Origin of the sequence: Flavobacterium sp. 316 (assembly GCF_000967805.1) — a bacterium.
GTDB lineage: Bacteria > Bacteroidota > Bacteroidia > Flavobacteriales > Flavobacteriaceae > Flavobacterium > Flavobacterium sediminilitoris.
In genome coordinates this window covers 462,473-520,143 of the sequence record NZ_JYGZ01000005.1, presented here as the reverse complement: position 1 = coordinate 520,143, position 57,671 = coordinate 462,473, and the positions used below count along the sequence as shown (strand labels likewise).

Annotated in this window: 46 protein-coding genes, 2 tRNA genes, 2 rRNA genes and 1 riboswitch (2 of these 51 running past the window's edge); of the genes, 13 read left to right on the top strand and 37 right to left on the bottom strand. The window is 29.8% G+C overall.

Going from position 1 to position 57,671, the window contains the following annotated elements:
• The 5 genes from SY27_RS13400 to SY27_RS13380 form a co-directional block, all read right to left on the bottom strand.
• Positions 1-308: ribosomal RNA gene (locus SY27_RS13400) — 23S ribosomal RNA — on the bottom strand; its annotated part reaches 2,217 nt to the left of the window's first position; the annotation flags it as partial.
• A gap of 119 nt (positions 309-427) precedes the next feature.
• A tRNA-Ala gene (locus tag SY27_RS13395) sits at positions 428-501 on the bottom strand.
• Positions 502-591: 90 nt separating this feature from the next.
• A tRNA-Ile gene (locus SY27_RS13390) sits at positions 592-665 on the bottom strand.
• A gap of 86 nt (positions 666-751) precedes the next feature.
• A 16S ribosomal RNA gene (locus SY27_RS13385) occupies positions 752-2,269 on the bottom strand.
• 827 nt (positions 2,270-3,096) lie between these two features.
• Complete coding sequence (locus SY27_RS13380) at positions 3,097-4,329, bottom strand: ABC transporter permease (RefSeq protein ID WP_045971092.1); 1,233 nt, start codon at positions 4,327-4,329, stop codon at positions 3,097-3,099.
• 7 nt (positions 4,330-4,336) lie between these two features.
• On the opposite strand from SY27_RS13380, the gene SY27_RS13375 reads away from it, so the two are divergent.
• From SY27_RS13375 to SY27_RS13350, 6 genes are all read left to right on the top strand, one after another.
• Complete coding sequence (locus tag SY27_RS13375) at positions 4,337-5,599, top strand: exo-beta-N-acetylmuramidase NamZ domain-containing protein (protein ID WP_045971183.1); 1,263 nt, start codon at positions 4,337-4,339, stop codon at positions 5,597-5,599.
• 89 nt (positions 5,600-5,688) lie between these two features.
• Positions 5,689-7,176 (top strand): sensor histidine kinase, encoded by a 1,488-nt coding sequence (locus SY27_RS13370; protein WP_045971090.1) that lies wholly within the window; start codon positions 5,689-5,691, stop codon positions 7,174-7,176.
• Positions 7,177-7,282: 106 nt separating this feature from the next.
• A complete protein-coding gene (locus SY27_RS13365) occupies positions 7,283-9,883 on the top strand; it encodes a zinc-dependent metalloprotease (RefSeq protein ID WP_045971088.1) in 2,601 nt (866 codons plus the stop codon).
• 6 nt (positions 9,884-9,889) lie between these two features.
• The gene (locus SY27_RS13360) at positions 9,890-13,237 is read left to right on the top strand and encodes a SusC/RagA family TonB-linked outer membrane protein (RefSeq protein WP_045971086.1); all 3,348 of its coding nucleotides are present in this window, start codon (positions 9,890-9,892) and stop codon (positions 13,235-13,237) included.
• A 12-nt stretch (positions 13,238-13,249) separates the two neighbouring features.
• Positions 13,250-14,569: a RagB/SusD family nutrient uptake outer membrane protein gene (locus SY27_RS13355; RefSeq protein ID WP_045971084.1), complete on the top strand. Its 1,320-nt coding sequence runs from the start codon at positions 13,250-13,252 to the stop codon at positions 14,567-14,569.
• A gap of 57 nt (positions 14,570-14,626) precedes the next feature.
• Complete coding sequence (locus SY27_RS13350) at positions 14,627-15,391, top strand: LytTR family DNA-binding domain-containing protein (protein WP_045971082.1); 765 nt, start codon at positions 14,627-14,629, stop codon at positions 15,389-15,391.
• An 18-nt stretch (positions 15,392-15,409) separates the two neighbouring features.
• Here SY27_RS13350 and SY27_RS13345 read toward each other — a convergent pair whose 3' ends face one another.
• Positions 15,410-15,907 (bottom strand): YkgJ family cysteine cluster protein, encoded by a 498-nt coding sequence (locus SY27_RS13345; protein WP_045971080.1) that lies wholly within the window; start codon positions 15,905-15,907, stop codon positions 15,410-15,412.
• 91 nt (positions 15,908-15,998) lie between these two features.
• Between SY27_RS13345 and SY27_RS13340 the strand changes: the two genes are divergently transcribed.
• Positions 15,999-16,709, top strand: coding sequence for a bifunctional 2-polyprenyl-6-hydroxyphenol methylase/3-demethylubiquinol 3-O-methyltransferase UbiG (locus tag SY27_RS13340; protein WP_045971078.1), 711 nt, complete (start codon positions 15,999-16,001; stop codon positions 16,707-16,709).
• Positions 16,710-16,766: 57 nt separating this feature from the next.
• Here SY27_RS13340 and SY27_RS13335 read toward each other — a convergent pair whose 3' ends face one another.
• From SY27_RS13335 to SY27_RS13325, 3 genes are all read right to left on the bottom strand, one after another.
• Positions 16,767-17,924 (bottom strand): aminotransferase class V-fold PLP-dependent enzyme, encoded by a 1,158-nt coding sequence (locus SY27_RS13335; protein WP_045971076.1) that lies wholly within the window; start codon positions 17,922-17,924, stop codon positions 16,767-16,769.
• Positions 17,925-18,007: 83 nt separating this feature from the next.
• Positions 18,008-18,409 carry a DUF2059 domain-containing protein gene (locus tag SY27_RS13330; protein WP_045971073.1) on the bottom strand — a complete coding sequence of 134 codons (402 nt, stop codon included), beginning with the start codon at positions 18,407-18,409 and terminating at the stop codon, positions 18,008-18,010.
• Positions 18,410-18,422: 13 nt separating this feature from the next.
• Positions 18,423-19,055, bottom strand: a complete 633-nt coding sequence (locus SY27_RS13325; RefSeq protein ID WP_045971071.1) for a 7-carboxy-7-deazaguanine synthase QueE — start codon at positions 19,053-19,055, stop codon at positions 18,423-18,425.
• Between the two features lie 152 nt (positions 19,056-19,207).
• Between SY27_RS13325 and SY27_RS13320 the strand changes: the two genes are divergently transcribed.
• From SY27_RS13320 to SY27_RS13300, 5 genes are all read left to right on the top strand, one after another.
• A complete protein-coding gene (locus tag SY27_RS13320; protein WP_045971069.1) occupies positions 19,208-19,885 on the top strand; it encodes a hypothetical protein in 678 nt (225 codons plus the stop codon).
• A 19-nt stretch (positions 19,886-19,904) separates the two neighbouring features.
• Entirely contained in the window at positions 19,905-20,606 is a 702-nt protein-coding gene (locus tag SY27_RS13315) for a hypothetical protein (RefSeq protein ID WP_045971067.1), read from the top strand.
• A 61-nt stretch (positions 20,607-20,667) separates the two neighbouring features.
• On the top strand, positions 20,668-22,209 hold the full coding sequence (locus SY27_RS13310; RefSeq protein WP_045971065.1) for a helicase HerA-like domain-containing protein: 1,542 nt from the start codon (positions 20,668-20,670) through the stop codon (positions 22,207-22,209).
• 29 nt (positions 22,210-22,238) lie between these two features.
• Positions 22,239-22,646, top strand: coding sequence for a hypothetical protein (locus tag SY27_RS13305; RefSeq protein WP_045971063.1), 408 nt, complete (start codon positions 22,239-22,241; stop codon positions 22,644-22,646).
• A 32-nt stretch (positions 22,647-22,678) separates the two neighbouring features.
• A complete protein-coding gene (locus SY27_RS13300) occupies positions 22,679-23,041 on the top strand; it encodes a cupin domain-containing protein (RefSeq protein WP_045971061.1) in 363 nt (120 codons plus the stop codon).
• Positions 23,042-23,051: 10 nt separating this feature from the next.
• Here SY27_RS13300 and SY27_RS13295 read toward each other — a convergent pair whose 3' ends face one another.
• From SY27_RS13295 to SY27_RS13190, 22 genes are all read right to left on the bottom strand, one after another.
• Positions 23,052-24,263 (bottom strand): DUF3999 family protein, encoded by a 1,212-nt coding sequence (locus SY27_RS13295; RefSeq protein ID WP_161794158.1) that lies wholly within the window; start codon positions 24,261-24,263, stop codon positions 23,052-23,054.
• On the bottom strand, positions 24,250-26,763 hold the full coding sequence (locus SY27_RS13290; protein WP_045971057.1) for a DUF2339 domain-containing protein: 2,514 nt from the start codon (positions 26,761-26,763) through the stop codon (positions 24,250-24,252). The genes SY27_RS13295 and SY27_RS13290 overlap by 14 nt, the downstream gene beginning before the upstream one ends.
• Positions 26,764-26,833: 70 nt before the next feature.
• Positions 26,834-27,511 (bottom strand): T9SS type B sorting domain-containing protein, encoded by a 678-nt coding sequence (locus tag SY27_RS13285; RefSeq protein ID WP_235270979.1) that lies wholly within the window; start codon positions 27,509-27,511, stop codon positions 26,834-26,836.
• Positions 27,512-27,551: 40 nt separating this feature from the next.
• Positions 27,552-27,815 carry a hypothetical protein gene (locus SY27_RS13280; protein ID WP_045971053.1) on the bottom strand — a complete coding sequence of 88 codons (264 nt, stop codon included), beginning with the start codon at positions 27,813-27,815 and terminating at the stop codon, positions 27,552-27,554.
• A gap of 10 nt (positions 27,816-27,825) precedes the next feature.
• A complete protein-coding gene (locus SY27_RS13275; RefSeq protein WP_045971051.1) occupies positions 27,826-28,281 on the bottom strand; it encodes a hypothetical protein in 456 nt (151 codons plus the stop codon).
• 183 nt (positions 28,282-28,464) lie between these two features.
• Positions 28,465-29,817 carry an NAD(P)/FAD-dependent oxidoreductase gene (locus tag SY27_RS13270; RefSeq protein WP_045971049.1) on the bottom strand — a complete coding sequence of 451 codons (1,353 nt, stop codon included), beginning with the start codon at positions 29,815-29,817 and terminating at the stop codon, positions 28,465-28,467.
• Between the two features lie 141 nt (positions 29,818-29,958).
• Complete coding sequence (locus SY27_RS13265; protein WP_045971048.1) at positions 29,959-31,041, bottom strand: agmatinase family protein; 1,083 nt, start codon at positions 31,039-31,041, stop codon at positions 29,959-29,961.
• Between the two features lie 105 nt (positions 31,042-31,146).
• Complete coding sequence (locus SY27_RS18280) at positions 31,147-33,258, bottom strand: T9SS type A sorting domain-containing protein (RefSeq protein WP_052705331.1); 2,112 nt, start codon at positions 33,256-33,258, stop codon at positions 31,147-31,149.
• Between the two features lie 64 nt (positions 33,259-33,322).
• On the bottom strand, positions 33,323-34,612 hold the full coding sequence (kynU, locus tag SY27_RS13255) for a kynureninase (RefSeq protein WP_045971046.1): 1,290 nt from the start codon (positions 34,610-34,612) through the stop codon (positions 33,323-33,325).
• A gap of 153 nt (positions 34,613-34,765) precedes the next feature.
• Positions 34,766-35,815, bottom strand: coding sequence for a tRNA preQ1(34) S-adenosylmethionine ribosyltransferase-isomerase QueA (gene queA, locus SY27_RS13250; RefSeq protein WP_045971044.1), 1,050 nt, complete (start codon positions 35,813-35,815; stop codon positions 34,766-34,768).
• Positions 35,816-35,957: 142 nt separating this feature from the next.
• A complete protein-coding gene (gene aroA / locus SY27_RS13245) occupies positions 35,958-37,184 on the bottom strand; it encodes a 3-phosphoshikimate 1-carboxyvinyltransferase (RefSeq protein ID WP_045971042.1) in 1,227 nt (408 codons plus the stop codon).
• On the bottom strand, positions 37,184-37,510 hold the full coding sequence (locus tag SY27_RS13240) for a multidrug efflux SMR transporter (RefSeq protein ID WP_045971040.1): 327 nt from the start codon (positions 37,508-37,510) through the stop codon (positions 37,184-37,186). The genes aroA and SY27_RS13240 overlap by 1 nt, the downstream gene beginning before the upstream one ends.
• Before the next feature lies 1 nt (position 37,511).
• Positions 37,512-37,838: a nucleotide pyrophosphohydrolase gene (locus SY27_RS13235; RefSeq protein WP_045971038.1), complete on the bottom strand. Its 327-nt coding sequence runs from the start codon at positions 37,836-37,838 to the stop codon at positions 37,512-37,514.
• A 4-nt stretch (positions 37,839-37,842) separates the two neighbouring features.
• On the bottom strand, positions 37,843-39,786 hold the full coding sequence (locus SY27_RS13230) for a DUF3857 domain-containing protein (RefSeq protein ID WP_045971036.1): 1,944 nt from the start codon (positions 39,784-39,786) through the stop codon (positions 37,843-37,845).
• Positions 39,786-41,690: a DUF3857 domain-containing protein gene (locus tag SY27_RS13225; protein WP_045971034.1), complete on the bottom strand. Its 1,905-nt coding sequence runs from the start codon at positions 41,688-41,690 to the stop codon at positions 39,786-39,788. The genes SY27_RS13230 and SY27_RS13225 overlap by 1 nt, the downstream gene beginning before the upstream one ends.
• Before the next feature lie 21 nt (positions 41,691-41,711).
• Positions 41,712-42,164, bottom strand: a complete 453-nt coding sequence (gene dtd, locus SY27_RS13220) for a D-aminoacyl-tRNA deacylase (protein WP_045971032.1) — start codon at positions 42,162-42,164, stop codon at positions 41,712-41,714.
• A gap of 3 nt (positions 42,165-42,167) precedes the next feature.
• Positions 42,168-43,151 carry a ribosome small subunit-dependent GTPase A gene (rsgA, locus tag SY27_RS13215; RefSeq protein ID WP_045971029.1) on the bottom strand — a complete coding sequence of 328 codons (984 nt, stop codon included), beginning with the start codon at positions 43,149-43,151 and terminating at the stop codon, positions 42,168-42,170.
• An 87-nt stretch (positions 43,152-43,238) separates the two neighbouring features.
• Complete coding sequence (locus tag SY27_RS13210; RefSeq protein WP_045971027.1) at positions 43,239-43,760, bottom strand: hypothetical protein; 522 nt, start codon at positions 43,758-43,760, stop codon at positions 43,239-43,241.
• An 86-nt stretch (positions 43,761-43,846) separates the two neighbouring features.
• On the bottom strand, positions 43,847-44,929 hold the full coding sequence (locus tag SY27_RS13205; RefSeq protein ID WP_045971179.1) for a bifunctional 3-deoxy-7-phosphoheptulonate synthase/chorismate mutase type II: 1,083 nt from the start codon (positions 44,927-44,929) through the stop codon (positions 43,847-43,849).
• Between the two features lie 71 nt (positions 44,930-45,000).
• A complete protein-coding gene (locus SY27_RS13200) occupies positions 45,001-45,840 on the bottom strand; it encodes a prephenate dehydrogenase (protein WP_045971024.1) in 840 nt (279 codons plus the stop codon).
• A gap of 35 nt (positions 45,841-45,875) precedes the next feature.
• Entirely contained in the window at positions 45,876-47,021 is a 1,146-nt protein-coding gene (locus SY27_RS13195; protein ID WP_045971022.1) for a pyridoxal phosphate-dependent aminotransferase, read from the bottom strand.
• A complete protein-coding gene (locus SY27_RS13190) occupies positions 47,018-47,845 on the bottom strand; it encodes a prephenate dehydratase (RefSeq protein WP_045971020.1) in 828 nt (275 codons plus the stop codon). The genes SY27_RS13195 and SY27_RS13190 overlap by 4 nt, the downstream gene beginning before the upstream one ends.
• A 268-nt stretch (positions 47,846-48,113) precedes the next feature.
• Between SY27_RS13190 and gldA the strand changes: the two genes are divergently transcribed.
• Positions 48,114-49,016, top strand: coding sequence for a gliding motility-associated ABC transporter ATP-binding subunit GldA (gene gldA / locus SY27_RS13185; protein ID WP_045971018.1), 903 nt, complete (start codon positions 48,114-48,116; stop codon positions 49,014-49,016).
• A 74-nt stretch (positions 49,017-49,090) separates the two neighbouring features.
• Here gldA and SY27_RS13180 read toward each other — a convergent pair whose 3' ends face one another.
• From SY27_RS13180 to thrA, 6 genes are all read right to left on the bottom strand, one after another.
• Positions 49,091-49,480: a M48 family metallopeptidase gene (locus tag SY27_RS13180; protein WP_045971016.1), complete on the bottom strand. Its 390-nt coding sequence runs from the start codon at positions 49,478-49,480 to the stop codon at positions 49,091-49,093.
• A gap of 253 nt (positions 49,481-49,733) precedes the next feature.
• Positions 49,734-50,690, bottom strand: a complete 957-nt coding sequence (metF, locus tag SY27_RS13175) for a methylenetetrahydrofolate reductase [NAD(P)H] (RefSeq protein WP_045971014.1) — start codon at positions 50,688-50,690, stop codon at positions 49,734-49,736.
• A gap of 70 nt (positions 50,691-50,760) precedes the next feature.
• On the bottom strand, positions 50,761-53,442 hold the full coding sequence (metH, locus tag SY27_RS13170) for a methionine synthase (protein WP_045971012.1): 2,682 nt from the start codon (positions 53,440-53,442) through the stop codon (positions 50,761-50,763).
• Positions 53,442-54,431 carry a homocysteine S-methyltransferase family protein gene (locus tag SY27_RS13165; protein ID WP_045971010.1) on the bottom strand — a complete coding sequence of 330 codons (990 nt, stop codon included), beginning with the start codon at positions 54,429-54,431 and terminating at the stop codon, positions 53,442-53,444. Before SY27_RS13165 ends, metH begins: the two co-directional genes overlap by 1 nt.
• A gap of 221 nt (positions 54,432-54,652) precedes the next feature.
• Positions 54,653-54,782, bottom strand: a riboswitch (SAM riboswitch).
• Between the two features lie 140 nt (positions 54,783-54,922).
• On the bottom strand, positions 54,923-56,095 hold the full coding sequence (locus tag SY27_RS13160; protein ID WP_045971008.1) for a PLP-dependent aspartate aminotransferase family protein: 1,173 nt from the start codon (positions 56,093-56,095) through the stop codon (positions 54,923-54,925).
• Positions 56,096-56,097: 2 nt separating this feature from the next.
• Positions 56,098-57,671, bottom strand: partial view of a bifunctional aspartate kinase/homoserine dehydrogenase I gene (thrA, locus tag SY27_RS13155; RefSeq protein ID WP_045971006.1) — the 3' portion only. 838 nt of this gene lie beyond the right edge of the window; only the last 1,574 of its 2,412 coding nucleotides appear in the window; its start codon lies beyond the right edge, outside the window; its stop codon occupies positions 56,098-56,100.

Sequence of the window (57,671 nt, the reverse complement as noted above, 5' to 3'; positions counted from 1 at the left end):
GCATAGAATGTCGCAGTCCTACAACCCCAAAATTGCCGTAACAACTTTGGTTTGGGCTAATCCGCGTTCGCTCGCCACTACTTACGGAATCACTTTTGTTTTCTTCTCCTCCGCCTACTTAGATGTTTCAGTTCAGCGGGTTTACTCTCCTATCGGAGTACTATGTCTTCAACATAGTGGGTTGCCCCATTCGGATATCTACGGATCAATTCGTGTGTGCCAATCCCCGTAGCTTTTCGCAGCTTATCACGTCCTTCATCGCCTCTGAGAGCCTAGGCATTCCCCATACGCCCTTATTTTGCTTATTGTACTTGTTTTTCAAATGTTATACGAATATAACACCCGAAATTTGTGCTTTCTATTATATTTTTATATTTTCTTTTCTCAATATGTCAATGAACTTTTATACTTTCTTACAAAGTATTCGTGGAGAATATCGGAGTCGAACCGATGACCTCCTGCGTGCAAGGCAGGCGCTCTAGCCAGCTGAGCTAATCCCCCATTTAGTAGTCAATAGTTAACAGTTTGCAGTTAACAGACTTCAAACGGCTTACTCAACCTCTAAAATTTCCTATAAAAACTCGAAAATTGTAGTCCCGGGCAGACTCGAACTGCCGACCCCTACATTATCAGTGTAGTACTCTAACCAGCTGAGCTACGAGACTCTGTTTTCTTTAGTTTTTATTGTTTTTTGAACTAACAGCGAGAGTAAAATCAATCTCTTATACATACAACTTTATCTTTTCTCTAGAAAGGAGGTGTTCCAGCCGCACCTTCCGGTACGGCTACCTTGTTACGACTTAGCCCCAGTTACCAGTTTTACCCTAGGCAGCTCCTTACGGTCACCGACTTCAGGTACCCCCAGCTTCCATGGCTTGACGGGCGGTGTGTACAAGGCCCGGGAACGTATTCACCGGATCATGGCTGATATCCGATTACTAGCGATTCCAGCTTCACGGAGTCGAGTTGCAGACTCCGATCCGAACTGAGACCGGTTTTGAAGATTCGCATCATGTCACCATGTAGCTGCTCTCTGTACCGGCCATTGTAGCACGTGTGTGGCCCAGGACGTAAGGGCCGTGATGATTTGACGTCATCCCCACCTTCCTCGCGGTTTGCACCGGCAGTCTCGTTAGAGTTCCCGACATTACTCGCTGGCAACTAACGACAGGGGTTGCGCTCGTTATAGGACTTAACCTGACACCTCACGGCACGAGCTGACGACAACCATGCAGCACCTTGAAAGACGTCCGAAGAAAAATCTGTTTCCAAATCTGTCGTCTCCCATTTAAGCCCTGGTAAGGTTCCTCGCGTATCATCGAATTAAACCACATGCTCCACCGCTTGTGCGGGCCCCCGTCAATTCCTTTGAGTTTCACACTTGCGTGCGTACTCCCCAGGTGGGATACTTATCACTTTCGCTTAGCCACTCAAACCGAAGTCCGAACAGCTAGTATCCATCGTTTACGGCGTGGACTACCAGGGTATCTAATCCTGTTCGCTACCCACGCTTTCGTCCATCAGCGTCAATCATTTAGTAGTAACCTGCCTTCGCAATTGGTATTCCATGTAATATCTAAGCATTTCACCGCTACACTACATATTCTAGTTACTTCCTAAACATTCAAGCCCTACAGTATCAATGGCAGTTTCCTAGTTGAGCTAGGAGATTTCACCACTGACTTATAAGGCCGCCTACGGACCCTTTAAACCCAATGATTCCGGATAACGCTTGGATCCTCCGTATTACCGCGGCTGCTGGCACGGAGTTAGCCGATCCTTATTCCTACAGTACCGTCAAGCTGCTACACGTAGCAGTGTTTCTTCCTGTATAAAAGCAGTTTACAACCCATAGGGCCGTCTTCCTGCACGCGGCATGGCTGGATCAGGCTTGCGCCCATTGTCCAATATTCCTCACTGCTGCCTCCCGTAGGAGTCTGGTCCGTGTCTCAGTACCAGTGTGGGGGATCTCCCTCTCAGGACCCCTACCCATCATTGCCTTGGTATGCCGTTACCATACCAACTAGCTAATGGGACGCATGCTCATCTTGTACCGTTGGAACTTTAATAATCAGAAGATGCCTCCCGATAATACTATGAGGTATTAATCCAAATTTCTCTGGGCTATCCCTCTGTACAAGGTAGATTGCATACGCGTTACGCACCCGTGCGCCGGTCTCAAGTTAGCAAGCTAACTCTACCCCTCGACTTGCATGTGTTAGGCCTGCCGCTAGCGTTCATCCTGAGCCAGGATCAAACTCTTCATCGTATATTTTAATTTTGTACGATAATCGCTGACGTATAGTCTAATTCAATTTACTCTCTTTTACTTTATAACTTAAATCACTTTAAGTTATGCTGTCAATCCAATATGTCTATGAACGTGTCATTCTTTTTTATTCCGCTATTCTCTCGTTTAGCGGCTGCAAAACTACAACCTTCTTTTTAATCTCGCAAGCTTTTTTTGAAATATTTTTTAAAAGTTTTTCTTAAAATTAATCCCCAAAAAATCTTACTCAACATATATCAGAACTTCGCTTGTTTAGCGGGCTGCAAAGGTAATTCTTTATTTTGAAACTGACAAACTTTTTTTGAAAAAAATTTTCTTTTTTTTGTCAACTTACAACCTTCATTATCTTTCAAAAAAATCACTCATGAACTTCGCTTAAACTTTATCACCTCATCCCTTATCTCTAAAGCATTTCAGTGAAATTGTTTGCGGGTGCAAAAGTAACTCTTTTTTTTGAAACTGACAAACTTTTTTTGAAAAAAATTTTTCTTTTTTTATCAGCTAAATAACTACCGTTATATTCTCAAAATCTTTATATGAACTTGCCTTGATTGCGGGTGCAAAAGTAGACACTTTTTTCATTCCCACAAGACTTTTTTAAACTATTTTTAAATCTTTTTTAATCATCCCTAAAAATCAATTACTTACAAATAATCTTTTTTTAACCTTTACATAACTTTATAAAATAATCAACCCTAAACACAAAAACCAAACCTCTAAAAATATACTAACACACACAAATACCATACACACACAAACAAATTATTCTCAAACTTAATCTCCTATATATATAAAGAAAATAAAAGCTATTCAAATCTAATAGCTCTAACTGGAGAAATCTTTGTTATTATAAAAGATGGGATTAACAATACTATCAAACATACTAATATAGTTCCTAGGTTTAAAAATAAAATATAACCAACATTAATATCAACTGGAGCTTGACTAACATAATAATTTTCTGGATCTAATTTTACAATTCCAAAATATTTTTGCAATAACAAAAAACTAATAGCAATTCCATTACCCCACAATAAACCTCTAACTATTATATGGGCGGCATTATAAAGAAATATTTTTCTAATATTCCAATTATTAGCTCCTATAGCTTTCAAAATACCAATCATCTGGGTTCGTTCTAAAATTAAAACCAACAATGCCACTATCATATTAATAGTAGATACTATTATCATTACAATTAAAATCACTATAATATTAAAATCAAATAATTTTAACCATTCAAAAATACTATAGTACTTATCTATTATTGTTACACTATTATATATAGGAGGTGTTGCTTTGTAAATTTCTTTTCCCTTTTCCTCTATTTTAGTAAAGTCATCAAGAAAAACTTCAAAAGAACCTACTTCAGTCTCTTTCCACTTATTAATATGCTGTATATGTCTTAAATCTCCAATAACAAAATTAGAGTCAAACTCTTCAAATCCAGAATTAAATATTCCTATCACTTTAAAGCTTCTAAGATTATATCCTTTATTTCCTTCCTTAATGAAATAGGACCTACAAATATCATTAAGTTTAAGATTTAATCTGTTAGCTAAATATTGAGACATTACAACTTCATCTGTCCTTTCATCTTTTAAGTTTGGTATTTTGCCTTCAACTAAGTACTCCTTTATATTATTCCAATTATAATCTTTACCAACTCCTTTAAAAATAATCCCTTCTACCGTTTCCTCTGTTCGAATCATAGCCGCCTTTGTTGCGACAGCTTGAATATGTCTTACACCCGAAACTGTTTTAAAGTCTGGATAAAAATCTTGAATTGTTGAGATAGGAACAGTGCTTCCTTGTGATTGATTATCATCATAAGTAGAAATAATAATATGACCGTTAAAAGCTGAAATCTTATCTCTTATTTTATTTTGGAGTCCAATTCCTGTCGCAATTGACATAATCATCATGATAACACCTATTGCAATAGCAATAATTGCAATTTTTATAATTGGCGAAGAAACACTACTTTTATGACTTTTAGTTCTAACAAGTCTTTTGGCTATAAAATATTCTAAATTCAAATCGTTTATGCTTAGTAAATTGGTCCTCAAAAATACGTTTTTATTTCTTGTATTACTTATTTTTTCTTGTGGAAATTCTATAAAGAAAGAAGAGGAAAAAGATTCTATGTCTATAAAAAAAGAAACTATTTTAAATGAAATTAAGACTGGAGCTGATAACTGGAAAGTATATCTTCCTATATTAAAAACATATAAAAACATAGGAGTTGTTGCAAATCAATCTAGTTTAGTTGATTTAAATTTAGAAAAAGAACAAAAACATTATCCCTCTTCTAGTAAAACAATACATTTGGTAGATTGGTTAATTGAGAATAAAATCAACGTTTCTTCAATATTTGCTCCTGAACATGGTTTTAGAGGAACAGCAGACGCGGGAGAATTAATTAAAAATGGAAAAGACACGAAAACAAATTTACCTATAATCTCATTATATGGTAATAATAAAAAACCAAAACCTGAACAACTAAAAAATATAGATATCATTATTTTTGACTTACAAGATGTTGGTGCTCGATTTTATACTTATATCTCTTCCTTACACTATGTGATGGAAGCTTGTGCTGAAAACAACATTCCATTAATTGTTTTAGACAGACCAAATCCAAATGGAGGAATAATTGATGGTCCTATTTTAGAACCTGAATTCAAAAGTTTTGTTGGAATGCATGAAATTCCTGTTTTACATGGTATGACGATAGGTGAATATGCTAAAATGATAAATGGTGAAAAATGGTTAAAAAATAACATACAATGTGATTTAAGAGTTATTCCATGTCTACATTATAATAAAAACATACCTTATAGTTTACCTGTAAAGCCTTCTCCTAACCTACCTAATACACAAGCCATCAACTTATATGCTAGTTTATGTTTTTTTGAAGGAACAAATGTAAGTGTTGGACGAGGCACTGATAAACAATTTCAGATATACGGTTCTCCATATTTACCTAAAAGTTCTTTTAATTTTACTCCTAAACCAAATGAAGGCGCAAAAGATCCTTTATATAATGGAAAAACATGTTATGGAGAAGATCTGACTAAAATTGAAAAAATTAATCAATTAGAATTAAAATGGCTAATAAAAGCATACAATCAAACATCTGATAAATCGAAGTTTTTTAATTCATTTTTTACGAAACTTGCTGGAACTAAAAAATTACAACAGCAAATTGAATCTGGTCAATCTGAAGCAGAAATAAAAAAAACATGGGAAAAAGATATTAATTCCTTTAAGAAAATGAGGGCTTCATATCTTATATATGAAAATTAAAAACTAAACCATTCTTGAAATTTCCTATAAAAAACACAATTTCCAGACGAACTTTTATAATTACAAGTCTCGGTGTCATTCTATTGACTATGATTGCTATCTATTCTTTAAGTAATTTAATCACAAAAATCACAGAAAAATCAAATCATGAAATAGCACAACGAAGTTTTTTAAAAAAATATGATGTTTTTCAACAAGAATTTTCGCGCTTATTAGAACAAAAGAAAAACGTTAATCAAATACTGAAGATAAGTGATGACAAAGACTTAATTAATAATCTTTCTGTTTTAAACACTGTCCAGCTTAGTAATCCTGTTGTTATTCGAAATTGGTTTCAAATAAATGATGGACCAATACGTGTAAATAATTCATCTGAAAAAGGATACATTAATAAGAATGTTAACCTATCTGTTGAATCAATTCATAAAAAAGAAAACACAAGCGTCATTTTCCAACAAGATAACATATTGATTTGGCGTAATTATTTTAAAATTCATAAAAACGACTCAATAATTATCCGTTATGGCTATGATGTAGATTTAAAAAAACTCCATAGCTATTTTTCTACAATTGATGAAAATTCACCTAACTATGCCTTTGTTTTTGACAAAAACGGAACAACTATTTTTCATCCTGATTCTGATAAAAACGGAAAAAATATTTTTAGCTTTTCAAACATTAAGCCGTCAGATACTATTTTTCAAAATGGAATAACTTATAATGAAGAAATTGCAATATCTGAGTATTTGCAGTTAGATGTTATTAGATTCATAAAACCTTTACACTTTGAAGGCATTGATTGGTATATTTGTATAAACTTCCCAAAATTAATTGCAGATGAAAATGTAAATAATGTAAAAAAATATGCTTCCGCTATTTACCTAACGACAACTTTTATTCTAGTCTTTATATTTTATTTATTTAATCGTGCAAACCGAAAAGAGTATCTTGAAAAAGAATCATTAATAAGAGATAAAAATAAATTGTTACTAGAAAATGAGAAAGTAACAAAGGAAAAAGCATTAATTCAATTACAACAATTGAAAGAGCAAATCAATCCACATTTTTTATTCAATACTTTGAATTCTCTTTATATGTTGATTGATGTAAATAATCAAACAGCAAAGAAATTCACTTTAAATTTATCTAAAATTTATCGATATCTTATTGAACCGCCACAAGAAAATATAGTTCCATTAAATGAAGAACTATCCTTTATAGAAAAATACATTTTTTTGCAAATGACTCGATTTAATGAAGAACTACAATTCTCAATTGAAATAGAAGAAGATTCTGGATTAATAAAAAACATTCCATATTTAGCTCTTCAAATTTGTATTGAAAATATTATAAAACATAATTCTGCCACAATTGAATCACCTTTAAGAACTCGAATTATTATTAAAAAAGACACTGTAATTATTAGCAATAATTTACAAAAAAAGACAAATCCTGAAAAAAGTAATAATTTTGGACTAAAATATTTACAAAGTATCTATAATTATTATTCTAAAGAAGACTTTAAAACATTTGAAAAAGATGGAAATTTCACCTGTATACTTCCATTAATTGATTAAAAAAATCACTCACTCTCAAAAAATAGCCACTCACTCCCTTTTGTTTTTATATTATCGTCAAACCCCATAAATTTCACGATAATTATTTAACCTAAACTTAACATAAATGAGACAAAAGGCATTCATATCAAACACAAAATATGTATTGATATTATTGTTTTTATTAAGTAATATTTCCGCTTTTTCGCAAAAAAGAAAGCAAAAAAATACAAAATCAGAAACGACAAAAGATACTACAGTTACAAAAACGAAAGGTTATGCTGAACTAATTAAAAAAGGAACTTTCAAAAAAGGTTTATTTAACACCATTCAGGTTAAAACCGATATCTATTTTGAAATTCCTGATAGTTTAATGGGCAGAGAATTCCTTGTAGTGAATAAATTATCACAAGTTCCTATGCAAGTTAATGAAGCAGGCTTAAACAAAGGAATGAATTATGAAAATAAAGTAATTACTTTTTACAAAGATACTATTGCAAAAAAAGTTTGGGTTAAATCATATCTACCAAAAGTTTCGTCTCCTGAAAATGATGCCATTACGGAATCTGTAAAGAATAATTTTTCAGAATCAATAATAGAGTTTTTTGACATTGAAACCAAAAATAATGATTCAACTTCTGTAGTAATAAAAGTCAATAAAATATTTGATGGAAAGCAAAAAAGTTTCAATGATATATTAAGCAATATTGGCTTTGGCGGATCTGTTAAATCAGACTTATCATATATTGAAAATGTGAAAACATTTCCAAACAATATAATTGTGAAATCACAATTAACTACTCTTATAAGTGAAGGAGGTCCTGCTTTATTCGTAACTTTAGGGGTAACTAGCAATATTGTTTTATTAGACAAAGTTCCTATGAAGCCTCGATTTTCAGACAAACGTATTGGCTATTTCACAGAAAAGCACTGGTATTTTAATGATAATCAACATGCAATGGTTGAAAAAGAACTAATTACTAGATGGAGGCTGGAACCAAAAAAAGAGGATGAAGACAAATATTTAAAAGGAGAATTAGTAGAGCCTAAAAAACCAATTGTCTATTATATTGATCCTTCTACACCTAAACAATGGAGACAATATATTATTGATGGTGTACACGATTGGCAAGCCGCTTTTGAAAAAGCTGGATTTAAAAATGCAATAATAGCAAAAGAACCAACTGAAGCAGACACAGATTTTGATGTTGATGATGTTCGTTATTCTGTTATTACTTATGCTGCTTCTCCAAAAGCAAATGCGATGGGTCCTTCTGTAGTTGATCCAAGAAGTGGAGAAATACTTGAAGCTGATATTATATGGTGGCACAATGTAATGACTTCTTTACATAGTTGGATGCGTATTCAAACTGGACCAATTGATCCAAAAGCAAGAGGTAATAAATTTAGTGATGAACATATGGGTGAAGCTATTCGATTTGTTTCATCACATGAAGTTGGACACACTTTTGGATTAAAACACAATATGGGTTCTTCATTTGCGTTTGAAGTAGACTCTTTACGCTCTAAAGATTTTACAGAAAAAATGGGTGGAACAGCTCCTTCGATCATGGATTATGCACGTTATAACTATGTTGCACAACCTGAAGACAGCATAACAGCAATCACTCCTAAAATTGGAGAATATGATAAATATGCTATTGATTGGGGATATAGATGGTATCCAAGTGAAACAGAAGAGAAAGAAAAATTAAATATGTTAATTGCTAAACATCAAAATGATCCTATTTATTTTTATGGAGAACAACAAGATGGTGGTGCTATAATTGATCCTCGTTCTCAATCTGAAGATTTAGGAAACGATGCAGTTAAAGCAAGTGAATATGGATTAAAAAACTTAAAAAGGGTTGTTGAAAACATCTTAACTTGGACGTATGACAAAGATAAGTCATATTATCAAACTGGCAAACTATATATCGGAACTATTGGTCAATGGCAATTATATAACCGTCATGTTCTAAATAATATTGGCGGAGTATATTTAAATACAACAGTACATGGTGATGACAAAGCAAGTTATATTCCGGTTCCAGCCGCAATGCAAAGAAAAGCAACAGACTACTTATTAAAAAATGTAATTACAATTCCAGAGTGGTTATTCTTTAACTCTATTCTTGACAAAACAAATCCATTAAAAGACTCTCCTATTGGTCCATATGAATATACACCTTATACTTTATCTAGAGAATTACAATATGGTATTTTATATGATTTATTCAGAGATGAACGTTTATTAAGAATGATTGAAAATGAATTATATCAACGAAATAACAGTAAAGAAAAACTATTTACTGTAGGCAATCTTTTTGGAAAGGTTCATCAACATGTTTTTAATGGAACTATTCAAAATAAATCGTTGTCAATTTTGGAACGTATGACACAAAAAAATTATGTAGATGTATTAATTGTTTCGACAAATAAACTATTTGAAAAAACAGACTCTAAAAAATCAATTCAATTTACAAAAACATTAAATATGCCATCATTATGTAATCATATTCATGAATACAAAATGATTAGAAATATAAATCAATCTTCTTTAAAAAGAGTTACTGAAGTAACATCTGAGAAGAAAGGAGAATTAAATAAAATTTTACGATTATTACAATTAAAGAAGAATACAGGAAATCAAGAAACTAGAAATCATTATGCAGATCTAATTAATCGTATTAACAAAGCACTTAACAACTCGCTATTAACTAACTAATAAAAAATGAAAAAACTATTTTTTTTAATGACTATCATACTTTCTTATGCTAGTCATGCTCAAGAAACTAGAACAATTACTGGACAAGTAATTGATGCCGAAGATAGATTACCCATTCCAGGTGTTTCAGTTTATGTAGAAAAACAGTCTATCTCTAATGAAACTGGACAAAGTGGTATTATTCAAAGTACTAGTGTAGGAACAATTACTGACATGGATGGATACTTCAAATTAGAAATAAATAAGGAAGTAAAAAATTTACGTGTTAGCTTCATGGGATACCAATCCTATTTAATTGATTTATCTTCTCAAAATAATTATAATATTGCTTTAAAAGTAGATTTAAATGAATTACAAGAAATTGTAGTAACAGGTTATCAAAAAATAGAAAAGCGAAAACTAACATCTGCTTTAACTAAAGTAGATATGGAGGATATTCAACAAGCTGGTGTTGCAAGTGTAGATCAATTGTTAGCTGGTCAAGTGGCTGGTGTTGCCATCACTCCAGGAAATGGAGCTCCAGGTGGTGCAGCAAAAATCAGAATTAGAGGAACAGCTTCTCTATCTGGTCCGCAAGATCCACTTTGGGTATTAGATGGTCTTCCATTAGAAGGAAATGATGTTCCAAACTTTAATGATAAAGATAATATTGATCAATTAAACAATTTCTCTATTGCAGGATTAAACCCTGATGACATAAAAGATATTACAATTTTAAAAGATGCTGCTGCAACAGCCATTTATGGTGCAAGAGCAGCAAATGGTGTAATTGTAATTACAACTAAAAAAGGAAGAAAAGGAAAAATGTCCGTAAATTTTACTGCAAATACATTTGTAACTCAAAAACCAGATTTTTCAAAGTTAAATTTAATGAATGCTAATCAAAAAGTTGATTTCGAATTAGCGTTAGCTGGACGTTCTGATTTAACATTCAGAGATGAAAAAGGTGAAATTTCTCGCATTTTAAATGGTTCAGGAGAATTAGATGCATATAGAACAGGTGGTTTTTCTGCTTTAACTCCTGGAACACAACAAGCTATTAATACCCTACGCAATAATCAAACAGATTGGGGTAATTTATTATATAGAACTGCCGTTAATAAACAATATGGTCTAAGCTTATCAGGTGGTGGTGAAAAATCAGACTATTACTTTTCTTTAGGATATTATGATGAAAAAGGAACAACTATAGGTACTGGTTTTGAAAGATATAATATTACTTTAAAAAACAATTACGAATTATCTGATAGATTCAAAGTAGGCATTGGTATATTTGGAAATCAAAGTAAAAACTCTTCTTATATTTCAGATAGTGATGCTTTTACCAATCCTGCGAACTATTCTAGAAATGCGAATCCATACCTTTCTCCAAAAGACGAAAATGGGAACTATATATATGATCAAGATATTCAAGGATATTCAGATCGTTATGTTCCTTTTAACTTTTTAGAAGAAAGAGAAAACACTTCTTACGAATTAAAAACAAGAGCTATAAAGGCAATTTTTGACTTAGAGTACAAAGTTACTAACGACTTAAAACTAACATCTCAAATTGGTTTACAAATGGATAACTCTGGAACAGAAAAATATGCTGGAAAAGAAACTTATTTTTCACGTAAAGAAAGAGAAAAAACAAGACGATACAGTAATGGAAGCTACTATTACTTTATGCCAGAAGGTGGTATTATCCAAAACTGGAATACTGATTTTTTCCAATACAACATAAAAACACAGTTGATGTATAATAAAATCATTAATGAAAAACACGAATTGGATTTCCTTGTTGGTAATGAGCTAAGAAGAACTTACAACACTAACATTTACTCAAGAGGTTTTGGTTATGATCGTCAAACAGGCACTACTAGTCAAATTGTTTTTCCTAATCAAGAAGTAGCTAATAGTAATGAATATAGAACTTACAATAGGACTAAAAATGAAAATGCATTTGCTTCTATGTATGCAACAGCATCTTACACTTACAATAGAAAATATACTGTATTTGGAAGTGTTAGATATGATGGCTCTGATTTATTTGGAGTAGATCCTAAATATAAGTATTTACCATTATGGTCTATTTCAGGATCATGGTTAGCTTCAGAAGAAGATTTTATAAAAAACAACATATCAGCCATTAGTAATTTAAGATTTCGTGCTTCTTATGGTTTACAAGGGAACATTGACAAAGGAACATCTCCTTTTGTAGTCGGAAATTATGGAAATGCTAATATATTACCTGGACAATCTGAAACAACAATTGTAGTAACAAGTCCTCCAAACAGCAAATTACGTTGGGAAAAAACAGAAAATGTAAACTTTGGTTTAGACTTAGGTGTTTTAAAAAACCGTATCAATGTAGCAGCAGATTTATATGGAAGAAGAAGTACTGATTTATTAGGTATTCGTGCTTTACCTCTTGAAAACGGATTTGAATATACAAATATGAACTGGGCTCAAGTAACTAATAAAGGATACGAAATTTCAGTATCAACTAAAAACATTGATAATCCAAACTTTAAATGGTCGACTAACTTTAATTTTGCTCATAACAAAAGTAATATTGATCGTATAGAAGTAAGAGCAAACAGTTATCTTCCTTCAGGAGAAGGCTACCCTGTTAATGCTGTTTTTGCATTAAAAACTGCTGGAATTGATGAAAATGGATATCCTCAATTTTTGAACAATAATGGAGAAGTTGTAAATGCTGTAGACTTCTTCCAATTATATGATCCTTATGCTGTAATTTTCCCTGGTGAAATTTCTCAATCAAGACTAACTGAAAATGCTGAAAATTTCAGAAGTTTGTTTACTTATGTTGGAGATAGAGATCCTAAATTTACAGGAGGTTTTATTAATACTTTTAAAATTAAAAACTTTGACTTAACTGTTTCAACCACTTTTAATTTAAAACAAACAGTTGTTAGAACACCTCCATATAATGGAACACAAGTAGATAGAGGTCAAAACTTTACTACTGATATTTTAAACGCATGGTCTCCATCTAATCCTAATTCTAATTTACCTGGAATTGTTGGAGCAAATTCAGGAACAGGTGATTCATGGATGGCTTATCAATGGTTTGCAAACGGCTCTCCTGTTAACACTTATGCTCTTTTAGACACTTGGGTTAATGAAATGAGTTATATGAGACTTAGCAGTATTCGTTTAGGGTATACATTACCAAAATCTGTAACGGATAAAATGAAAATTCAAAATGTAAGATTCAGTGTGGAAGGAAGAAATCTTTTTGTTGTTAGCTCTGATTATAAAGGATACTTTGATCCAGAAACATTTGGTAATATTTATGCACAACCAATTCCTAGATCTATAACATTAGGCTTAAACTTAACTTTTTAAAAATTGAGAATTATGAAAAACATATCAAAATATATAATTCTATTTACAATTGCAATTGGAATGAATAGTTGCGATGACTACCTAGATATTAAACCAGAAGGAAAAGTAATACCTGAAACATTAGAAGATTTTCGTGCTGTATTAACTACTGGATATAGTGCTTTCCCTAGACATAAATCATTAACTACTTTAAGAGCAGATGAACTTGTTCTAAATGAGTTTGACGATCAATTATTATATAGTAAAGATATTTACATTTGGAAAGATGCAAATCCTGATCCAGCAACAACGAGTTTTCAATGGGCACAATTATATAACACTATTTTTTATACTAATGTAGTAATTAATGATGGTAACGCAAAAGTTCCTTCTTCTCCTGAGAAAGATCAATTAATTGGTGAAGCATATGCTTTAAGAGCACTTACTTATTTTGATTTAATCAATTTATTTGGAAAACCATATAATACTACTACTTCTTCTTCAGACAGAGGAGTTCCATTAGCTTTAGAAATAGATTTAGAACAAGAATTTATCCCAGAGAGTGTTGCTAATGTTTACACCCAAATACTTTCTGATATTGATGACGCTAAAAATTTATTAAATCAAGATACGCAAGTAACAGGATTAAACTATCGTTTTTCAAAAGCAGCTATCTATGCATTAGAAGCAAGAGTTCGTTTATATAGAAATGAATGGCAAAAAGCTTTAGATGCAGTCAATATTGCTTTATCATATAGAAATGAATTAATAGATCTTAATACTGATTCAACTTTACCAAATAAATATGATACTGTTGAATCTGTAATGGCATTAGAAGATGTTTTTACAAATTCTCTAAAAGTTTCTACTTATGTTTCTCCTGAATTAATTGCGGCTTTCGATCAAACAAATGATTTACGTTTTCCTTTATATTTTGAAGCTTCAGGAAGTAGATTCCAATTTGAAAAAGGAGGTGAGCAAGAACAAAAATGTACTTTTAGAACTTCTGAATTATATTTAATTAAAGCTGAAGCTGAATTAAGGTTAAACAATTTTAGTGATTCAAAAACGACATTGCTTCCATTGTTGCAAAAAAGATATACTCCAACAGCTTATACTCAGTTAAGTACTGACATTAATACAATGTCCGATCAAGATTTCACAATCTTCCTTTTTGAAGAAAGAAAACGTGAATTAGCAGTAGAAGGTCATCGTTGGTTTGATCTAAGAAGAATGAATCAAAAACAAATCATTCATCAAGTAGAAGGTCAAGATTATACACTCATAGAAAACGATCCGAGATACACATTACCATATCCACGAAATGCACAGTTAAATAACCCAAACTTATAATTAAAAAATCCCGAATTTGAAATTCGGGATTTTTTTTTACTTTTACATAAAAAGAAAATGAAAATAGCTATTGTAGAAGACGAACATTTAGCTTCCAGTTACCTAAAATCAATTTTAGAAAAACAAGAAGTTATTTCAGTATCTAAAATAACTATTTTAAAATCTGTAAAAGAAGCTGTTGCTTTTTTCAAAGAGCATACAATAGATTTAGTTTTTATGGATATTCATTTAGGAGATGGAAAAAGCTTAGATATTTTTGAAGAGATTTCTATTCCAAGTCCTATCATATTTGTAACTGCTTATGACACTTATGCTATAAAAGTGTTCAAACATTTCACTATTGATTACTTATTAAAACCTTTTGAAGAAGAAGAACTTATTTCTGCTTTATCAAAATATAAAAAAATAAAAGGTTCTTTTAACTTAAATCAAACCGTACAATCACTTGATTTAATAGAAAACAAAAACATCGATTCATACCAAAAACGTTTTTTAGTCAATCATGGTTATAAATTTATCTCTATTAATGATTCTGATATTAGTTGTTTTATGGGTTCAGGTAAACATCTCTTCATCTATACTTCCAACGGAAATAGTTACCTATACAATGATACTATTAAGGATATAATCAATAAACTAAATCCAGAATTCTTTTTTAAAGTAAACAGAAAGTACATATTACATATATCTGCAATAAAAGAAGTAATTCGTCATACTAGTCAAAAAGTAGAGATAAAAGTAATTGATACTATAAATGAAGATAATCCTATACTAGTAAGCAAAAATGAAATTACTAACTTTAAAAAATGGCTTGATCGATAATTTTAAAAAAAATCTTTTTTACAATGGTAATTTCTCTTTCATTTTCTCCACAATATTAAAAGCCGCTGGACAAATAGCAACATTTTTTAGTGTAAGATTTGAGATTTGCTGAAACTTTTTTCTATCAGTATGAGGAAATTCTCTACATGCTTTTGGTCTTACATCATATATAAAACACTTGTTATCGTTATCTAAAAATGTACAAGGAACACTTTGAAGTACATAATCATTATCCTCATCTACACGAAGATATTGATTAATAAACTGTTGTGGTTTCTGTCTAAAGTGTTTTGAAATACGCTCTATATCAGCAGAAGTAAACAATGGACCTGTTGTTTTACAACAATTAGCACATTCCAAACAATCCGTTTTTTTAAATTCAGCATCATGTAAATCTTGCATTACATAATCTAAATTCTTAGGTGTTCTTTTTTTTAACTTATCAAAATACTTTTTGTTTTCGTTATGCTTATCTTTGGCTAACTTTTCAAGTTCGTTTAATGATGGTTTTAGCATTTGGTATTAATTTCTAAAAGCAAAGTTACACAACTTATATTTTAATAACCTAAAAACAAAGGAAGATTACCTTGTTCATCAAAATAATATCATGAAAGACCTTTTTGGAAAAGCTATTTTAGATTATCAAACTAATAATAATCCTGAGGATTTAATTACCGAAACTTCTATTAGTGAAGCTGATGAAATGAGTGTTGCCTATTTATTTCGTGATTTTTCAGAAATGCCAAAGATAGAACAAAAAGCATTACAACTTTCCAAAGGTAAAATCCTTGATGTAGGTTGTGGAGCAGGAAGTCATTCTTTATATCTTCAAAATAAAAAGAACTTTGATGTTACATCTATAGATATTTCTTCTAATGCTATAAAAGCTTGTGAATTAAGAGGACTTAAAAAAGCTAAAGTACAAGATATAATGACTTTAGAAAATGAGAAGTTTGACACCATTTTATTATTAATGAATGGAGCAGGAATGTGTGGAAAATTAAAAAATGTTTCTGATTTTCTTCTAAAACTAAAATCATTATTAACAGAAAGCGGACAAGTACTGGTAGATAGTTCTGATATTATTTACATGTTTGATGAAGATGAAGATGGTGGAAAATGGATCCCATCTGATGTTGAATATTATGGTGAAGTTATCTTTGATATTCAGTATAAAAACGAAAAAGAAGATTCTTTTAATTGGATGTATATTGATTATAATACACTTCAAAATGCAGCAATTGCAAATGGTTTACAATGTGAATTAATCTTAGAAGGTGAACATTATGATTATTTGGCTCGAATAACTCATTTATAATTTGGAACTATCTATTATAATAACCCCAAATTATAAACATATTACTTAATTTTAAAACTACAATTCAATCAAATTTGTTGTTTCAATAATATCTTGAATAGCTTTATATAAAATATCTAAATCTTCTTGTGAATTATAAGCATTTATGGAATATCTTATATAAATTTCATCATTTAATGGCATCACAGGTATTTGAATTTGATATTTATTATATAATAAATTCTTTAATTCTAAAGGTTGTTTTGTTTTAACCAAAACACTTGCCATTTGACCTAAAAACTCAGCATCAATAGGACAGATCGGTTTTGTCTTTAACAAATTGCAAAAGCGTTGATAATTATCAATTACTATTTGTTTACATTCTTTCGATTTTTGTTTCCAATTATTTACTTCTAAAAATTCAATTACTTTAGGAGTACACAAATAAGCAGAAAAATCATTTGTTCCTTGTAATTCATGATAATCTAAAAATTGTGTTTCTCCTGCAACAACAGGTTCATAACCCCAACTTACAACCAAAGGATCTAAATCATTTTGAAGTTTTTCTTTTACATATAAAAATGAACTTCCCTTTGGTGCTAACATCCATTTATGTAAAGTTCCTGTATAATAATCTGGATTTAACTCTTGAATATCTAAATCAATATGTCCTGGAACATGAGCACCATCAACAATTGTTATTAATCCTAATTCCTTTGCTTTATCGCAAATTTCCTTTACTGGGAAAATCAAAGCTGTAGCACTCGATATCTGATTTAAAAAAATCACTTTCGTTTTACTAGTATATCCTTTCCAAAACTCTTCAAGGATTTGCTCCTTAGACATTATTGGCAATGATATCTCTTGTCTTATATATTTTGCACCACTTTTTTTACAATAGAAATTCCAAGTTCTATCCATTGCTCCATACTCATGATTAGTAGTTAAAATCTCATCTCCAGCTTGTAATTTTAAACTTCTCATTATCACATTCACCGCAAATGTAGGATTTGGTGTAAAAAACACATCTTGCGCTTTACACCCGACATAAGCAGATAAACTTTCACGAGCTATCTTTAAATATCCTTTTAATTTATTTTGAACAAAGAATACTGGATCATTTTCTAATTCTAATTGAAATCTTTGATATTCTTCAAAAATAGGCTTTGGACATGAACCAAATGATCCATGATTTAAAAAAGTAATAGTAGGATTAAGATAAAACTCTGATTTCATATAAAATATATTTTACGTAAAAATAAAAATCTCAGAACAATAATGTCTGAGATTTTTAAATAAATTATTCACTTAAAACAATTTTATTGCATGTACTTCATCATTAAGCCTTGTAAACTTGCACCCCATTCTTGAGCTGCTTGTAAATTTTTCGAATACAATTCTTCTGCTTTTTCTGTCATTTTCTTTCCTACTGGAGAATTATAAAATTTCAACATTTCTTTCACATCTTCATGCGTATATATTTCCATGTATGCTTTTGCCATTTCATCATATAATGCAGGTAGAGAAGCATCAAAATCTTTAGAAAAATCAGCTTTCTTTTCTTCTGCTATATTTCCAATGATTTGCTCTTTCGCTAATTTCATTTGTGCTGTAGAACCTGAGGCTTTTAAAACTTTTAAAACATCTTGTTTAAAAGCATCTTGAGCCATTCCTAATTGTGTAATACATAAAACTACAATCGTTAAAATTATTTTTTTCATATTTATTTATATTTTAAGGTATATTCAAATATTTATGTGTTTGCAGTGAAATTCTCCATTTCGGATTATTCATTACATAGTCAATAATCAAAGGAGTCATTTCTCCCTTTTTACTCCATTCTGGTTGCAAAAACAAAATAGCATTTTTATTTGTTTTGGCTGCTTGTTCCTCTGCAAATTGAAAATCATGTTTATTATAAATAATCACTTTTAATTCATTTGCAATATCATAAGCCCCTTGAACAGGTAGTTTCATTTTTTTTGGAGACAAACAAAACCAATCCCACTTTCCTGTTACTGGATAAGCACCTGATGTTTCAATATGTACTTTTAAACCTTCTTCTCTTAACTTTGAAGTTATTAACGACATATCCCATGTTAAGGGTTCTCCTCCTGTAATTACAACTGTTTCTGCGTGTTTTTTTGCATTAGACACTATAACGTCTGTTGCTGTAGGAGGATGTAAATCGGCATTCCAACTTTCCTTTACATCACACCAATGACATCCTACATCACATCCGCCAATTCTTATAAAGTAAGCTGCTGTTCCTGTATGAAAACCTTCTCCTTGAATAGTATAAAACTCTTCCATTAAAGGTAACATTTCTCCTTTATCAACTGCTAATTGGGTTTCTTTCTTTAACATTTTAAACTAAAATAGTTTGCAAAGGTAGTGAAAAACAATTCAAAAACTTATTTTGTCAAATTACTAAAAATCAATCTTTAACATTTTATTAATACGGAAAAAGTACAGAAAAATTATTTTTGCCCCGCTATTAAAACCATTTTACACTGTTTATGAAACCTTTTTTTCTTTTATTGCTAACGAGCTATGCTTGTTTTAGCCAAGTAGGTATTGGCACCAATACACCAAATTCTTCATCTTTATTGGAAATATCAAGCACTGATAAAACTTTTGTACCTCCTAGAATGACAAATGCTCAAATGCTAGCCATTCCAAATCCATTAATCGCATCAATTGTATATAATACTACATTTAATTCTTTATATATTTATAATTCTCTTGGATGGAAAAGCATGTTAGAAACAGATAATCCTAATTTAATCTGTAAAAAAAGTGGAGGTTCTCTTATGGTCTCAAATAACACATATTATAATTTTCCTTTAAATAGTACTCACATACAATCGCAGAATGCTTCAACGTATGAAATTATATCTAATGGAAAAATTAGAATTAAAGAAAATGGGATTTATATGGTAGGAGCTCAATTATCCGTAAATAATATGCCTAGTGGCACAAAAGCCTATTCAATTGCTGTTTTTAAAAATGAAACTCTAATTGGACTATTAAATAAAAATGAATCAATACAATCATCAACAGATTACTGGGGAACAAGTGGCATGATGACTTTTAGATTCGCTATTGGTGATGAAATAGAAATAAAGTATTTAGTTAACAACAATCAATCCTTATCTCTTGTTTTTGCAGCTTTTAGCTTTGTTAAAATAAATTAATAATAACTTATAAAAAATCATGATAAAAAAAATTACTGTTTTACTATTAACCATCCATCCGTTTTTAATCTTTGCCCAAGTTGGTATAGGAACAACATCACCTAGTCCATCTTCAATGCTAGAACTAAATAGTACAAATCAAACTTTTGTACCACCAAGAATGACAAACGTTCAAATGTTAGCAATTCCAAATCCATTAGTCGGTTCTGTAGTTTATAATCTTTCAGATGATGCATTATATATGAGAACTAATTTAGGATGGGAAAATATTTCAAGAACCTCAAATCCTACAATTTCAATAAATAAAAATTTCCACGGAACTGACACAGTTATATCTACTACAAACAATTCATATACTAATTTTCCATTAAATAGTAGCGATATTACATCAATAACCAATTCTGTCTTTAGCGTTACTGGAAATGGACAAATACAGATTAATGAAGGAGGAACTTTTGTAGTAAATGCTGCTTTTTCAGTAGAAAATGTTCCTAGTGGCAACCGAAAGTTTGTAATTGGTATTTTTAAAAACGGAACTTTATTAGGTTACCCAACAAGAGGCACTATCGTTTTAAACGCAACTGATACTTGGGGTTCATCAGGAACTTTAGTTGAAAATTTTTCTGCTGGAGATGTGATAACATTCCGATATGTTTTAAATAATAATGGAAATCCTTTAGATGCATTAAACTTTAATATTGGAATGGCTAAATTGAAATAAAAAATTAAAACTACTTCTAAAACTAATTTTTATTATTTTTGAGATTGAAAATTAAAGAAAAATGAGCAGAACAGAAGAATTCAACAAACATATTATTGAAGGATATACTTGTAAAGGTGATTTTATAACACTTGGAGGTGCTATTTTAGATGGTGAACCTGTTGCAAATACTCATGTGAATATTCCTTTAAAAACATTAAATCGTCACGGATTAATTGCTGGTGCTACAGGAACAGGAAAAACCAAAACAATTCAGGTTTTATCTGAACAATTATCGCAAAATGGAATTCCTGTTTTAATGATGGATATAAAAGGTGATTTCTCGGGAATTGCAGTTCCTGGAGAAGAAAAATCTTTTATTACAGAACGTCATGCAAAAATCACTTTACCTTATGAAACAAAAGGTTTTCCTGTTGAATTAATGACTATTTCCGAACAAAACGGTGTTCGTTTAAGAGCTACTGTTTCAGAATTTGGACCCGTTTTGTTTTCAAGAATCTTAGATTTAAATGATACACAATCAGGTGTTGTTTCTGTTGTTTTTAAATATTGTGATGACAATAACATTCCTCTTTTAGACTTAAAAGATTTTAAAAAAGTTTTACAATTTGCAACTGAAGAAGGAAAAGATGAGTTTACTGCCGAATATGGAAGAATTTCAACAGCTTCAACAGGTTCAATTTTACGAAAAACTATTGAGCTTGAACAACAAGGTGCTGATTTATTTTTTGGAGAAAAATCTTTTGAAATAGATGATTTAATGCGTATTGATGAAAATGGAAATGGATACATTAACATTATGCGCTTAACAGATATACAAGATAGACCTAAGTTATTTTCTACATTCATGCTTAGTTTATTGGCAGAAATTTATAATACAATGCCTGAACAAGGTGATGCGGGAAGACCGGAATTAGTCATTTTTATTGATGAAGCTCATTTAATTTTTGACCAAGCAAGTAAAGCTTTACAAGATCAAATTGAAACAATAGTGAAATTAATCCGTTCAAAAGGAATTGGTGTTTATTTCATTACTCAAAACCCTATGGATGTTCCTAGTAGTGTTTTAGCTCAATTAGGTTTAAAAATCCAACATGCTTTGCGTGCTTTTACTGCTAATGATAGAAAAGCTATTAAAGAAACTGCTCAAAATTATCCTATTTCAGAATACTATAAAACAGATGAAGTACTTACTTCTTTAGGAATTGGTGAAGCTTTTGTTACAGCTTTAAACGAAAAAGGAATTCCAACTCCATTAGCTGCTACCATGCTACGTGCTCCAATGAGTAGAATGGATGTCTTAACTGAAACTGAAATCAACAATGCTATTTCGAAATCAAAATTAGCTAAAAAATACAACGAAGTTATTGACAGAGAAAGTGCTTATGAAATTTTAACTGAAAAAATCGAAAAAGCACAAGAATTAGCAGAAAAAGAAGAGGCAAAAAAACAAGCTGAAAAAGAAGCTAAGAAAACTGCTTCGTCAAGAAGTAGAAGTTCTTCAACTTCAAATACAGTAACCAAAGGCGTGGTGAAAGTTCTAACTAGTGCCACTTTTATTAGAGGAGCAATGGGTGTTTTGATGAAAATGTTTAAGAAGTAATTCACTAATAAAAAACAGTTAGATAAATAATGCTAAGAGTTAAATTTATTGAATTAGGATTTAAGAAAAACTTAGACACATTAATTGTACTCATTGGAATTCTATGTCTAGTTATAGGGTTAACAAGTTTATTCATATTCCCTTCAAGCAAATTATCTAGTCTATCTGGATTTTCTGCTGCGTTGATTATGTTCCCTCAATTTAAAGGTTTTTTCTATAAAAGACATATCGTCTGGAACAAAATGGGCGGTAATATAAAAATTAACACAAAAAGCAAACATTTTGTCTTCTCAGATATAGACAATGTAGTATTTGAAAACGAAAAATTAATTCTTAATCGCAAAAACAAATCTCAAATGATTTTTTCACTAAGTAATATTCATGTAGATGATATTAATAGATTAAAAGAAATATTTAATAAAAAACAATTGAAGTAAATTATAAGATTACTTCGCACTTCGCAATGACTATGAAAAAATACTATATACAAAAAACTCCTTTTGTGGTTCTAACAACTGATGGAAAACTAATTGAAGAACATCACGGACTGGTTGCAACTAATAATAAGGATATTTCTATTGCTCATATGATTGCACCTCCTAATTGGAGTGAACCTTTTCAAACTCCAGAATTTGAAGAGTATACTTATATTATTTCTGGAAAAAAGCAATTTATTATCGAAAATGAAACTGTTATTCTTGAAGCTGGTCAATCAATAAAAATTGAAGCAAATACTAGAGTTCAATATTCAAACCCGTTTGATTCTCCTTGCGAATATATTGCAATTTGCAAACCTGCCTTTGATTTTAACAAAGTACATCGTGAAGAATAAACAAACTACTCTAATTTTTCATATCTTTTAACAAACCTATTGAGAAGTAACCAATAATTACAATTCCAAATAAAATACAAATCCACATAAATGCTTTTGATTGCCAAAATGGTTTTTCAGAAGCATTTGTTTTTTCTAAGTCTATCTTTTTAAAATTGAAAATCGTTGCTTTTGGATAATCAATTTGTGAACTTTTTATAAAGTTCTGTAAATCATATTGAGGTTTTGTTAATGTAGTATCAATAACAACTTCATAATTTTGATTAGCTTTCAACTTTGAGATAATAGTCACTGGTTTTTGAAACAATTCAATATTAGAAATTTCTAAAGGTTGGTTGTCTTGATTTTCAATTTCAATTATAAATTCTTTTTCTTGAAGTGAATTAAAATAAATAGTTCTATCATTTTTCGAATTCAAATCGAAATAAGCAATCACTTCATCATAATGCTCTACTCTTTTCTTTATTTTTCGCTCCTTTTTTACAACTATTCTAGCTTCACGCACATAAAATTCAGTTAAAACAGAAAAAGTTATCGCGTCAACTTGATATTTGTTCCCAGCGGAAAAAATAATTTTAGTTTGTTTCTTTTCTTTATCTTGAACTATGTCATATTTAAAATCTGAAATTGTTACTAATTTTTCAGATAGAAATTGATTTTCATACATTCCAATAGCTTGTACATCTATAGGTAATGATTTTTTATCATTAAAATCGATTCGTAAATATTTATAGCTATTTGCTGGGAAATAGATGGTTTTCTCTAATGCTGTTCCATTTTTTGCAACCAAATCAGATAAAGTCTCTTTTGCAACTAGTCCAAACCATGCTATAGTATCGTTACTTCCACTTATAGAATACCTTTTTGTCAAAGCTGTGTTTCCAACTTTTAAATTAAATTGGTTTATTTTCTTACCTGTTTCATTTTGAACAACAATTGAAGTAACAGAATCTTTAATACTTCTTTTTGAAATAATCTTAAACGAATTATATTGTACTGATTCTTCTTTAAAATTTGCAATTACATAAGGTACTTCGCTTTTATTAGCATCAAAAATCCTTAAAAAATCAAGATTTTCATTAGCAATAGCTCTAACTTCTGGTGAAAGTTGGACTTGATGTAAACCTTCTTGTTTTATGTTCTTAATTTCTCCTTTATAGTTTTGGGCTAACCCAAAAAAAGAAACAAACATTAAAACTACTAAACTACTAAACTTCTTCATTTGAATTTGGTTTTGGTTGTTCATCCACTACTAATTTTTTAATTTTTTGGTATACAAAAGAAATTATTAAAATTAAAACTCCTAATAAAATAAAAGCGATAATCTTACCTGTTTCTGAAACATTTTTTATATCGTAAATAAATAGTTTCAAAATGGTTAGTCCTAATAAAGAAAGTGCAATTATTCGTAAATTCTTCCATTGTTTCTTAATTCCAATTATTAGAAATATAAAAGAGAAAATTCCCCAAAGAATAGGATAGCCTATTTTAATTATTTGACGTTTTACATTGTTTAATTTGTTTTCTACAAAATATTCTTTCTCATACTCTATAGTATAATCAAATGTTTTTGCTTTTGGAAATTTAACAGCCAACTCTTTCTTATCAATAATATCCTGAGAAAAATTTAAACTATGAATCATAATTTCATTACTTAGAATATATACTATTGCAAAAACAAACAGCCATGGCATTAATTTATTCTGAAATATTTTTAGTCTTGGCTCTTTAGTTACTTCTTTAAATACTACATATCCAAAATAGATTAGGCAGCCTAAAATAATATAATGAAAATAAAAAGCATATTTTGTATTTGTATTATTCATAAAATTTTCGAGCATCTCATTATTCGGAATACTATAAAATGATGTGATATAAAATAAAACGGAAAGAATAGTAATACCTAATAATGGTTTTATTGCATTTTCTTTTTTAAACCTAGTTACTAAAAACAATAGAATAGCCACAAATAGAAAATGATAGGTTGCTAAAAACGAAAGTGCAGAAGCTGTATTAGATAATAATTGATAAGCCTGATATTCTATTTCCAGAAAACCAACTAAATAAGTAATTACAATTCCAATGATTAAGACTATTTTTCTATAAAATGCAACATTAAAAATTATTATTTGACTTTCTTTTTCTTTACTTAATAGCCAATACGTTAAGAAAAACGAAATACTTACTACAAAACCAGAAACAAATAGAGAATTTAAAACAATATTTAAAGATTCTATCAAATAATCATATTTATCCCAATCCATTACTAAGCTTACAATTGTTAGTCCTTGAACAATTATTGCTCCTAATTTAAAATTTTTAATTTGTGATTTTTGAGATAACCATAATAATAATACTGCTTCGGCTGCCCAAAATATAGTGATTTGATTCCCTTCAAATTGAATTGGAATTGTTAACGTTATAAAAGTAAGTGCTAAACCTATTAAAAGGTAAATAGCGTTTTTATCTAATCCGAATTTCCTATACAGGATGATTGCATAGATAATATTGTAGAATGCCAATAACAATGTAAACATTCCTTTATAACTACTTCCCCAATTATGAAGAATTCCCATTCCTATACCAAAGAAAAAGAAAGTATTTGCAACTAATATAAAATACTCTATAAGGGAAAACACTCCTTTATTTCTAATATTATTTAAAACAATAACTACACTAAAAATAAAGTAAAACAATGTAGCAAATGCTAATGCTCCAGAATGTGGCAACTTATCATCAAACAACTCCTTTATATACCACGATGTAAATAATAATACTGTGAAGAAAAATGCTAAAACAGTAACTACTCTCCATTTTTTAAAATATGCAATTCCTAATATTCCAATATTCAAAATAGCAATATATGTAAATAGCACAATATAATTTCCTTCACCTGTACTTATCATAAATGGAGCTGCAAAACCACCAATTAAAGATAACACTGCTAACTCTTGTCTATTATAAGAAACAGAAACTAGTGTGCTAAATGCTGTAATCATTACCATAATTACAAAGGCAACAGTCTGACTAAATAAATGATATTCATGAAAAGCTATAGCAATTGTAAAATAAAAAATACTAATTGCACCAGCTACTAAAACAGAACTAAATGCTGCAAAATTTTTCTTGAGTTTGTGTGCAATTGCCATTACTAGTGAACCGCATAAAATTCCAATTCCAACACGTGCTGGTTCGTTAATCCAATCTTTATCAATAGCAAATTTTACAAAGAAACTAATTCCTAATACGAGAATTAAAATCCCTATTTTATTAATTAAATTTTCTCCTATAAATTTTTCTAAATCTGGATTTTTCTCTTTAAAATTTTCAAACCATGATTTCTGTGGAACACTTGGCTTTGGAGAAATTGGTTTTTCTATTACTGGTTTAGGTTTAATATTTGCAACTACTTCTATTGGTTTTTGAGAAAGTGGTTTTTCTTCAACTGACTTTATAATTTCTGATTTAACCGTTTCAGGAACAACCTCTATTGGTTTTTGAACTTCTTCAGACGGAATAGGTTTTTTTTCAGCAATTGGATGTGAGGATTCTTGAATTATTCTTTCTTTTTCAAAAGTTTTAGCATCTAAGTCCTTTTTAAGTGTATTTAACTTTTCATGTAACGTATAAATAGAACTTTGTATTTCTTTATTTTTAGTATTTAATTTAGACAAAATAACTAATAATAGCACTAAAACAATTAAAAGTAAAGCTTCGATCATAACAATTTCATTAATATACAATCAAATGTAATGAATTTAATTAAATATTAATACAATGCTAAAGAAGCCCTTACCTTTTTAAAGAAAAGTGTCCTTTTATTGTGTTAGAATTTTTTAATTCTAACACATACCAATAATCTGTAGCTGGTAAAACTTGATTTCCAAAGGTTCCATCCCAACTTCCATTACTATTTGAGATATTGTGAAGCAATTTCCCATATCTATCAAAAATATAGATTGTCTTTACTTCGTTTTTAGGATCATAAATTTTCCAAATATCATTATAACCATCACCATTTGGAGTAAAGAAAAGTGGTGTAACAATTTGACGATTTTGAATTTTAAAACTTTCTTGAGAACAACTTTCAATCGGATTGCCGACAGAATTATAAGGTGTAATCGTTATATAAATTATAACATCATCTAAAAAATTGTTTGTTGGATTATAATATGTAACATTGCCAACATCTAGCATATTAGAAATTTCATTGCCATTTGGTGAAGTCCCTATGGAAATAAAATAACCTGTTGCATTGGAAACTGAATTCCAAGAGATATTTGCATCAACTTCTACATTTATAGCTCCATCTTGAGGAAAAATTAATGAAGTACAAATTGGCTCAATGACTTCGGTTTCAAAACTTTCTATTGAACAACCTATTGCATTTCCTGCTGAATTATAAGAGGTGATTACTACATAAATCACTGTTTCATCAGGAAAATCTGTTGGCGGATTGTAAGTTAACATATTGCCCACATCAACCATGTTTTCAATATTGTTCGCAGCATTATTTGTTCCGTACGAAACGAAATAACCTGTTGCATCTGTGGGTAATATTTGAATCTACCGGAACATCTGTTGCATTATTTAAAGGTAAAGTTAATGTTGTACAAATTGGTAACGGAAGATTAGAAAATGTAGTAAAGCTTTCTTCTGTACATCCAGTTGCATTTCCAAGGCTATTATAAGGAATTATTGTGACAAAAATTTGAACTCCTTCTGCAAAATCATTTACTGGATCATAAGTGGTTACGTTTCCAACATCCAACATATTTACAATGTCATTTCCACCAGAAGTCGTTCCAATTGAGATAAAATATCCAGTTGCATTTATAGAAGAATTCCATATCTATTAATGTCGTTGTTACTGGTAATATTAAATTCGATAAATTAGTAAATCTGTTTATTCTTAAATTTATTAAATTAATATTATTAGCAAGATTTAAAGTTACAATTGGAGCTTCACCAATTACAGAAGTATTTGACTGAATATTTAAATTGTTTAATAAAATATTTTGAGAAAGATCTAGAGAATTTAGCATATCATTACCTGTAAACTGTAATGATTCTAAACTTGTAAGAGTTGTTAATGGAACTGTAGCAAAAGGATTGGGACCTAAATTTAATGTTACAACATTAACAAAAGCTTCTAAACCCGTAAAATTTGTAACTGTATTTCCAGTAATAATTAATGAAGTTACAGCTTGAGCATCTGAATTAAGAATATTACCATTCAATCCATTTGTATCTATGGAAAATCTATTAATTTTTGTTCAAAATTTGCATCAGGAATTGCGGTTGTTTGTGCATTCAATTTTATACATAAAACAAAACTAAATACTAGTAATAATTGCTTAATACTCATAATGTAGTAATTTTAAAAAAACCAAAAATAATCTTTTTAAAACTTGTACACTTTTCTAGGACATTTTTTCGGCTAAAAGTGATAAAATACGATGTTCTACAACTTCTGTTTCCCAATTTTCTTCAATATGCTCCATTGAAAGAATTTCTTCCATAATTTCATTTTGCCTATCTCCAATGGCTAGAGCTTCTGCATAAGGTTGTAAACTAAAAGTTACTCTACTATAAAGTGGTAACCATTTGTCAGGATGTTTATCTGAGAACCATTTTTCAATTTTCTTTTGTAATAAGAATTTTTCATCTGCTGTTTTTGAACTCATTTCCACAAAATTTCTTCTGGAAAGTTCAGCTATTGCATCAGCATTTGGTTTTCGAGATTTTTGATATTCAGCAAAAATAGTTTTCCAATCATCACCATATTTATTCATCATTTCATTCAAAACAGATATATCTTCAAATCCTGCATTCATACCTTGACCATAAAAAGGTACAATGGCGTGAGATGAATCTCCTATCAACGCAACTTTGTCCTCATACGTCCAAGGATAGCATTTCATAATAGCTAAATAACTGGTTGGATTTTTAAAGAAATCTCTAACCAAATCTGGAATTACTTCTTTTGTGTCTGGAAAATAATTAGCAAAGAAATCAACCAATGTAGCTTCATCTTTTAATTGTTCAAATGAATTTTCTCCTTCAAATGGCATAAATAAAGTACAAGTAAAACTTCCATCTAAATTGGATAATGCCATCAACATAAAATTGCCTCTTGGCCAAATGTGAAGTGAGTTTTTATCAATTTTATGTGTTCCATCAGGGTTTGCAGGAATATGCAGTTCCTTATATCCTAGTTTCATGAATTCTTGCGAATAATCAAACATGGATTGACGTTGCATACGATGGCGAATCCTTGAAAAAGCTCCATCAGCACCAAAAACCATATCATATTTCAATGGTGACCATTCTCCTTGTTCTGTTTCGCCTTCATACAAAGTAGCTGTTGCCAAAGAAACATCCCAAATCTTTCTATTGAACATGAATTTAACTCCTGCTTCTTCAGCCAAATCAATCATTCTTCGATTCAAAACTCCACGAGAAAGTGAAAAAATAGCTTCCCCTTCTTTACCATAATTTTGTGTGGTAAAAGTTCCATCTTTTAAATGAATTCCTCTTTTATCAACTGGTATTCCTATTTTTCTTATTTCATCTTCTAAACCAATATCTTCAAGGGTTTTCCAACCTCTATTTGACATAACCAAGTTAATAGAACGTCCTGAAAATTCAACAGTTCTGATATCTGGACTTCTATCATACACATGAACGATATGACCTGCTTTTTTTAAATATATTGCTAATAATGTGCCTACTAAACCTGCTCCAACTACTGCAATTTCTTTTGGGTTTTGCATGAAAATATGCTATAAATATTAAAGTACAAAAATACTGAATTAATAAAACTTAAACCCACAAGAAGAACAGTTTTTTCCATATAAAAAACCAGAAAGAACATTTTCCCTCTGGTTTTCTTTTACTTTTAAATTGAAATTAACTTATTTCTTAAATTCAATCTTTTTTCCAACTTCCATATTTTGGGACTTTGCAAAGACCCCACACATTTGAAATAACATCCTTGCTCCTACATTTCCATCCCAATCATTTTCTCCTGGCGCTACTTCTACTAAATCAAATCCGATAATTTCTTTACCTGATTCTACTAATCTATTTAATAAGTAAACCGCTTGTTCGTAAGTAAATCCCCCAGGAACAGGTGTTCCTGTATTTGGACAATATAATGCATTCATTCCGTCTATATCAAATGAAACACATACTTTTTGTGGCAATGAATAAATAATTTGATCACATAAATGCTGCCATGTATTTCCTTCAAATAGCTGTTTTTTCAAATCTAAATCTGTGTGAACTAAAACTCTCCCATTTTCTTTATTTACCACATCAACTTCTTGCTCGCAGAAATCACGAATTCCAACTTGAACTATTTTTGAAATTTGTGGCAATTGTAATGCATTATACATTATTGAAGCATGAGAATAAGTAAATCCTTCATATGCTATTCTTAAATCCATGTGAGCATCTAAATGCAAGATTCCAAAATCTTCATATTGAGTAGCTAGAGCTTCATAATAACCTAATGGAGTGGAATGATCTCCTCCTAAAAGAACCACTTTCTTTCCTTTTTTCATCCAAAAAAGAACTCGTTCTTTTACTTCAGTATGCAATTCTCTACATACTTTATTAATCTTATCTAAATCTGTCTGCAAAGCAGGAAAAGTTGAAATATCTTCTCCGTTTTCTAACGCTTCAATAATAGGCTGCGCTAATCCTTTATACTTTTCAGAATTTTTTGCCCAATTTTCAGGGGCTTCATCCATATAAATTCCTAATTTCCATAACTCAGGAAAATCTTGATGTAATAAATCTACTTGAAAAGAAGCATCTAAAATAGCCTCTGGACCTTCAGAAGCTCCTGCTCCATAACTTACTGTAACTTCCCATGGAACAGGAATTACAATAATCTCTGATTGTTCTGCTGAAAATGGTAATCCAAAAATAGTTGCATCTGCTAACCCTGGCTGACTTGGATCAAAATTTTCTATGATTTGCTGTTTTGTCATTTTAAAAAAATTTAAACAAATATAATTGCTAATTAATCACTTTAAAAGAAAAAAGCCGAAAAGTAATTACTTTTCGGCTTTTAGTAATATTTTAAAAACACTGTTCTATTTTTTTACAAATTTTAATGACGCATTAGAATCAACAAAACGTAATGTATATACTCCATCTGACAATGTTGAAATACTCAAACTTGTTTCAGTTCCAGAAACGACTCCATCCATAACTTCCTGACCTAACATATTATAGATTACTATTTTTTCTAAATTAACAAAATTTCCTTTTATAGTTATTGTAGAAGAAGCTGGATTAGGATATAAAACAACTTGCGATCTTTTTATAAAATCTTCAGCATCTAATGCTGTTTCAACATTCAATATAAAATTACAGTTCACAGAACCGTTTGCAGTCATTGTAATTGTGTGTGAACCTACACCAACAGTAGATCCTACTGCTGGAGATTGTGTTACTGTAGCATCACAATTTGAATTAATAGCATTTGTTAAGTTGGCAAAACTTGGTAAAACATAATTTCCTGCTCCATCTGCATTCACCGTTTGTTCTTCTGGACAATTAATTGTCAAAGGAATTGCTGGCATTGTATAGCCAACATTGGTAAATTTTTCTGTCATTACTTTAACATCAGCACAACTATAATTCATGTTAATAGCTGCTTGTCTAACAGCTATTGCTGCCTGATTTTGATTAGTTGAACTATTTGTAAGTGCTAAACCTTCTAAAAATGCGATATCTGTTTTAGTTCTTCCTAAAACATCCCAAATTTTCATTAAAGTTGTTGCCCAAATTTGTCCATCTTGATGAATACTTCCATTTGTTGTATTTACAGCACCAGTAAGTCCTCCTGGATAAGTTGCTGAATAGTTCGTTGTTCTTCCACCCCAACATTCATTATGTCCATCCCAATTAAACATATAATGATAAGCCGCATCAGCAGGAGTCCATTGATTTAATGCTCTACTGTTTGATTGTGCCCAATAATCTCCACTTCCTTCACTCAACCCATTGATTCTAGATAAATTACCTCCAGTTAACCAATCATGTAAACCGTGTCCTAATTCATGCCAAATCACATCTCCATCTTCTCCGTCATCAACACATCCTTCTCCAAAAGCTAATGAATTACTCCCTCCTAAATAATAAGAATTATCTGATCCGCTAAGTCCAGAAGGATCAAACCATAAGACTCCAGAGTTTAAGAATGGACGACAAATCACTCCTAACTCTTCATTAATATATCTCATATTATTATCTAAATGATAAAAAACATTTGCAGCTTCAAAACCATCTTGATTTCTATTAAATAAGAAATTTGATGTGTTTTGAGTAAATAATCCTTTATTTGGCGCTTCAAAATCTTTAATTTCAACGTAAGAACTCTTTAACTTATAAACTCCTGAATTATTTTCGATTTCTGGCAAATTAACTAATGCCCTTGCTGCATCTAATGATGCATTTGTTGCATCATTATTATCTATATATTGCCCTCCATAAGAAACTCCTACAGCCGATAATGGATCAGATAAAAACACCATTGCAGTACCTGTTGTAAATGCTAAAGTATTATTTTTTTCTACACTTAAAAAAGCTTTTTTTTTCTTTTTTACAACTTTATTATCTATTTGATGATTATGGTTTTCTTTACATTCATGCCCACAATATATAGCAATATCTTTAACGCTTAGAACATCTGAAGAATTAGCATCTACTAAAACCTCCCAACTTCCTATTAGATCTTCAGCATGAGTAATTGTTCTATAAACCAGTTTTGTTTCTCCATCAAGAGCATATACATACAATTTTACTTCTTGAAAAGTCACTAATCCATTATAATTTAATTTTTCATCAGCAATTAAAATTGCTTTCTCTTTGCTAATTTTAGGATCTGTATTTATAATCTCTATTTCTTTGTTATAACTACTAGAAGTATATGCTACTTCACCTTTTTTATTAAAATTTACAACGATTTCTCCTCCAAAAACTGGCACATCATTCAACATCTGTTGAAATCTTAATGTTTCTCCAGCCAATCCTTTTCTAACAAAACTAAGTTTGAAACTATGATCTTGATTAATTTGAAATTCTCTTGCGTTTTCTTTAATATACTTTAGTGCCAAAGATTCTCTTTGAGATTCTTGTGCATTTACTTGAAAAAAAATTGTCATTGTAAAAATGACAACTAATAGTATTTTTGTTTTCATCACTATTGTTATATATTTTGTAAATATATTAAAAAATTAGTGAAAATATATTTAATTAATTAAATTATTCGCAAATTCCTTGTTTCAATATTTGACCAAATTCATACATATCTTCAAAAGAAGTATATAATGGCACAGGTGCTAAACGTATAACATTAGGTTCTCTCCAATCTGTTATCACTCCTTTTTTCATAAGATAATCGAACAATTCTTTACCTTGTCCATGTAAATAAACCGATAACTGACATGCTCTTTCTTGTTGATTTGATGGTGTAATAATTTCAAACTTAATTCCTTCTATTTCTTTATCTATTTCATGAAGAACAAACTCTAAATAACTTGTAATACTATTTCTTTTTTTAATTAATTTTTGCATTCCTATTTCCGCAAACATATTTACCGAAGCCAAATAAGGTGCTAAAGATAAAATAGGTAAATTACTAATTTGCCATCCATCTGCACTTTTTGCTGGATCAAAAACGGGTTCCATTAAAAAACGACGTTCTTTATTATGTCCCCACCAACCTCCAAATCGAGATAATTCAGCATCTTCATGATGCATTTCATGAACAAAATACCCTGAAGCATTTCCTGGCCCTGAATTCATATATTTATAACTACACCAAGCTGCAAAATCCACTCCCCATTCATTCAATTTCAATTCTATATTCCCTGCTGCATGTGCTAAATCCCATCCTACATATGCTCCTACTTTATGCCCTGCTTCAGTAATGGCTTTTATATCAAACACTTGTCCTGTATAATAATTTACACCTCCTATAAGGACTAAAGCCAACTCGTCTCCTACTTCTTCAATTTTAGATAAAACATCTTCTAAACGGATGTTATGCTCTCCTTCTCTTCTTTTAATCTCAACTAAAGCTTCTTTTGAATTAAATCCGATATTTTTAGAATGAAAATCTATTTGACTTTGAAACATATATTGATCAGAAGGAAAAGCTTTTTCTTCGCAAATGATTTTATATTTTTTTTGTGTAGGACGATAAAAAGAAACCATCAGTAAATGCAAATTCACTGTCAAAGTATTCATTACCCCAACTTCTGTTGGTTTTCCTCCTACAATTTCACTTAATGGTTGACAAAATCGTTCGTGATAATCCCACCAAGGTTTATCAGCATAAAAATGTCCTTCAACAGCTAAACTTGCCCAATCGTTCATTATTTCGTCCACATATTTTTTAGCACTTTTGGGTTGTAAGCCGAGTGAATTACCTGTAAAATATATTACATCTTTACCGTTTACTTGAGGAAAAATAAATTCATCTCTATACTTTGCCAATTCATCTTGGCTATCTAACTGCTTTGCAAATTCTCTTGTATTTTGGAAATCCATTATATTATATTTAATTGTAAAAATACATTTTTTTAGAGAAAGACAAAAAATAAAAACAAATGAGAAATAATGCTTTTTAATGAATTAGCATTATTTTAAAAACAAAAAATCTCATCCGATTAAAGATGAGATTTTATATTTACTTTTTATTTCTTAGATGATTAACATTGCATCACCGTAAGAATAAAATTTATATTTTTCTTTGATTGCTTCTTCGTAAGCCTTTTTCATTAGATCATGACCACAAAAAGCAGAAACCATCATTAATAATGTAGATTTTGGAGTATGAAAATTAGTAACCATACAATCTGCAATACTAAAATCATAAGGTGGATAAATAAATTTATTCGTCCAACCACCATATGGGTTTAATGTTCTCTGTGAAGAAACAGAACTTTCTAACGCTCTCATTGAAGTTGTTCCAATACAGCATACTTTTTTCTTATTCTTCTTTGCATTGTTTACTATATCACAAGCTTCTTGAGAAATATTCATTTCTTCAGAATCCATTTTATGTTTTGACAAATCTTCTACTTCAACTGGATTAAACGTACCTAATCCAACATGCAATGTTACTTCTGCAAAATCTACTCCTTTAATTTCTAAACGTTTTAATAAATGCTTAGAAAAATGTAGTCCAGCCGTTGGTGCTGCTACTGCTCCTTCTTCTTTTGCATAAATAGTTTGATAACGTTCAGCATCTTCAGGAACAACTTCTCTATTTATATATTTTGGTATAGGAGTTTCTCCTAATTCAACTAATTTCTCTCTAAACTCTTCATAAGATCCATCATATAAAAATCGTAATGTTCTTCCACGAGATGTCGTATTATCAATTACTTCTGCAACTAATGAATCATCATCACCAAAATACAATTTATTTCCTATACGGATTTTACGAGCAGGATCAACTAATACATCCCATAAACGTTGTTCTGCATTTAGTTCTCTAAGTAAAAAAACTTCAATACGTGCACCTGTTTTTTCTTTATTACCATATAACCGTGCTGGAAATACTTTTGTATTGTTTAACACCATTACATCTCCATCATCAAAATAATCAATAATATCTTTAAAAAATTTGTGTTCGATAGTTCCTTTTTTTCTATCTACAACCATTAAACGAGACTCGTCTCTATTTTCTGCTGGAAATTCTGCTAATAACTCGTCTGGTAAATTAAAACTGAAATGAGATAATTTCATTAAAATAAAGTTTAAAAGTTTAAAAGTTTAAAAGTTCAAGGTTTTTTCCTTTAACATTTTAAAAATCAGTTTGCAAATATACGATTGTGAAATAGGCGTTGTCAAGTAAAATGATGTTTATTTTAAGAATACTTTTTATTCTTTAAATTTCTTCCATCTTAAAACCAATTTTTTCCAAGTCATTCCAAAAATCTGGATATGATTTTGAGACTACTTCAGAATCTTCAATAACTATTGAAGTTTTTAATGCTAATGGAGCAAAAGCCATAGCCATTCTATGATCTTGATATGTTGCTATTTTACAATTTGCTATAACATTATTAGATGATTCTAAAATTAAACTATCATTGGTAACTAAAATTAGCGCACCTAATTTAGATAATTCTGTTTTTAATGCCTCTAATCGATCGGTTTCTTTAATTTTTAAAGTATGTAATCCTGTTAGATGACATTTAATTCCTAATCCGAAACAAGTTACAGCAATAGTCTGAGCTATATCAGGCGAAGATTGTAAATTATGAGTCACATATTGGATTGGATTTTGTTTCTTTTTAACTAAAACTATTGAATTATTTATGAATTTTGTTTCAACTCCAAAATCTTTATATATATCGACCAAAACAGAATCCCCTTGTAAACTATTTGCTTTATAGCTTAACAATTCAATACTAGTTCCTTCTTTAGACAACGCAACAATTGAATAAAAATAAGACGCAGATGACCAATCACTTTCTATTACAAATCGATATTTTTGAATTTCTGTTTTTGGATTTACCTTTATTATATTCTCTTCAAAAGACGCTTCAATACCAATTTCTTCTAAAAGCTCTAAAGTCATTTTTATATAAGGAACAGATGTAATTTCTCCTTCCAAAACAAGCTCTAACCCATTTTCTAATTTTGGAGCAATTAATAATAAAGCTGAAATATATTGACTACTAACATTTGCTTTTAAAGTAACTTTACTCTTTTCTAATCTCTGTCCTCTAATTTTAATTGGCGGAAACCCATCATTTTCTTCATAAGAGATTTCAGCACCTATTTGCCTTAAAGCATCTACTAATATTTTTATTGGTCTTTCTTTCATTCTTGAAGAACCAGTAAGTATTATTTCTTTTCCTTCTTGAATTGAAAAATAAGCTGTAAGAAATCTCATTGCAGTTCCTGCATGATGAATATCTTTAATCTTTTCATCTCTAGACAACGCATTAGTCATCATTTCTGAATCATCAGAATTTGAAATATTTTCTAAGTCAATATTTGGATATAAAGCTTTCAGTAGCAATAATCTATTTGTCTCTGATTTAGATCCTGTAATTGCAATTCTTGACTTGCTATCTAAAATAGCTGTGTTTAATTTTATATTCATTATTTAGAGACCATTTTTAATCCTACAAGCGACAAAATTAAAGTTGTTAAAAAGAAAATTCTCCAAAAATATGCTGGTTCTTTAAAAACAATAATTCCAACCAACACACTTCCTACTGCTCCGATTCCTGTCCAAACAGCATACGCCGTTCCAATAGGCAATTCCTTTGTGGCTTTTACTAACAATATCATACTAATAGATAAACAAATTAAAAAACCTAGATACCAAAACAAAGAGGTGTTTCCAGTTGTTTCTTTTGCCTTTCCTAAACATGCTGCAAATCCTACTTCAAATAGTCCTGCAATAATTAATAAAATCCAGCTCAATTTATTTTAATTTTTGATTATTATGATGACGATCGTGGTCTCTTTTAGACTTTATATCCATTTTTTTATCAAAAGCAGCTTGCAAATCTATACCTGTTTGATTTGCTAAACACAACACAACAAAAACAACATCTGCTAATTCTTCCCCTAAATCTTTATTTTTATCCGATTCTTTTTCAGATTGTTCTCCATAACGACGAGCTATAATTCTGGCTACCTCACCTACTTCTTCCGTCAATTGAGCCATATTTGTTAATTCATTAAAATAGCGAACACCGTGTTCGTTTATCCAATTATCAACTTCTTGTTGTGCGTTTTTAATATTCATATTGTTATTTCTTTTTCAAGATTACTTTTTCTGCTTGTTTTTCTACCATCATTTTAAAAAAGTTTTTCAATGCAGGATAAGCGTCTGATGGGATATAAAAAGCATTGATATCTAAATTTACGACTAACTGAAGACTATTCCCTTTATGCGAAATAATATATTTAAATGCTCCATAATTATTTTCCATAGAAACATTTAATGCTGTTGGCATATACTCAACTTCATACCCTTCAGGTATTTTTAAAGATATGTTATATGTGTCTTTTATTGGAAATTGAAAATCAATAGGATATTTTCTAGTGTCAACTTTAAAAGGATTTTCTTCAAGTGTAAAGAACAGCAATGGTGATATATACATTTTATCTCCTATTGTTTCTACAACATTAGTTTCTTTAAATGAATACAACTCTACAATTGGTTTTTCTAAATCTTTTACATTATCTACTTTATACTCCTCAATTTCAATTCCTTTATATCTATTTTCTAATTTCTCTATATAGCTATCTTCCGAAACTGAACCGTAATTTTCTCTGTGTAAAAATGAATTATAATCTGTCAACTGTCTTCTTAACTTTCCACTAATATTTCCTTCACTATCAATTTCTCCAAGAACAATTATATTATCTTTTGATACAGGAACATTTAATAGATCAATTTCACTAGAACTTCCTCTTTCTCTCATAATTCTTCCACTCCAATTTACTGCTCTTAATGGCAACATATCAATTGCTACATTTTTATTAGTTGCATCTAACAAAATAACATCATCTAAAACTTCTACTCCTGCTACAACATAATTAAATGCTGATCGATTTGGGAATAAGGCAATTCCATTTTTTCTTGTACTTAGTAATATTGGACTTGCATCAATTCCTGCTTCTTTTAACATTGCAACTAAAATTAAATTAATTTCTGCAACATTTCCTGTTTTTTGTTTGTATGCTCTTCTTACCCCTTCATCTGCATAAACTCCGTACTTTTCATTCCAAGACATCCTGTTTTGTACAAACTTAAATATTGCCGCAATCTTTTCTTCGTTAGTTGTTAGATTATTAATGATTATTTTTAAATCATCATCAAAATAGGATTTACTTTTTAATTCACTCCCAAAACTTTCATTATCATATATGCTTTTAACTACATCATCCCACCCAACTGCAATATTTCTTATAGGTTCTCTTGGATAAGAAATAGAGACTAATTCACATTTTAAAATAGATGTATAATTATCGATATTTGTGATAAAACCTTCTTCTTTAAGAGCTGGAACATTATCAATTTTATAAGTGTATTTTTCTTGCGCAAATGAACCAGTTGAAATTCCTAAATTTTCAACGTTTACTTTTTCATAACCTGTTACTATAGTTCTATATTTAAAATATTCTGGTATATAAACATTATATTCAACATAATTTATTGGAATTTCTTTTTGAAAATACCAATCATTAAAATTTGTTATATATGGAGATCTTAATGTATAAGAATATTCTATAATTGAACCTTCTTTAACCTGAGGCATTGTTATTTTTTTAACTTTTGTGCTTTTATTTACCTCTTCCTTAAACTCACCATCTGATTTTAACTTAGTTTTTTGAATTTTTCCATCAACTAAATTATATGTTACAGCATCTCTAAAGTGAAGTGTTTCTTCTTTAGTTCCTCCTACGTAATAATAGACTTGCTGGTTTGCATAATCAAATCCTTCTTTTTTATATATTTTAAATTTATATTTCACTTCTGTCACTAAAGTCCATTCACCTTCATTGTTTAACTCAAACTTAGTGTCTCCTTTTTTAAAAAGTATAGCAGCAGAGGCAGAAGAATCTATTGGGTGTCTTGATTCTTTCAATTCTTCAATTGTAACTTTTCCTAATTCATATTTCTGAGAGAACAGATTACTTGTAAATAGCCCTAATATTAAAATCAGGATAAGGGTGTTAAATTTCATTATATTTTCTTTTGAGTTAGTACAATTTTAGAGTTGTCATTTTTAGCTATTTTTTCACGAAATATTCTATACTCTTCGTATTCTTCTTTGCTGTAATTTCCAGAATTAATAGTTAATCTTCTTTTCAGTTTTAGTTTATTTGTTTCTATCTTTTCTATTTCTAATGAATAATCCCCAAATTTACTTTCAATTTTCATTACTTCTGGCAAAAATTCTATTTCATATGTATCTGGCAAAACAACATCCACTACATCATTATCATGAAATCCTCTAGAAATTTGAAATGCATTTTTTCTATCTCTATATTTTTTAGGAATGTTTGTGCTTCTATTAAATACATTGACTGGAAAAAAAATAGAATTTCCCGCAGTTGTAACATATTTATTCGATTTAATATTTAATTTCTCTATTAATTCTATTTTTTCTTGGTCGTTTTCAATTTTTAGATTACTTATTTCTAAACTATTTATCCATGAAAATCGTTCTTTATAATGCTTTAATAACTTATCATTATTATCCATTCTTGTTAGAAAAGCTTTATTATCATATTGAATCCCTCCTGATTTAATTTCTACGCTTCCTACCAAATCTCCATTATCTTTTACAATATAATTTCCTATAGTATTTTGATAGCTATCAATTGCTTTAAAACCATTTGTTTTTAAAATAAAGCCTCCTTCTGGTTTAATCATTAAAGCATATCTATCATCTGTAAAATCTCCTCCAAAAGCAAATGGATTTGTTTGACTTGTACACTCTAAAAAGTAATTTTTATTTTCATAAGGTAGTGTCAGTATTACATGATTACCTTGTTTCGAAACAAAATCTTTATCGAAGCTTTTTTTGTCTGAATCCCCATAAATAACTGTATAAAAAGCTTTAACATCTACTTTCTCTAGCAAGATTCTAGTATAATTTGACAAAGCTTTACAATCTCCATATCCTAATTTGTCTACATCTTTAACTGACATTGGCTTCCAACCTCCTATTCCTAATTGAATACTAACATATCGCGTTTTATTTTGAACATATTTATAAATGATTTTAGCTTTTTCAATTGGATTTTCAACGTCTTGAGTCAAAGATTTAATTTCCGCTAAGGTTTCTGGTTTAATTTCTGTATCATCATTAACTAATTCTTTATACCATATTTTTCCAAATTCCTCCCACGATTTTGCACTTCCTTCTACTCCTTCTAGTGAAAACTTCTCAAGACTAAACAATACTTTTGGCATAAATTCATCAAAAGATGGTGAATAATCTTCAGGTTTTTCTGCCGTTATATTCTCTACGACATAGCTTAATGTATTTCCCTCTTCACTCTTTTCTACATTGTAACTTCCTAAGTTTAATTCTTTGTACTTAAACCCTAATTCTGGTATATATGTAATTTTAAATTCTGATTTCTCTACTGCTTCATAATAATCATCAATTGGGTACCAACTTGGAATAAATGCTGTATTTGAACTTGTTACATCACTTTCATAAACTATTGTAAACGGATATTGAGTTGGAGTATAATCAAGATACACAACTCTTCCGTCTGTTAGAATTGAAAAACCATCTGCAACACTTTGATCTTTAAAATCTTTTCTTCTAATTTTCTTTATTTCTTTCCCTGTTAAATCGTAAATAATTGCCTGAATACTATTCACGCTTTCTGAATTACTATAATATTCTTTTGCATCAATATTTTTTAATCCATATTCATTAAAAACAGAAATTATTTTTTTCTTTTTTATTCTATATGATTTTTGAGAATTAACAACTATCTCAATATTTTGATGACGAACAACACTATTTGCTTTTTCTTTAAGTTCTTTAGAAACCGTTAAAGAACTTAAATCATTTTGAGAAAAAGTAGTTGTAATTATTAGCAAAAAGAGCAGTATATTTAATTTCATGTTTAGAAAAATATTTGTTTTTTATTCTTTGTTTTTAGTGTCAATTATAATTGTTACTGGTCCATCATTGATTAATGATACTTTCATGTCTGCTCCAAATTTCCCTGTTTGTATTTTTTTTCCCAATTCGGTTTCCATTTGTTTTACAAATAATTCATATAATGGGATTGCTATTTCAGGTTTTGCTGCTTTTATATAACTTGGTCTATTCCCTTTTTTTGTTAAAGCATGAAGCGTAAACTGGCTTACTACAATCATTTCTCCTTTAACATCCTTTAATGAAAGGTTCATAATATTATTATCGTCTTCAAAAATTCTAAGATTTCCCATTTTTGATGTCAACCAATTGATATCGTCAATAGTATCTAAATCTTCAATTCCAATTAATACTAATAATCCCTTTTTTATATCTGCTACTATTTTTTTTTCTATTCTTACTGAGGCTTCAGAAACTCTTTGAATTACTACTCTCATTTATTATTCTGATTTTCTAGTTTCATCACTCGCTTTTCTATCTTCCGCATAATCATCTGCTCTATAATGTTCATCATCTCCTTCTAAAATTTGCAAATAACTTTTATATCTTGACCATGAGATTTCATCTTTCTCTAATGCTTTTTTTACTGCGCAATGAGGTTCTTCCTTATGTAAACAGTTATTAAATTTACAACCTTCTTTTAATGCAAAAAATTCTGGGAAATAATCTCCTATTTCTTGTTTTTCCATATCTACAACTCCAAAACCTCTTATTCCTGGTGTATCAATTATTTTTGCTCCAAAAGACAGGTCAAACATCTCTGCAAAAGTTGTAGTATGTTGTCCTTGTAAATGTGAATCTGAAATTTGTTTCGTTTTTAAATTCAAGGTTGGTTCCAATGCGTTAACTAATGTTGATTTTCCAACACCAGAATGACCAGAAAACATTGAAACTTTATTCATCATCATTTTTTTAAGATTTTCTAATCCTTTGTTTTCTTTTGCTGAAACTCTTAAAATTTTATATCCAATACTTTCATAAGTATATTGCAAAAACAACTGTTCATCTAATGTTTCTTCATTAAATGTATCTATTTTATTAAAAACCAAAACAGCTTCAATTCCATAAGCTTCTGCTGTTACTAAAAATCTATCTATAAAACTCGTAGTAGTTGGCGGATTATTAATCGTAACTAATAAAAAAACAATATCAATATTTGAAGCAATGATGTGAGTTTGCTTAGAAAGATTTACTGATTTTCTAACAATATAGTTTTTTCTATCATGGATATTATTAATTACTCCTGTAGTTTCATCAGTTGTATTTTCAATATCATAATCAACTATATCTCCCACAGCAATTGGATTAGTACTCTTAATCCCTTTTATTCTAAACTTGCCTTTTATGCGACAATCTAAGAAACTACCGTCTTTTGTTTTTACGGTGTACCAACTTCCTGTAGACTTGTAAACGATTCCTGTCATTTCACAAAGATATTGTAACTTTTTAATTAAATAAAAAAGGTTGCTAAAAAAGCAACCTTAATTTAGTATAAAAAAACATATTGTTTCTTAATATTTGTAAGCAACTCCTTTTTTAACAGCTTGTGAACCACCTAAACGATTAGAACTAGCTCCAACTGTTGTTTTATCAGAAGTTAATAAAATAAACGCACATCCTAATTTTGCCGCATCCATTTTTAATTTTTTCTCTGCTTTTTTATCTCCAGTATTTCCTGTTTGAAAATTAATTAATCCTGTTTTCCCTCTTACTTCATCCACTTTTTTAAGACCTGCGATATAGCTTTTCTCTTCCAAGATAACTACTTTCTCCCAATCTTTCTCACTGTTAATTACAATTTTCTCTGTTACTTCTTCTTCACGTCCACTTGTTCCATAAACAATTTTTTCAATTGCATATTTCCCAATTGTATTTTCTGCTTCTTCTCCGTTATACACAAAAACAATGGTATACTCTTCCACTTTTTTTACTTTTCCTTCTACAACTTCACCATTGTGTTTGTAGATTTTGTCTGCTTGTGCATTTGCTAAAAAACTAGCAAAAAAAACCGCTAATAAAATAATTTTCTTCATGTGTTAAAACTTTTAATTTAATATTATTTTTTTTTAAAATGCAATATTACAATTATTGTGCCAGAAAAAAATTACGAAAACAATAATTATTTATTAACAATTCTTTCCTGATGATTAATACTTTCTTGATGAATTGCTTTGTATAATTTTAAAATGAATTCTTCACTCAGTCCTTTTTCTTCTCCTGTTAAAATCATTTTTCCTAAAATTTCGTTCCATCGCTTATTTTGAAGAATGGCCACGTTTTTAGATTTTTTAAGCTGCCCTATCTCATCTGCAATTCGCATACGATTTCCTATAACTTCAATAATTTTATCATCATAAGTATCTATCTGCGCTCTTAGTTGTAGTAATTTATTATTATACTCTGTTTCTTCGTCTGTTTCTTTTCTCACTCTCAAATCTACGAACATTCTTTTCAACGTATCAGGTGTAACTTGTTGCGCAGCATCACTCCATGCGTTATCTGGATCATTATGTGTTTCAATAATTAATCCATCAAAATTTAAATCTAATGCTTGTTGAGATACTTCTTGAATCATATCTCTTTTTCCTGTTATATGAGACGGATCACATATTAATGGTAAATCAGGAAAACGATTTTGCATATCAATAGCTATTTGCCATTCTGGATTATTTCTATACTTCGTTTTCTCATAAGTAGAAAATCCTCTATGAATTACGCCTAATTTTTTAATATTAGCATTGTATAATCTTTCTAAACCTCCTATCCATAAGGACAGATCTGGGTTTACAGGATTTTTTAATAATACTATTTTATCTGTTCCTTCTAATGCGTCAGCAATTTCTTGAATAGCAAAAGGATTTACTGCTGTTCGTGCCCCAATCCATAGAACATCGATATCATGTTCTATTGCCAACTGAACGTGATTTGCATTTGCTACTTCTGTTGCCATTAAAAGTCCTGTCTCAGCTTTTGCTTTTTGCAACCACTTTAAACCTATAGCTCCAACTCCTTCAAATCCTCCTGGTCTTGTTCTTGGCTTCCAAATTCCTGCTCTAAAAACAGATACATCAGAATTTTTTAATTCATTTGCTATCTGAAGTACTTGCTCTTCTGTTTCTGCACTACATGGACCAGCAATAACTAATGGATGATCTAGTTTAAAATCATCTAACCATGTTCTCATTTCTTTTTTATTTTCCATATTTCTTTTGTTGTAGGTCGTCTGTTGTGTGTTGTCTGTTTTAAAGCCAATAACACACAACTGATAACAATTTACTTTAATATTTCTTTAATTCTATTTGTATTCTGCATTTCATTGAAAACCTCATCATAATTATCATTTTGAAGTAATTCTTTAAATTTTGTTAAATTTATTATGTATTCATTTAATGTTTCAATTATATTGGTTTTATTTTGCTTGAAAATGGGTGTCCACATAGCTGGTGAACTTTTAGCTAATCGAACCGTACTTTCAAATCCACTTCCTGCCATGTCAAAAATATCTCTTTCGTTTTTTTCTTTTTCAATTACTGTTTTTCCTAGCATAAATGAACTTATATGCGATAAATGTGACACATAAGCAATGTGTTTATCATGTGATTTTGCATCCATATATCTAATTCTCATTCCTAGTTTTTGAAATAAATCTAAAGCCATCTCTTGTTGTTTATAAGCTGTTTTTTCTACTTCACAAATGATGTTAGTTTTGCCTTTAAACAACTCTTTGACTGCTGCATTTGGTCCGGAAAATTCTGTTCCTGCAATTGGATGGGTTGCTAAAAAATTCCTTCTTCTTTTGTGATTTGCAACAACTTCACATATTGGAAATTTGGTTGAACCAACATCAATAACAAGAGCATTATCATTAATCACATTTAAAACTTTTGGCAAAATTACCAAAGCCACGTTAACTGGCACAGCAACGATTACTAAATCTGCGTTAATTAATTTGTCTTCAGTTGATTTTTGGTCAATAATCCCCAATTTTATAGCTTCTTCCAAATTATTTTCACTGGCATCTATTCCAAAAAATATAGCTTTTTTAAAATGTGATTTTAAATCCAAAGCTATTGAGCCTCCAATTAAACCTATTCCTATTATATAAACTTTCATAAAATTCCAATATTAAAAATCCCAACATTTTTTAGTTAAAATCTCGCAATTGCTTCCTTTATTTTATCTTCTGTGACACATAATGAAAAACGAATATATCCATTTCCGTTGCTTCCGAAAATTGTTCCTGGTGTTATGAAAATGTTTTTTTCTATTAATATTTTATCAATAAATATTTCTGAAGACTTTATACGACTTGGTAATTTTGCCCAAACGAATAATCCAACGGAATTTTTAACCACTTCGCATCCTAATTTTTCAGCTAATTGAATTACTAAATCTTTACGTTTTTTGTACACTTTATTTTGGGTTTCAAACCAAGTCTTGTCTAATTTTAAAGCTTCAATTGCTCCTTTTTGAATACCATAAAACATTCCAGAATCCATGTTGCTTTTTACTTTTAGAATTGCTTCTATAAAATTTGGATTTCCTAAAACCATTCCAACTCTCCAACCTGATATATTATAAGTTTTACTTAAGGAATTTAGTTCTATTGCAATGTCTTTAGCATCTTTAACTTGAAGGATTGATGTTGGGTTTTCATTTAAAACAAAACTATATGGATTGTCATTTACAATTAAAATTTTATGTTTTTTTCCAAAAGCAATTAGTTTTTCAAATAATTCTAATGAACCGTTAACTCCTGTTGGCATATGTGGATAACTCACCCACATTAGTTTAACTTTAGATAAGTCTTGTTGTTCTAACTTTTCGAAATCTGGTTGCCAATTGTTTTCATCCTTTAAATCGTAATAAACCGTTTTGGCTTGAACTAATTCCGTAACAGCTGCATAAGTTGGGTATCCTGGATTAGGAATTAAAACTTCATCTCCTTCATTTAAAAAAGCCATTGAAATATGCATAATTCCTTCCTTTGAACCGATTAATGGCAAAATTTCTGAATTAAAATCCAAACCAATCTTAAAATGTGATTGATAAAAGTTTACCATTTCTTTTCTTAATTCTGGTAATCCTTGATAACTTTGGTATTCATGTGCTTTTTCATCAAACATGGCTTTTTGAATGGCTTCAATCACTTTTGGTGAAGGCAACAAATCTGGACTTCCTATTCCCATATTGATGATTGGTTTTCCATCAGCTATTAGTTGACGAACTTCTTTCAGTTTTTTAGAAAAGTAGTATTCTTGTGCCGTATTGAGTCTGTTGGCTGTTGTTATCATAATTTGGCATTTTTGTATTCACCCAAAACTTTAAAATGAGTTGTCATAATCTCTAACAAGCTCTTCGCTTTCTCAAAATGTTTATATTTTTCAAATACTAAATCAACGAAAAAAGCATATTTAAAAGGAGTCTCGATTACAGGCATTGATTGAATTTTAGTCAAATTCAACTTACAATTATTCAAAACATTTAAAACTGTAGCCAAAGCACCTGACGTGTCATCTAACTCAAATTTTATAGACGCTTTTGTTATTAATTCTTTTGAAATTTCTTTGTTTGTAGATTTTAATATTACGAATCTTGTTTTATTACTTTTAATAGTATGAACACCCGAAGCTATTATTTCCAAACTATAAATAGAAGCTGCTACTGGACTAGCTAACGCACCAATTCCTTTTAATTGTTGTTCTTGTATTCTTTGCGCTGTAATTGCTGTATCTGAACTTTCAACTAATTTAATATGCGGATATTCATTGAAGAAATTTGCGCATTGCAGTAAGGCAATAGGATGTGAATGCACTTCCTTAATATCATAAATATTTTGCCCTGGTAGAACCATTAGATTCATATGAATATCTAATAAAAACTCACCTATAATATGTAAATTATTATTATCAATCAATGCATAATTAGGTAATATTGATCCAGCAATAGAATTCTCCAATGCCATTACCGCCTTATCTGAAGTATTAGATTTCAGACTTTTAACTACCTCATTAAAAGAGGAACATTCATTTAACGAAATAGAGCTACCAAAGTATTGATGTGCTACTTGATGATGAAATGATCCCTGAATTCCCTGTATTGCTACTTTTAGTTTCATACGATTTTAAACAAAAAAAATCCCGATTAAAAAATCGGGATTGTATGTTATAATTTATTATTTTCTTACATTAAATAATAGCAAAACAATCCCTTAACTGTCTCCAGAAGAAATAAAAAGAATTGTTAAAATAAAATGTTGTTGTTACTAACATTAGTTGCTATATATTTTGAAGCTGCTAATTTATAAAAAAAAACTTTCTAAAATACTTTTTTAAAAAAATATTTTTAATTTAAAAAACTTTACTTTTGCTAAAACTTGGATTATTATGTCAATAGAAGTTCAAAACATCTCTAAAAACTATGGCACTCAAAAAGCACTAGACACTATTTCTTTTTCAATAAAGAAAGGAGAAATTGTTGGTTTTCTTGGTCCAAATGGCGCCGGAAAATCTACATTAATGAAAATTTTAACTACTTATTTAATTCCAGATTCTGGAACAGCATCTGTAAACAATTTTGATATAGAGACTGCTACAAAATCGGTTCAACAATCTGTTGGTTATTTACCTGAACATAATCCATTATACTTAGATTTATATATTAGAGAATACTTGTCTTTCAATGCTGATGTTTATAAAGTAAAGAAATCTAGAATCGAAGAAGTCATACAACTAACTGGATTAACCCCTGAAAGTAATAAAAAAATAGGTCAACTATCGAAAGGATATAGACAGCGTGTTGGTTTAGCTTGTGCTTTATTGCATGATCCCGAAGTATTAATTTTAGACGAACCTACGACTGGACTAGATCCAAATCAATTAGTTGAAATAAGAGAATTAATAAAAAACATAGGCAAAGACAAAACTGTTTTTTTATCAACTCATATTATGCAAGAGGTTGAAGCTATTTGCAATAGAGTTATTATCATTAATAACGGAAAAATAGTTGAAGACAAAAATTTAAAAACTCTTGTAAAGGAACAAACAAAACAAGTAATTGAAGTAGAATTTGATAAAACTATATCTATTGAAGATTTTAAAATATTCTCAGAGTTAGTTTCTGTAATTAGTTTAAATGAAACAAATTTTGAATTAACATTTGAATCTGAAAAAGACATGAGATCTAAAATATTTGATTTTGCTCAAGACAAGCAATTAAAAATTCTTCAATTAAATTTGAAAAACAAAAACTTAGAACAAATATTTAGAGAGAAAACATCTAAAAAATAAAAAACTATATGCAAAAAAGGTTCCCACTATAATTATAACGTAGGAACCTTTTTTTGTAAAATTTAAAAAAAAAATTAATTTAAAGTCGCATTGTATTTCTGGTAAAGAGAATCTAAATCATCATAAAAAACAGACAAAGCATATTTTGACAATTTAGAATCTAAAACATTATTATAAATAAAGTCTTCTTCATTAAAACCATATTTTGTGATGGCTTTTTTTATATATTTTATTGCTGAATCTTTATCATCTATTTTAAAAAAGCAATTTGCCATTTCTATATAAACATTTTTAAGTTCTAAATCATCAGTATTATTCAAATATTCTTTATACATTTTAATTGCATCAGAATAATTTTCATTCAAACTATATTCTTTTGCTTGAGATAAAAGAGGATCACTTGTATTTGCATAATCAACTTGAAAAACAAATAAAAAAACTAAAATTAGCATAATTTTTTTCATAAATGACTCTATTTTTATTTAACGTAATATTAAGCCATATTTTTCAAATAAGCAAACACTATATTTACAAAGAACCACTATATTTTGCAAAATAATTATATATAGTTGTTAATTTATTAAATAAAATTTATAAAAAATAAATATTTAACAAATTATCATCAATACAACTCAAAAAGAAAGAACCAATTATAAAGAATTCATAAAAATGCATTTTATCTGTAAAAAATGCATTTTAACGATTTAACTATCTTGTTTAAAAAATTTCTTTAGCGATAGTTTTTATGTTGTCTGATTTACCCATAGAATAATAATGCAACACAGGAATTCCTGCTTTTAGCAACTCTTTGCTTTGAGAAATACACCATTCAATCCCTATATCTCTAACACCATCATTATCCTTTGCTTTTATGATTTCATTTATTAAATCATCTGGTAAATCCACTTTAAACCTATGAGGAATTAGATTTAATTGTCTTTTTGTAACAATAGGTTTTAATCCTGGAATAATAGGAACTGTAATTCCAGCAGCACGACATTTGGCTACATAATCAAAGAATTTTTGATTATCAAAGAACATTTGAGTAATAATATAATCCGCTCCATTTTTTATTTTTTGTTTTAAGAAATGAATATCACTATCCATACTTGGGGCTTCCATGTGTTTCTCTGGATATCCTGCTACTCCAATACAAAAATTAGTTTTAGTTGAGTTTTGTAAATCGGAATCCAAATAAAACCCATTATTTAAGTTTGAAATTTGAGTTACTAACTCACCCGCATATTTATTTCCTTCTTTTTCAGGTTTAAAATAAATTTCGCTTTTAACTGCATCTCCACGAAGCGCTACTACATTATCAATTCCTAAAAAATCTAAATCGATTAAAAGATTTTCTGTATCTTCTTTTGTAAAACCACCGCATAAAATATGAGGAATAGCATCTACATTATATTTATTTTGAATGGCTGCACAAATTCCAACTGTTCCTGGTCTTTTTTTAACAATCTTCTTTTGCAAAAGACCATTATCTAATTCTTTATATTCATATTCTTCACGATGATATGTTACATCAATAAACGGAGGATTAAATTCCATTAAAGGATCAATACCATCAAAAATTGATTGAATATTTTGTCCTTTTAAAGGTGGTAATATTTCAAATGAAAACAATGATTTCCCATTTGCATTATGTATATGTTCGGTAACTTTCATTTTATTTATATATTGTGAATTATATGATGTATTTGCAATAACTAAGCCTTATAATTTTAAGAACTCATAATTAATCAGCTATATTAGGATTTAACCATTTTGTAGCTTTTTCAACACTTATACTTCTTCTTTTTGCATAATCAACTACTTGATCTTCTTTTATTTTTCCTAAGCCAAAATATTTACTTTCTGGATTTGCAAAATAATATCCTGAAACTGATGATGCAGGCCACATTGCCATACTTTCTGTAAGAATAACACCTATTTCTTGTTCTACATTTAATAGCTTCCAAATTGTTGGTTTTTCTAAATGATCTGGACAAGCCGGATATCCTGGTGCAGGGCGAATTCCGTTATATTGTTCTTTAATTAATTCGTTATTTGATAAGTTTTCATCAGAAGCATAACCCCAAATTTCTTTTCTTATTTTTAAATGTAAATATTCAGCAAATGCTTCAGCAAACCTATCTCCAAGAGCTTTAACTAGAATAGAATTATAATCATCTAATTCTTTTTCAAACTCTGCTGCTTTTTCATCAACACCAAAGCCAGTACTCACGCAAAAGCATCCTATATAGTCTTGTTTTCCTATTCCTTTTGGAACTATAAAGTCTGACAGTGCAATATTAGGTGCTCCAACCGTTTTAAGAGACTGTTGACGCAAGGTCAGAAATTTAACTAACTCATTTCCATTTTCATCAGAAACTAAAATATCATCATCATTTACTTGATTAGCTGGAAAAACACCATAAATTCCTTTAGCTATAAACCATTTTTCTGAAATTATCTGTTTCAACATTGTTTTTGCATCAAGAAATAAATTTGTTGCTTGCTCACCTACTATCTCATCTGTTAAAATAGCTGGATATTTTCCAAATAATTGCCACGACTGAAAAAAAGGTGTCCAATCTATAAAATCAACCAAATCGGCCAAATCAACTTCTATTGTTTTTGCTCCTATAAAATTAGGTTTAACAGGATTATAATTATCCCAATCTATTTTTATTTTATTTTTTCTTGCCTCTTCAATTGAAAGATAATTTTTATCTCTACTTCTATTTAAATAACCATCTCTTAATTTATCATATTCTTCTCTAATGGTTTTTACATAATTTAGCTTCGTTTCCTTTTGCAACAAATTACTTGCAACCGTAACTGCTCTGGACGCATCATTGACATGAACAACTGTTTCTTTATACTCTGGTGCAATTTTTACTGCTGTATGTGCTCTAGAAGTAGTTGCTCCACCTATCATAATAGGAATTTTTATATTCAATTTATCCATTTCCTTTGCTAAATATACCATTTCATCTAGCGAAGGTGTAATTAAGCCACTCAATCCTATTATATCTACATTTTCACGAATAGCAGTTTCAATAATTTTTTCTGGTGGAACCATAACTCCTAAATCGATAATTTCGAAATTATTACACCCTAAAACTACGGCTACAATATTTTTACCTATATCATGAACATCTCCTTTTACTGTAGCCATTAACACTTTTCCAGCACTTGAAGAATTCCCTGTTTTCTCCGCTTCTATATATGGCAGAAGATAAGCAACTGCTTTTTTCATTACACGAGCTGATTTAACTACTTGAGGCAAGAACATTTTTCCGCTTCCAAATAAATCTCCTACTACATTCATTCCTGCCATTAAGTTAATCTCAATAACTTCAATCGCTTTTACAGCATTTTTTCTTGCTTCTTCAACATCTATTTCAATAAATTCATCTATTCCTTTTACTAACGAATGCGTTAACCTTTCTTGAATTGTTCCACTTCTCCATTCTTGAACTACTTTTTCATTAGATTTAGTTTCTCCAATATAACTTTCTGCTAAATCTAAAAGTCTTTCTGTAGCATCTTCCCTTCTATTTAATAAAACATCCTCAACATGTTCTAATAAATTCTTATCTATTTCATCGTAAATTTCTAACATTTCAGGATTTACGATTCCCATAGTCATTCCATTCTTTATTGCATGAAAAAGGAACGCAGAGTGCATAGCTTCTCTTACTTTATCATTACCTCTAAATGAAAATGAAACATTACTCACTCCGCCTGAAATTCCAGCATAAGGCAAATTTTCACGAATCCATTTTGTAGCTCTGAAAAAATCTAATGCATTCAATTTATGCTCTTCCATTCCAGTTGCAACTGGAAAAATATTAGGATCAAATATGATATCTTCTGCCGGAAAATTAACCTCATCTACCAAAATATCATAAGATCTTTTACAAATTTCTATACGCCTTTCATATGTATCAGCCTGACCTGCTTCATCAAATGCCATTACAATTACAGCCGCACCATATCTTTTAATTAATTTGGCATGATGGATAAAAGCTTCTTTTCCTTCTTTTAATGAGATAGAATTTACAATTCCTTTTCCTTGAATTACTTTTAATCCTGCTTCAATAATTTCCCATTTTGAACTATCCACCATGACAGGAACACGTGCTATATCTGGTTCTGCTGCAATAAGATTTAGAAATTTAGTCATTGCATACACTCCATCAAGCATTCCTTCATCCATATTTATATCGATGATTTGTGCTCCTCCTTCAACTTGGTTTCTAGCAATATCTAAAGCTTCTTCATATTTTTCTTCCCTTATTAACCGAAGAAATTTACGAGATCCTGTTACATTTGTACGCTCTCCAACATTTACAAAATTTGTTTCTGGAGTTACAATTAAAGGTTCTAATCCTGAAAGTTTTAAATATTTTTTACAGTTTCCTTCTTTCATTATGCTTCAACTTCTGTTTTTCTTGGTTTAAATTCTGCCGCTACATCTGCAATTAACTTAATATGCTCTGGAGTTGTTCCACAACATCCTCCTATAATATTTACTAATCCATCTTGTAAATATTCTTTAATTAAAGCTTGCATTTCTTCTGGTGTTTGATCGTATTCTCCAAAAGCATTTGGCAATCCAGCATTTGGATGAGCTGATATATTTAATTGTGTATTATGTGCTAATCTTTTTAAATATGGTTTTAATTGATCTGCTCCTAATGCACAATTGAATCCTACAGACAATAAAGGAATATGTTCTATTGATATTAAAAACCCTTCTACTGTTTGTCCGGATAATGTTCTTCCTGACGCATCCGTTATTGTTCCTGAAACCATTATTGGAATATCTATTCCTCTTTCTTCTTTAACTTCTTCAATTGCAAACAAAGCTGCTTTTGCATTTAATGTGTCGAAAATTGTTTCAACTAACAGTAAATCTGATCCGCCATCTATCAATGCTTCAACTTGCTGTTTATATGCTATTCTTAGTTCGTCGAACGTAACCGCTCTATATCCTGGATCATTAACATCTGGACTCATACTTGCTGTTCTGTTTGTAGGTCCTATTGAACCTGCAACAAAACGTGATTTATCTGTAAACTCATCTGCAACTTGACGTGCTATTTTTGCTGATTCATAATTAAGCTCATACACTAGATCTTCCAAATGATAATCTGCCATCCCTATTGTAGTCCCTGAAAAAGTATTTGTTTCTACAATATCTGCTCCTGCTTGAAAATATAGTCTATGGACTTCTTTTACCGCTTCTGGTTGCGTAATTGACAATAAGTCATTATTTCCTTTTAATGGATGTGGAAAATCTTTGAATCGTTCTCCTCTAAAATCTTCTTCAGAAAAATTATAACGTTGAAGCATTGTTCCCATTGCTCCATCTAGAATGAGAATTCTTTCTTTTATTGCTTGGTTAATTTTTGACATAATTTTTACTTAATCAATTATTGTTCTTGGTTTTTATTTTAACTACAAAACCAAAAAATCCATTAGTTTGTTATTAGCCCTGATGGAAACGATATCCTTTTTCTTGTTTCCTAAAAACAAGAAAAAGATTTAGTGAACAGCAGGAACAAAACATTTTTAAAACACGTAATGTATTTGCTTCAAAAAAATAATATGTTATCTAAAAAAGAGAGAAAAATCTCTGGTTATCTGCTCCTTTTAAACTTTAAACAAAAATTAGTTAGAATTTAAGGATAGAATGTAGCACCTTCTACTAGAATAGGGTTGCTAAGGTTTCACTGGGTCTATTCCCTCCGCCTTTCATGATAACAACATTAAAATTTAAGAACTCTGCAAATGTAATCATAAAAATATTTTTTTAGAAATATAATCTACTCATATATCGTTAAGCAGCTAAAAAAAGTTTTAAAACTTAAAAAATAAACTTATTATGGTTTATTTTTCTAAAAAACTCAATCAAGAGCTTGTCTTAGATCTTTAATTACGTCTTCAATTGTTTCCAAACCAACAGAAACACGTACTAGTCCATCTGTTATACTTACTGCCAATCTTTCTTCTAAAGATAATTTACTATGCGTTGTTGATGCTGGATGTGTAACAATTGTTCTTGTATCTCCTAAATTTGCTGATAAAGAGCAGAATTTAATTTTATCTAGGAATTGCCTTCCTTTTTCTATTCCTCCTTCTATTTCAAATGCTACTATATTTCCTCCTAATTTCATTTGCTTTTTAGCAACTTCATATTGAGGATGTGATTTTAAAAATGGATACTTTACTTGTTTAACACCTGGATGGGTTTCTAAAAATTGAGCCACTTTTAAAGCATTTTCACAATGTTTTTCTACTCTTATTGCAAGTGTTTCTAAACTTTTTGACAATACCCATGCATTAAATGGTGACATTGCTGGTCCTGTATTTCTAGAAAACAAATAAATCTCTCTTACTAATTGTTCGTTTCCTACTACTACACCACCCAATACTCTTCCTTGTCCGTCTATTAATTTTGTTGCTGAATGAACTACTAAATCTGCTCCAAATTTTATAGGGTTTTGAAGATATGGTGTTGCAAAACAATTATCTATAATTAAAATTAAATTATGCTTTTTAGCAATCTTACCCAGAAGTTCTAAATCAATAATATCAACGGCTGGGTTTGTAGGCGATTCTGCAAATAGAATTTTTGTATTAGGTTGAATATAGCTTTCTATTGTTTCTGGTTTATTGATATCAAAATAACTTGCTGTAATATTCCATTTTGGAAAATACTTAGTAAACAATGTGTGCGTTGATCCAAAAACACTTCCTACTGACACTATATGATCTCCTGCGTTTAACAATGCTGCAAACGTACTATAAACGGCTGCCATTCCTGTTGCAAATGCACATCCGTCATCTGCTCCTTCCATTTGACATATTTTTTCTACAAACTCTGTTGTATTTGGGTTTGAGAATCTACTATAGATATTTCTTACTTTTTCTTCTGTAAAAGAAGCCCTCATATCTTCTGCATCTTCAAAAACGAAGCTAGATGTTAAATATAAAGGCACTGAATGTTCTAAATATTGCGAACGATTTAGTTGAGTACGAATAGCTTGGGTTTCAAAACCAAATTCTGTATTTTCCATAATTAATTTTTTTCTGCTAATCTAAGTATGTCTCCAAAAACACCTCTTGCTGTTACTGATGCTCCTGCTCCTGCTCCTTGAATCACAATAGGTCTTTCTCCATAAGATTCTGTATAAATTTCAAATAGTGAGTCTGATCCTTTTAATTGTCCAAGTGCTGAATTTTCCGAAACAGAAACTAATTTTACTTCTAAAACTCCTTTTTCCTTTTGTAAATCTCCTGATAATTCTCCTATGTAACGCAATACATGGTTTGGTTCTTGATTTTCTTTTATATTTTGATATACACTATTAAACTCATTTATTCTTTCAAAAAATTCATTTTGAGAAATTGTTTGCAAGTGTTCTGGAATTAAATTATCAATTTTAATTTCTTCAAATTCATTTTGTAAATCTAGTTCTCTAGCCAAAATAAGTACTTTTCTTGCCACATCATTTCCGCACAAATCTTCTCTTGGATCTGGCTCTGTATATCCTTTATCTACTGCTTCTTTCAACACTGAACTAAAGTCTTTCTTTTCTTTTGAAAAAGCATTAAACAAATAACTCAATGATCCTGAAAACACTCCTTTAATTTTTGTAATATTTTCTCCTGACAAATGCAATAATTTAATTGTATCGATTAAAGGTAGTCCTGCTCCAACATTTGTTTCATATAGATAATTTTTTTGATTTTTATCTATTGCACTTCTTAATGTTTTATAAAAGTCATAACTCAATGTATTTGCGACTTTATTTGAAGATACTAAGTCAAATCCGTTTTCTATAAGTGCTATATAATTTTCGACAAAATCTTTACTTGCAGTATTATCTATTGCTATTAAATTTTCTAAATTATTTTCTATAGCATATTTAATTACATCTTGAACTTCATACGAAATTCCATTTGTTTCTATTTCAGATTTCCAATTATCACCAATCCCATTATTATTAAACACTATTTTTTTAGAGTTAGCGATTGCAAAAACATTAAGTTCAATTTTTTTACGCTTTTCAATAGCTGAAGCAGAGTTTAAAATTTGATTAATTAATGTTCCTCCTACTAATCCATGTCCGAATACTGCAATATTAATTTTCTTAGAAACTCCAAAAATTTCACCATGAATAACATTTAATGCTCTTTTCAAATCGGTTTTATTAATTACCAAACTTATATTTCTTCCTGTTGTTGTGTTATTAAAAAGTATAGGAACAATTTTATTTTTAATCAGTGCTGTATAAGGTTTATGAAAAGTACTTAAATCTTGACCAATTATAGATATTACCGAAATATTATCATTTGCAGAAATTCTATTTACGTCTTTTGTATAAAAATCATTTTCAAATTCTTTTTCCAATTCGATAAGTGCTTTTGTTGCTTTTTCTGTTTCCACAACTATTCCTATTCCTCTTTCTGAGGAACCTTGAGATATAATACTTACACTTATATTATTATCGCCCATTACTCTAAAAATTCTAGCATCAACTCCTGTTTTTCCTAAAAGTCCACGTCCTTCTAAATTTATAAGTGACACATTATTAAGAATAGAAAGCGACTTAATTCCTTCATCCGTTTGTTCTGCTGTAATAAGCGTTC

Bases quoted from the DNA above. Each gene is read 5' to 3' on its own strand.
- aroA (WP_045971042.1), bottom strand. From the start codon at position 37,184: ATGAATATAAAATTAAACACAGCTATTTTAGATAGCAAGTCAAGAATT.
- SY27_RS13190 (WP_045971020.1), bottom strand. From the start codon at position 47,845: ATGAAACTAAAAGTAGCAATACAGGGAATTCAGGGATCATTTCATCAT.
- SY27_RS13320 (WP_045971069.1), top strand. From the start codon at position 19,208: ATGAAACCTTTTTTTCTTTTATTGCTAACGAGCTATGCTTGTTTTAGC.
- SY27_RS13310 (WP_045971065.1), top strand. From the start codon at position 20,668: ATGAGCAGAACAGAAGAATTCAACAAACATATTATTGAAGGATATACT.
- SY27_RS13375 (WP_045971183.1), top strand. From the start codon at position 4,337: ATGCTTAGTAAATTGGTCCTCAAAAATACGTTTTTATTTCTTGTATTA.
- SY27_RS13335 (WP_045971076.1), bottom strand. From the start codon at position 17,924: ATGAAATCAGAGTTTTATCTTAATCCTACTATTACTTTTTTAAATCAT.
- SY27_RS13325 (WP_045971071.1), bottom strand. From the start codon at position 19,055: ATGTTAAAGAAAGAAACCCAATTAGCAGTTGATAAAGGAGAAATGTTA.
- SY27_RS13315 (WP_045971067.1), top strand. From the start codon at position 19,905: ATGATAAAAAAAATTACTGTTTTACTATTAACCATCCATCCGTTTTTA.
- SY27_RS13200 (WP_045971024.1), bottom strand. From the start codon at position 45,840: ATGAAAGTTTATATAATAGGAATAGGTTTAATTGGAGGCTCAATAGCT.
- SY27_RS13290 (WP_045971057.1), bottom strand. From the start codon at position 26,763: ATGATCGAAGCTTTACTTTTAATTGTTTTAGTGCTATTATTAGTTATT.
- SY27_RS13270 (WP_045971049.1), bottom strand. From the start codon at position 29,817: ATGCAAAACCCAAAAGAAATTGCAGTAGTTGGAGCAGGTTTAGTAGGC.
- gldA (WP_045971018.1), top strand. From the start codon at position 48,114: ATGTCAATAGAAGTTCAAAACATCTCTAAAAACTATGGCACTCAAAAA.
- SY27_RS18280 (WP_052705331.1), bottom strand. From the start codon at position 33,258: ATGAAAACAAAAATACTATTAGTTGTCATTTTTACAATGACAATTTTT.
- SY27_RS13235 (WP_045971038.1), bottom strand. From the start codon at position 37,838: ATGAATATTAAAAACGCACAACAAGAAGTTGATAATTGGATAAACGAA.
- metH (WP_045971012.1), bottom strand. From the start codon at position 53,442: ATGAAAGAAGGAAACTGTAAAAAATATTTAAAACTTTCAGGATTAGAA.
- SY27_RS13305 (WP_045971063.1), top strand. From the start codon at position 22,239: ATGCTAAGAGTTAAATTTATTGAATTAGGATTTAAGAAAAACTTAGAC.
- SY27_RS13295 (WP_161794158.1), bottom strand. From the start codon at position 24,263: ATGAAGAAGTTTAGTAGTTTAGTAGTTTTAATGTTTGTTTCTTTTTTT.
- SY27_RS13225 (WP_045971034.1), bottom strand. From the start codon at position 41,690: ATGAAATTAAATATACTGCTCTTTTTGCTAATAATTACAACTACTTTT.
- SY27_RS13330 (WP_045971073.1), bottom strand. From the start codon at position 18,409: ATGAAAAAAATAATTTTAACGATTGTAGTTTTATGTATTACACAATTA.
- kynU (WP_045971046.1), bottom strand. From the start codon at position 34,612: ATGGATTTCCAAAATACAAGAGAATTTGCAAAGCAGTTAGATAGCCAA.
- SY27_RS13360 (WP_045971086.1), top strand. From the start codon at position 9,890: ATGAAAAAACTATTTTTTTTAATGACTATCATACTTTCTTATGCTAGT.
- SY27_RS13370 (WP_045971090.1), top strand. From the start codon at position 5,689: ATGATTGCTATCTATTCTTTAAGTAATTTAATCACAAAAATCACAGAA.
- SY27_RS13265 (WP_045971048.1), bottom strand. From the start codon at position 31,041: ATGACAAAACAGCAAATCATAGAAAATTTTGATCCAAGTCAGCCAGGG.
- SY27_RS13195 (WP_045971022.1), bottom strand. From the start codon at position 47,021: ATGATAACAACAGCCAACAGACTCAATACGGCACAAGAATACTACTTT.
- rsgA (WP_045971029.1), bottom strand. From the start codon at position 43,151: ATGACAGGAATCGTTTACAAGTCTACAGGAAGTTGGTACACCGTAAAA.
- SY27_RS13180 (WP_045971016.1), bottom strand. From the start codon at position 49,480: ATGAAAAAAATTATGCTAATTTTAGTTTTTTTATTTGTTTTTCAAGTT.
- SY27_RS13365 (WP_045971088.1), top strand. From the start codon at position 7,283: ATGAGACAAAAGGCATTCATATCAAACACAAAATATGTATTGATATTA.
- SY27_RS13300 (WP_045971061.1), top strand. From the start codon at position 22,679: ATGAAAAAATACTATATACAAAAAACTCCTTTTGTGGTTCTAACAACT.
- SY27_RS13160 (WP_045971008.1), bottom strand. From the start codon at position 56,095: ATGGAAAATACAGAATTTGGTTTTGAAACCCAAGCTATTCGTACTCAA.
- SY27_RS13345 (WP_045971080.1), bottom strand. From the start codon at position 15,907: ATGCTAAAACCATCATTAAACGAACTTGAAAAGTTAGCCAAAGATAAG.
- SY27_RS13340 (WP_045971078.1), top strand. From the start codon at position 15,999: ATGAAAGACCTTTTTGGAAAAGCTATTTTAGATTATCAAACTAATAAT.
- SY27_RS13280 (WP_045971053.1), bottom strand. From the start codon at position 27,815: ATGTTGGATGTTGGAAACGTAACCACTTATGATCCAGTAAATGATTTT.
- dtd (WP_045971032.1), bottom strand. From the start codon at position 42,164: ATGAGAGTAGTAATTCAAAGAGTTTCTGAAGCCTCAGTAAGAATAGAA.
- SY27_RS13205 (WP_045971179.1), bottom strand. From the start codon at position 44,929: ATGGAAAATAAAAAAGAAATGAGAACATGGTTAGATGATTTTAAACTA.
- SY27_RS13285 (WP_235270979.1), bottom strand. From the start codon at position 27,511: ATGTTAACTTACAATCCGCCAACAGATTTTCCTGATGAAACAGTGATT.
- SY27_RS13350 (WP_045971082.1), top strand. From the start codon at position 14,627: ATGAAAATAGCTATTGTAGAAGACGAACATTTAGCTTCCAGTTACCTA.
- SY27_RS13210 (WP_045971027.1), bottom strand. From the start codon at position 43,760: ATGAAGAAAATTATTTTATTAGCGGTTTTTTTTGCTAGTTTTTTAGCA.
- SY27_RS13230 (WP_045971036.1), bottom strand. From the start codon at position 39,786: ATGAAATTTAACACCCTTATCCTGATTTTAATATTAGGGCTATTTACA.
- metF (WP_045971014.1), bottom strand. From the start codon at position 50,690: ATGAAAGTTACCGAACATATACATAATGCAAATGGGAAATCATTGTTT.
- SY27_RS13165 (WP_045971010.1), bottom strand. From the start codon at position 54,431: ATGTCAAAAATTAACCAAGCAATAAAAGAAAGAATTCTCATTCTAGAT.
- SY27_RS13355 (WP_045971084.1), top strand. From the start codon at position 13,250: ATGAAAAACATATCAAAATATATAATTCTATTTACAATTGCAATTGGA.
- queA (WP_045971044.1), bottom strand. From the start codon at position 35,815: ATGAAATTATCTCATTTCAGTTTTAATTTACCAGACGAGTTATTAGCA.